This window comes from Peribacillus sp. TH14 (assembly GCF_016651145.1).
Classification (GTDB): Bacteria; Bacillota; Bacilli; order Bacillales; family DSM-1321; genus Peribacillus; species Peribacillus butanolivorans.
The window spans coordinates 5,725,972-5,783,642 of record NZ_JAEKEK010000001.1 but is presented as its reverse complement, the minus strand read 5'-3'; the positions used below and the strand labels follow the sequence as shown (position 1 = coordinate 5,783,642).

Here is a 57,671-nt window from a genome sequence, read left to right as displayed (position 1 = left end):
AGGAATAAGAAATGGCTGTTTTAATCGCAGATGATGAGCCGCAAATGGTTAAGATACTTTCAACCTATTTCAAAAAGGAAGGCTTCAATGTCCTGACGGCTAATGATGGGCAGGAAGCATTGGATATATTTGAATCGACCAAGATCGAGTTAGCTATTTTGGATTGGATGATGCCGAAAATTGATGGTATAGAGGTATGTAAATATATCAAGGATAATAGCCAGACTAAAGTTCTGATATTAACAGCGAAAGGTCAAACGGAAGATGAAATAAAGGCCTTACATAATGGGGCTGATGAATATATTAAGAAGCCATTTGATCCACAAATACTACTATTAAGAGCTAAAAAACTTATGAATAATAGCGAAGAAATTAAAGTAAGAGATATTAGGATAATGGAGCATGAAAAAAAAGCATACAAGCACGAAGAATTATTACAGCTTACCAAGATTGAATATGATTTGTTGCTGTTTTTCAGTAGAAATAAAGGTGTTATTTTATCGAGGGACAGGCTGGTTGATAGCGTTTGGGGCATGGATTATGATGGTGATCTTCGAACAGTCGATACGCATATCCGGAGACTAAGAACTAAAATCGGTACTGATATTATCAAAACTTACCGAGGTGTGGGCTATTGTCTGGAGGTGAAGGAAGATTAAAATCGGGAGCAAGTTTTCAGTTGGTGTGTCATCCATTGTTATTTGCACTTTTATATTTTCGATGGTAGCAAATATTTTCCTGGTAGACAGATATTACATCTATGAGCAAAGGAAGATTTTAGACAAGATAGCGAGCGATATACGTAGTGTATCTGAAAATAATTTTGTGAACGACTTGGAACGCATAGAAGAGGAACACGCCGTAACCATAGTGTATTCAGAAATCGGTGGCAATTTGGATCGACTGAATGACAACATAAAATCAGAATTTGAAAGGAAGAAATTAAAGCTAAACAAATTTTGGATTACGGAAAGTACGTTACATACTTTGCAGAACAACAGTGTGAATAAAATCTATGACCAAGGCGTAAGCAAATATAAAGTTCTAACTAAATTTATCAAGATAGATCATTTTATTATTGCCATAGCATTGCCATTACCACATATGGAAGAAACAATTTTAATCATCAATCGATTGAATATATTTCTAATGACTATTTCAGTACTATTGATTGTTTCTTTAGTAGTCATTCTATCTAAAAAAATTACAAGACCTTTAGAATCCTTGAAAGTTTTGTCTCAGGATATAGCTGATTTGAAATTCAGGAAAGAAGAGATTAACACCAATGATGAGGTAGGCGATCTTGCAAAAAGTATAAATAGTATGAGTGAAAAATTAGAGAAAGCCCATGATGAAATCAATGGTCAAAATAAGCGATTGAAAGAATTAATGTCAGATGTGTCCCATGAGTTAAAAACGCCACTATCCATAGTGAAAGTGTATGAACAAGGTATAGTGGACGGTTTAGATGACGGAACATTTAGAGATATAATTGAAGAACAGATTGAGAAAATGGATGTCTTAATTGAAAAGATGTTGTTTTGGACAGAATTAGAAAGTAGCGCATATACCAAATCTAATTTTGATTTGGGTAAAAGAATGGTAGATATTATGGAGAAATACATGTTGATTCTAAAGGAAAATGATATTGATTGTTCCTTGCATTTTGATGCGAGTGAAGAATATTTTGTTAGTGCAGACAAAGAAGGAATAGATGTTGTTCTCGATAATTTAGTTACGAATGCAATTAAATATTCCAATGATAAGCGAATCGACATTACGTTAACTAGAGAGGCTAATGGCGTGAAGTTGACAATTGCTAACGGGGTTGGCGACATGGAAGAAAGTGATTTGGACAGTATATGGAGACCTTTTTATGTATTAGAAAAATCAAGAAGTAAGGAGCTTTCTGGCACAGGTTTGGGATTACCGATTATCAAGACCATCTTGGATCATCATAATTTCGATTTTGGATTTGAATTAAAAAATAATAGATTAGTGTTTTTTGTAACATTCGTGTAACACACCGGGATTACACTAGTTATGGAGGTGCAATACATGAAAAAAATACTATCAATCATGTTAATCGCTACAATTGCAACGAGTGTCCTTACCGGCTGTGTGAAGGACAAAAATATACCTAGCAAAGAGGTCCATTCACAGATAGATAATTTAGACTTTAACTTTAGTGTGGATCCAGAAACTTTAGCGTTTGAGGTAGAGTCCAATGGAACTATTGAAAGAGCATCGGAACCACTGGAGAAAATGGAGGTTTCAAATTTAGAAGACAGTGGAGATACTATTACCTGGAGCTATTTAGAAAAGGAAATTGATGTTGAAATTGAAAAAAAAGATGAGTATGTAGATGTATCCATAATATCTAACAAAGATGGAGATAACATGTTCGCGTGGCCGAAAGTGAAAGGTGATGGATATATGCTCCCGTTAAATCAAGGGAAGTATATTCCAAGCAATGATTCTATTTGGAAAGAATATTTAAGTGAAGAAAAAATGAAGGTGATTGAGGCTTTCTCTATGCAGTTTTTTGCAGTTGAAAAAAGTGAGTATTCACTAGTCTATATAATTAAAAATCCTTATAATAGTGAAATTAATTTTAAGACAAAAAATGATATTGAGTTTACTTTTAATCATGAATTTCCAGCTATTAACGAACAGAAGGAATATGGTTTTAGAATATATGTAACGAAAAAAGATCCAGTAGATGTTGCAAAGACTTATAAAAATTATTTGGTTGAACAAGGGGACTTCAAAACCTTGGGCGAAAAGACGGGAGAAAATAGTAATATTGAAAAGCTTTATGGTGCCCCACATGCTTATTTTTGGAATAGAACTGTGATTTCAGAGGAAAATATAGAATGGGCTATACTGAGAGACGCTATCCCTGAAAAACTGAAATTATGGATTCAGAGGTTACTAAATACTAAAGTTGAGGATGGTTCAGAACTTTCATCGGCCTTTAATGATTTAAATAACTTAGACTATGTAGACAAATATACTAAAAATAGAATTGTCAAAGGCTTAAGTGCTTTAATTCAGCTAAAAGAATTCTATAATCCAGAAATTTTTACTGAAGCAGATAAAGAAACACAGGAATTATTGAACAAAGGAATAGACAATATAAATGCTGTTGAATTAATTGACCTAAATAAGAGATTATTAAAAAGCGTACTTGGAAATGCAGTTGACCCAATAGAGCAGTGGGCAGATGCAAATACTGTAGAAGTGATAAAGGATATGAAGGATTCAGGGCTAGAAAAAATGTGGATTGGTTTGGATGACTGGCAGGAAGGATTTATTAAACCGGAGCTAGTAACAGAAGCCGAAGATATGGGCTATTTAATTGGTACCTATGATTCGTATCATTCAATCCATGAACCAGGTAAAGAGAAGTGGGAAACTGCTAAGTTTAAAGATACTTCACTTTATGAGAATGCAACTGTAACCAAAAAAGATGGGAATAAGATTGAAGGATTCCAAGGTGAAGGTAGAAAGTTGAATCCGACGCTTGCAATGCCTAGTGTAAAAGAAAGAGTAACTTCAATTTTAAATACTGGTTTAGCATTTAATTCATGGTTTTTAGACACGGACGGCACTGGGGAGATCTATGATGACTATACGCCAGAACATGTGACTACTGAAGAGGAAGATATTCATGCAAGAATTAAGAGAATGGAGTATCTGCAAAAAGAATGGAATATGGTAGTTGGAACTGAGGGCGGCAATGATTTTGCTAACAAAAATGTTGCTTTTGCACATGGAATAGAAACGCCATCATTTTCTTGGATGGATAAGGATATGAGCAAAAACAAAGAAAGTGACTACTATGTAGGGAGATACTATTCGAGTACTGGTGGAGTTCCAGAATTGTTTTCAAAACAAATACCTTTAAAGAATAAGTACAAGAAGTTATTTTTGGATTCAAACTACACAATCCCATTGTATAAGTTGGTTTACAACGATTCAGTGATCACGACTTATTGGTGGGGATGGGGAACCTTAAAAATAGAAGATGAAATATCAAATAGGATGTTGTATGAAGTACTTTATAATGTACCTCCTTTATATCATATAGATAAACATGAGTGGGAAAAACATAAAGAAACAATAGTAAGACATTCTAAGGTATGGTCAAATTTTAGCAAAAAAGCAATAACTGAAGAAATGACGGGTTTTAAAATTATATCAGATGATAGGCTAGTTCAAATGACTGAATTTGGTGAAGCATTAAGTGTAGTAGCCAATTTTTCGGAAGATGAGTTTAATTTTCAGGGTGAGACAATACCAGGAAAATCATTGTTAATTATTGATGGAAATAGTAATACTATCTATACACCGAAAAAGTAAGCGTGAAATCGGCAACATTCTAATTCCTTATTTTTCATGAGACAATCTTCCAAGAGACTGAATCCTTGGTTGGCTGCTTTTACCACAACTTATCGCTAGTTTAAAAAGCATATTACCAGCTTAAATGTAAGAGGCCATTGGAAAAGTCCATGTGAATCAAAAGGCGTTGTTTACTCATTTTTTTGAGCGAACGATGCCTTTTTTAAAAAGTAAATTACTTTCTACACAGTTAAACCCATTTTGATTTATTAGGGGTCCAGTCACATACCCATCAAGCTAACAACGGAAATGACTAGATATAAAATGCCCATTGTCGCAAAACGAGCGAGTGATGGAGAAGTAGGCACGCCAAAGAAGCCTACTAAAATATGATTTTTTTGCTAGGCAGCTTGTCTAGGCTTCATCGTCTTTTCATACACAACCCCTAGATTATCAAAAACGGTCTGCTTCTTATATCGATGACATTTACGACCGTTCTTTTTGAGTAGCTGATAAAGGCGATGCAGAATCGTTACAAGTTCATTTGGGTCATCTTTCATTGCTCGAAACAGTAACGGAAAGTAATCTTTAATCATGTAAATCGCTTTGTATTCACTCAGCTCTTGCTTTTTCTTTTCAAGTAGAAGCTGTCGCATTTGAAACATCGTAGAAGAACAAAGGAGAATACCGATGAGTTGCCCATATAAATGGCATTCTAGGCGTTCTTTTTTGATATTTTTACACTAGTCGATTTCAAAGAACGACTTCCATGTTTTAAATAACATTTCAATCTGCCAACGTAACGAATATAACGGATGTACATATTCTGTTGGCACTTCTTCCGGTGATGTGTTCGTGATGTATACGTTGATTCCCATTAGCCGCTTACTTTTGTCCTTCATGACAATACTGTTCTTTTTCTCACGTACGGCTTGGTTTTTTAGTCGTGTTTCGGTTTGATCATTCGTTAATCGGTGGATGATTACATGTGTCGGTAATTTCTGAATCTGGCCAATGTAAGCTTCCGGGATTTCAATGGTCTCACCTGGTTCCAGTTCCTCCATGATCTGTACCATATCGAGCTGAGTATATTCTGTTTGCTTTTTCAACGTGCCATTTTTGAAATACTCTGGTTCCAGATTTTTCACATAAATACATGTATTTAATTTCAAACGAGATATATAATAGGCTCTCAACTCATGAATCGCTTGTAAATCTCGCAAATCAAAATAACCTAAGTCACGCAGGCATAAATCGCCTGCCTCGACACTTTCAAGGCAATCCGCATCATATGTTTTGTCGTTATTTTTTCCTGGCCCTAGCTGCACATTTAAGAATTGGCCACTAAGCAGATCGTATTCAAGTTGGATTTTCACACCAGCCGTGTTACTACTCCCTCCAGAGCCTTGATAATCAGTGGCGAAGGAATCAGGTAGCTGAAACACCGTCGCATCTAGAATCCGAATACGTTTGAAAACAGAAATGATACGTGAAGTTAGCGATTTTGTAGCACAGAGTTTCTGTGTAAGGAGTAAAGTAAAGACTTCTCGAATAAATGCGACAGCTGTTGGATTAAGCGTTGATTCAGTCCTTCTGGGCTCATGAGTACGCCCTTCGAAGCCTGTAATCGACTACATAGTTGCCGTAAGCGATGTACTAGCGACTTCTTGGCTGAGCCAAACGCAAATGGCGATGAGTTCATCTGCTTGATATTTACTGGATCGCTGCACAAAACCAACTTGTTTGGCGAGATCTTGTAGGACTATTGGAGATAGAAAGCGTTGTAATTCTTCAGAAAGCGAGAGGTCCATGAAAAAACGTCATCCTTTTCGAGTAGTTTACTGAAAGAATAACGCTTTTTTCATTTTGGGGGAAATTCGTTTCATTAGCTTGATGGGCATGTGACTGTACCCCTATATGGTAATTGCATTACAATATTTCCTACTGCACCGTTATCACCTACATAAGAATCTTTAAATTGAAATATATCCTCATTTACATTATTTGAATTACATCCGTTTAAGAAAAGTAATATCAATAGCGAAAAGAAGAAAAATTTTGTTATTTTCTTCATTTCTTATCCCCCTTAAATTCAATATTTAAATTCACCTCCTACAATGCCTTCAAAGTCGTCAATTTCCATCTTTTGAATTCCCTGACCATTGCTGATCCTAAGCCAAACAACTATACCACCTCTAGCAAAATAATTAACATATCATATTCAAGAAAGGTTAGTTAGCTAAAAGCATATGTTTTATTGAAAGGATGTGATCGAATTATGGATCGGAAGAAATGGGGCGTTGGAGGATTAGTATTCGTTGGCTGCATGTTTCTTGGTGGAGGAGTGGGAGATTTGTTAGGAAGTTCCCACAACGGATGGCTGATAGGAATGGGTGTTGGATTTCTTGGGATAGCTTTAACGAGACTGATTGGAAAATGATCTTCTGCAATTTGGCCCTTTTGCTGAATAAGGTTTCTAAGGAACACATGAATGCTCTATACTAGTTAACATAAAGTCAACTATAAGAAGATAGCAAAAACGCCAAACCCATATGGTTCAATAGTTTGGCGTTTGTGTGTTTTTTATCCTTTATTCAGGATTTTATACAACCTTGATGTAGCAAGGGTTTGCTAGATGATCAATAAAAAGCCCTAGATTTACCACTAGAGCTTTTTCTATTTCATCTTTATTTATCTAATTATGAAAGCTGTAGGTTCGTAAAAGTAGACAATTCTGAACGGTGCTATTTCTTTACAAAACAGCCAGCTTTAGTGTTCGTTTTAGTAATAAAACAGTTTGCGAACGTTCGCAAATTAACATTAACTTTTACGAACTATGAATAAATAAAATTAGGTGTTGATTTCCATGAGTTTGCAGGAACATTTTCATCTAAATAAAAGGTACCCAACCTCTTTTGAAATGGGTACCCATTTTATCCGAAGGTACTCAAAAGATTACACCTTTTGGAGACCTCTTTAATTTGAATATTTTATAATTATAACAGGCGATTTTTTTTAAAGTATTTCCACATGCCCCAGGTTAAAATGACTAAGATCCCTAAAATGATAATCGTTGAGAATGGAGAATCTTGATAGGGTAAAGGAACATTCATTCCAAAAAAACCGGTTACGAAAGTTAATGGTAACATTACGGTTGAAATGATGGTCAAAACGTTTAACTTTTCAGAGGATTTTGCGTTAATAATGGAATAATACGTCTCCAAAGCACTGTTTACAAGATCTCTGTACGTTTCAGTAGAGTCCACTATCCTCTCGAGATGGTCAATTAAATCCACATAAAACGGCGCATTTTCTTCCCGTATTTCAAACTTCCACTTTCCGTCCACAGTCATGAAGATCCTACGCTGAGGAAGGATGACGCGTCGAATTAAAATGATTGTTCTTTTTAGTGCAAGGAATTCTTCTGTCACTCCCCTTATTTCTTCATCGTAAATCTCATCTTCTAGTTCATCAATACGGATGTTAATGCGGTCAAGAATCGGAAAGTATTCATCCGTTATGCCGTCTACAAGAGCATACAAAAGAAAATCTGCACTCTTATCCATGTATTTTGTGTTCTTAGAACAAATCACATCCATCTGGCCAAGCCATTTCAATTTTTCTTTATGGATTGTCACTACGTAATTGGGGCCGACAAATACGTTTAACTCTAGGGTCGTAATTTCCTTATCTTCTTCCTCGTTATACCGAAGGGCATGTAAAACGAAGAACTGGTAATCTTCGTAGTTGTCAATCTTAGCCCGAGGACTGTCATGCAGGCAATCCTCAATTGCTAAAGGGTGAAAATCAAAAATCTTTGCCACTTTATATAATTCAGGGGTTTTTACATCGTAAATATCGATCCACAACAAATTATTAGGATGTTTTAAATGCTCTTGCACGTTAGATAGGTTAAACTCAGTGGTCATCTCTTGGTTCTCATGATCGTATAAATACATTTTAATCATATTACATTACACCTCGCGTTATAGATCAAGGCATTAAAGGTTATGAGTCTTCTTAGTTGTTACAAGAGGACATGAACACCTTCGTTGCCTCTTTCTTGTTGTCGACTTGCGTTTTTCCAACGAATTGGGGTCGTCAGTGCCCATGCATTCCTCACCTCCAAAATATAAAGGCTCCTTTCACACAGAAAGGAGCCCATAAAAAACAAAAAAAAATGCTTAAATGTTCTCCCCTTGTTGAGTTTTAGCATTGTATAGCATAGGTTTTACCAGCTACATTAAGAAAAACCATAATCCGATTTTTCCTGTTGACCCATCTGCGCCTTTCGACATTTTTGGGATGCAACGTATCTCTATACAGGAGCCTCACCTAACAGAAGACTATTCAACTAAAGTTAACCCTAAGGTTAGAAAATAACCATTAAAAGATGAGTTCACTCCATTTATAGAGGTAATTGTTTGGGTAAGACAAGATTGCTCAATGGATTTGTTTTTCGATGTTTCGCAGATGATAAGGAGTTTCAAGCGTTATTTAGTGATAAAGAATACTATTAAGATGAGTTCCCCGGTAACATGATGGCTGCTAAAAAGGTTGGTCCTGTGTCTTCAGTAGCTCCAGTCGCTTGAGGGGATAAATGATAATAATACTTTTTTATTTAAATCATGTTTGCGTTAGAAGAGGTTATATCACCAGTTTATGTAAAAGGATGAAAAGAGTTTGGACAAGTACCTAAATAGAAAAATGCATTGGAATCGAGGGTTCCAATGGATTTACTTCTGATAAGGTGGTTTATGTAAACTAGCTTGCTTGTTTGAATGACTTATTAAAAACAGCGAGACTTTGTTAAATAAAAGATTGGAGGAAGATTAGCTATCGCACCTCCAACCTTATTGATAATCACTTTGGAACTAATTGTTTATTAAGATTTAAACAGAGTATTTGCAGATATTTTTTGAAGGACGGGTTATGGTACTAATTCAGTGCCGTTTAAAAAAGAGGTTTATTTTTTTCTTTAAGGGGTAGCGTCAGGAAAATGCGGTTTTACAACGTTAAGGAAATTACAATATTAAAAAGGCTAATTTCTCACATTAAATTGAGAAAATAGCCTTTTTTCATTACTCCATTGAAGCGATCTATTATGAAAGAACAATCCTAGCACACGGGAGTTGCAAATAGAAGAAAGATAACATATTAATTGCTAACTTATTAATTTGGCTCTACATGGACATGAACACGATACACTCCGTAATCTTTAACTATTATTTCCTCCACATGGGGTGAAATATCATGAGCTTCTTTGATATCTAACGTAGAATTAACAAGAATGACAACATCTAGCACTTCATTATTTCCGTAGTTTCGCTCTTTAATTTTTTTATGCAACTAACGGGGCAGGTTAGCTGAAGAAGCCGACCAATAAAGGTCGGCTTTTTTCATACTATTTTGCAGCAGCCTTCGTAACCGCCGCCGTATCCTGAATAATCATAAAGCAGAAATTCAAAGGCTCAATGGTGAATTGGATTATTCGTCTTAACTAAGCGCATTTTACGCAATAGTGCAAATCTAATACTAAACTTCCTGTTGCGTTGGCTTCAGGTGTTGCTCCTGTAAGACTTTCGATAGTAATGGTTTTCAAATCTTCAACGAAGATCGTTTCCGAGCGACCAGGTGTAACAACGATGGTTGATGTCGTGACTCCCGTTGTATAGTCAACATTAAAGACGGAAGAAGTACTGGTATTAACTACGGTAAATGAACCATTTATTACTAACCCCGTTGGATTAGTAAAGTAGGTAAGAGGAGTAACGCTCGGAGTAGGTTGGAAAATGGGATTACATTGTTGAATGTTGACAATTTGCTTGGACACATTATTACAAAAATTAAACACGGCAGAACTTGATGAATTTCCACACATAATATCACCACCTCTTTTCATCGTATGTAAAGCCTGTACATTTTTAACTGGTACAAGGCCTATTTTCCCGAAAAATGGATGTTTGTTGTGGTGCATTCGGCTGAATTCCTCATACAAAGTTATATGGGGGGAGCTGGCTTTATGGGAAAGAAGTGCAAACGAAAAAAAAACAAAGATTGCGAATGTATCTGTCACTCCAAAAAGAAAAAACGGAGTAGAAAATGTCCCCGGAAAAAGCTTATTTGCATACACAGATGTGTTCCCATTAACCAAAAATGTGATGACGTTACGACTCAAACGTATTTTTGTGCCTCGTCGGATTCCAATATAAAAAATCCTTCGGGAACCATCACAATAATAAACACTAGTAATTCATGTGCAATGCAAGTTACCATAACAAAATTGTCCAATGATCATGAGGATATTGATGTTGCTCCGAATTCATCGTTTACTGCAATTGTCGCTAATCTAAAATCCGTAAAAATCTTATGTAAAAGTCAATCCAATAATGATATATATTGTACTGGTTCTATGGAGTTGGATATCCATTACACTTTAATGTTCTAATTTTCTACAGCCGGCTGCAAACTACTGATTGGAAAGAGAATTTTACCAACTTTGACTAAAGTGTTTTTTTAGAAAAATAGTTCAAGAACTCGTTTGTATCTTAAATTTCAAGCTTTAAGTCTTAGTGAAAGACACTAAATATGTTTTCTAGGCATTATTCGTTTCTTCTTCGGTAATGCCGATATACCGCAAGGTAACAGAAGGATGGGAATGATGCAGGATCCATTGCAACATGGCAATATCCTTCGTGGCTCGGCATGGGACTTTGAGGATTTGGTTTCCTCGGCATGCGTATGGGTATTGAGAAAGTCAGTTAACATTAAATCCTAATAATCTACACCTACTTTCCTTGTCCACATTTCAATGTATTCAAGGAAAAGAATGTCGTATAGGTACGCGTAATGGATAAGCTAAATATACTTGTGTTGTTGAACTAACGGGTGCGTTAGCTGAAGATCAGAGCTGTCTTTAAGGCAGCTTTTTCTTTTTGGAACTAAAGGGGTAGTTTAGTTTAAGAAGGATTATCTGAAGATTAAAGTGAATTACTTATTATAAAAATTTTTTATAACTCAATAGGAGAGAGAATAATGGATTTTCCAGAAGAATTAGACCTAATTTCTGTATTTGGAGCTATTCCTAAGAGGAAAGATGAGACAGATGCTTTTTATTACGACACATCAACTTTTGTTTTAGAAAATGAAAAAGAAATATATGAGATTATCCTTTCCCCTTTTTATCACGAATTTACTTTAAGTGTTAAGGAAAAGAAAACAAATAAAGTATGTCATATATTGAATTACTTTCTGTTAATAAAATTGAAATTGTGGAAGAAAAAAGGAGCATTCAAAAATTCGTTTGTTTCACGGTGATTCGGACAGATATGTAAATATTATCGAAATAACTTTAAAGCCTAGATTCAATATGATTTTCAGAGAACAATACTGTTAATTTTTTTCACTAACGGGTTCTTTACTTCAATAAGGGAGGTTGCTGTGGCAGCCTTTTTATAATGGAACTAGAGAGGTAGTTTAGTTGAAAAAGCTTAGTATAAACGCACAGTGAATGACGTTTGCTTTCACAATAGGGCTGTATGGATATGTGTAGTACAGTCTCTCAGTTTATTCGTACTATGCGGTAATGCGATATCATCCTAAAGATGATCCATTAAAAGTCTGTTATCTTTAAAAGATGCTCTTTACAGTTGCATTATTAGGATCAATCATTAATATCTCTTTAGCTATTTCATTAGCTTCCTCTTTACTTAATAACTGTTCTGGCAAGTCATAAAAAAGCAGTAAATATTCCTTAAAACTAATATCGTCAGGAGATAATTCTGCAGCCTTTCTCGCATGAAAACAAGCTGTTTGATATGCCCCCTTTATATTGTTTAGTGCCATACTAAGTAGAAATGATGCCAAATGATGTAATTCTGAGGTCTCCTTATCAAGTAATAAGTAATTCACAAAACTATATGGTGAGATATTTTCATCATCGTAGGCAACAATAAAAAGAATCTCTTTAAGATTTTCCGCGTCTATATTCAAAGCAATGTGTTTTGCTTTAACAAAATCACCATTAACTATTGCTTGCTTAAAGTTATCCATTAAAAGTCTCCTCTATCACAATCTCTTTTTAGTTAATTAAATAACTTCATTTCTTCTTCAACCAACCTTCCCAGGAAGTTTTACCGCACAGTTTGTGTCAACTCTACAATAAGTCATAATGAACTCCCTCAGTTTAACTATCGTGGTGTCTAGGTTTTTCATTTGTTTTAGTTCCTTGATCCAGTTTAGTAATCTAGTAAAACCCTCTTCGTTATTTTCAAAAGACAAAGGTTTCCCGATCACAATGCCCCGATAGTTTACAGCACGGGCCACGTGTACGTGTTGGGCGATATCCACACCAACAACTAGATGTTGATCCGTAATTCTTTCAATTAGTTGATTTTGTTTGTTTTGTATTTTAAAATTCATAGTAGGGCTTCCTCCTTAAGACTTTGAGTTAGATTGGACTCTATACTCGTATCTTACTGAGGGGCTCTATTTTTTTCAAACCTGTATAACTTATAACAGCAACTCAATTTTTATAAAAAAGATTGATTAAAAAATTTATAAACGTTGTTAAATCAACGTTTCACATCAAATATAGCCCATATTTCAATCAATCTTTTTTCAAAACGATACAACTTTATTAGGGGCACGGAAACGATTCGAGGATTAAGGGGCCACATTCCAATTGTTATAAATCGAACCAAGTAATCGAATTAACAAAATTAATGCGGATTCTACCATATTTCAACAGGACTTAAAAATGCTAATTGAACCTTGGCTAACTGTTAAACAATATGATGAAAAAGATATTAAAGAAAAAGTGTGATCAACAATAAGATAAGTCTTTTCAAACAAAGCCCTGAATCTTCTACTTAGCGTAGAAAGTTCAGGGCTTTTTATTCCAAAAATTGTCTTAGCGTATTCGCGTTTTGTCGGCAGGACCCCTATTAATAGTATCCAGTAATACCATAAGCTTCAAAAGGATTCGAGCTTGTTGATCGATATCCTTCTGCTTTCGCATAATTTCCCACTGGATCATCAACCATGGGGGTATAACATGATTTTTGTCCGGAAAGTACTTTTCCATTTCCTCCAGAACTATTACAATCATATGATCGGAGCTTTATTGAATGATCGGAATTAAACTGGTGAATAAAGGCATTCCCTGTATAACCGGATGGCAAGGCAGAATTAAATGTAGTTTTCGCCCAAGCAGACTTACAGGATGGACTATATTTTACCTGAATTGTTCCAACAATGGTTCCATTATCCTTCTTCACACTCGTAGAAACTGCCGTGTAGGCATCATTTTGACAACCAGTAGAAACTGGACTCTTCCCGTTATAACGCCAAAAATGAAAGAAATACGAACAATTTTTGTTTCATTATAATCCTCCCCTTAATATTATTTTTTAAATACTCTGAAAATTTTAACATTATGCGTATTTATAATCTATATAACTAAACTACTATCTTATTTAACAATCTGGCCCTTTAACGGAATAATTTTATTGTCATGAAACATCTAATTCTTTATTGAAGAAAAGGGACTTGGACATTGGACTATTACACAATTACTTAATTATCTTCAGGAAATGAACGCTAACGGTTAATTTACATTCACTTATACATAGTATGAAATAATAAAAAATACGATTCTAAGGTAAGAAGAACCTTCCTTTGTTGAAAGTATTCATAAACCACCTGAATCTTGTAACGAAGTTTAAATATAGATGGAGTTCATCAACAACGAACTCTTCTGGTTCATTGCCTCTAGTCTCTCATCATAACTAGATAACTTAAACTCGTTCGATTTTTTACCCCTAATTTACGATAAATATTTTGAAGGTGACGCTTCACTGTATTTACGCTAATGAAAAGCTCTTTTGATACTTCCTCATTGGTATATCCTTTAGTAATGTATGCTAGAATATCTCGTTCTTTAGTGGTTAGTTTTTCTTCGATTAGATGGTGTACTTCTTTTTCATCACTTAGACTTAAGTAAGCTACGTAATGATCTTTTGAGATGTCAGCCTTCATAATATAAATCGTAACTTCTTGCCGGGTAGGCAATAGAATCTTGCTGATTAAGCCTAGTTTCCAGTTTTCTTTCCATATCACTTCCTGCAAAAATTGCTGAACAGGGTTTCGAATAACTTGGGATGCAAAATGGATAGAGCAGATTTCCTTAGCCGCAGAGTTTGCATGATAGATAGTCATGGCGGAATTAAAAAGAATTTGACCAGTGGATGAGGCGTTGGAAAGCATTTCTAGTGTTTTCTTTTGAGCCCCTATTTCTTCTAGTGAAAGAAAGTTCGCTAAAGAAAATGATATGGACTTAGCCAATATCTCTAATATAAAAGTATCCTTCGCATTAAATGGCTCTTCGTGCTCATATCGAACAAGGCCGATTGCACCTAACAGTTTTGCTTGATGGACTAGATATACGCCTAATTCGTCATAAAATCCGTACTCCTTCATAAAGGACTGATAGTATAAGCTTTTCTCGTATTTAAAAGTGCTCATTACATCATTTATGGTAATAACTTGTTTGCATCTCATTTTTTCTTTAATATTCATTGGATATAAAATATCCATTTGGTAGTACTGACTACAGTAAAGATCTATAATATGGTCGTGAATATTATGGTTTGTTGGGTCAACCAAATGTCCATTAGATTCTGATATCCAGAATATAGATTTGTCATATCCAAACGTAAGGGATAAAGCTTGAAGAACCTGTCTTCGGTACATGTCAGGTGATACCATGGTTTCATGAAGGACACGATGTATATCTTCATAATCTTTACGAGACAACTTTTCCATTTTGATACCCTCCACACAAATCAAAATATTCCAACTCCATTATATTGAATTTTGCAACCGATTTCACCTAAAAGTAGTACATTCTCCTCCTTTTTTGGTCCTTTTAGGTAATTGGCGAGTTCACCTCGCTTAATTATACTGAAAATATATAATATTTTAAAAAAACAGGAGGGATTTTTGATGAAGTTTTCGGAGTATCTTCAGTATGATGGTGTTGGTTTAGCAGAGTTAGTAAAAAGTAAGGAAGTCACCCCTGAGGAGCTGATAAAAACAGCCTTACATGCTATAGAAGAAATAAATCCCAAGCTGAATGCTGTAGTTAGTATTCAAAGGGAAAACGCGAAACGTGACCTGGAAGCTTTACCAAATGGACCGTTCAAAGGGGTTCCCTTTCTCATCAAGGAAATGGCTCTTCATGCCTCTGGCATCCCTTCCCGAATGGGGAGTAAACTAGCTGATGGCTTCGTACTCCCTCATGACACAGAATTAATGGCACGTTTCCGCAAAGCTGGTTTTGTAACCATCGGGACGACAGCCACACCTGAATTTGCATTTAATGCGACTACTGAATCTGTTCTCTATGGCCCTTCACGTAACCCTTGGAATAATGAAAGGAGTTCAGGAGGTTCCAGTGGTGGATCGGGAGCAGCTGTTGCGGCAGGAATTGTACCTCTTGCTCATGCCAACGACGGTGGTGGATCGATTCGAATTCCTGCCTCTTGCAATGGACTCATTGGGTTAAAACCTACACGAGGTCGTATACCAACTGGTCCGGATATGGGAGAGGTGCTTTGTGGACTTGGTATTGAATTTGCGCTCACACGAACCATGAGAGATACGGCAGCACTACTTGATGCTGTATCAGGCCCAGATCTAGGCTGCTATGCTTGGGCTGAACGCCCTACCACTCCTTATCTTAAGGAACTCTCTACACCACCTCAACGTCTTCGAATTGCTTGGACAGACAAACCACTTTCCGGTGTACCTGTTAATCCAGAATGTAATAAAGCTTTATATGAGACTGTGAGACTTTGTGAAGAACTGGGACATGAAGTAGTGGAAACTACTCCATACATTAATAACGAACAGCACATGCTGGCAACAGTTCGACTATGGACAAGTAATCTGGCAAATATGATGGATAACGTGGCCCAGTTTCTGGGGAAAAATCCATCCGAGGAGAATTTAGAAGCTACAAGCTGGGCTTGCTATCAGCATGGAAAATCGATGACAGCTGTCGAATTGTTGCAAGCTTTGGATATTATGAATATGGTGTCAAGAACAATCGGAGATTTTTTTAAAGACTATGATGTTTTACTAACTCCTACCACGGGACAACCACCTCTTCTTTTGGGTCAACTTAATGCCAATGCCCCAGGAGTAAGTGCAGAACAATGGACGGAGCAGATCTTTACTTACGCTCCATTCACAAATGTTTTTAACACCACCGGACAACCAGCTATCTCGCTTCCGCTTGCTTGGAGTCATAATGGTTTACCTATCGGTATGCAGTTTGCTGGTCGATTTGGGGAAGAGGCCACTCTCCTTAAGCTTGCTCGCCAAATCGAAGAGGCTCGACCTTGGAAAGACCACCGTCCGCCTATGGTAAAAGAGTTCGTAGAATCCCAAGGGTAACCTTCACAAATAAAGGTTCACCACTAAAATATAGTCCATCGGACTGTCGAAAATGTCTCGACAGTCTTTTTTGTTGGAAACAAAAAACTGATTCTTCTAGTTCGTTTATTCCCCTATAAATCCCCGTTTGCATTCCGAGAAGGGAACCCACCAACTAAAAGCTCAAAACATACGCAAAGTGTTGTACAGAAAAGGAAAATGAACCATACATTGAAGACCTTTCATATCTTTTGAAATGGGCTTCAAAAACCGTCCTATAATTGATTTAGCCTGTGGAACAGGCAGAGCAACAATTCCTTTAGCAAGTAAAGGATATAAACTAATAAGTTGAGCCCTCAAGTCTTATGTAAAGAAGAATAAATTTCTTTTTTTTGCACCTCAAAACCGAACCCGTTACTGGAATTTGAAGATTTTTTCTTTTTTTGGACGAGAATCAACAAAGAATTTCAGTAAAAGTGCATAGTGTAAGAGAAACCAGCTTCAACTTTCTATATATTAATTAGCAATTCACGAAATGTTGGGGTACCCCTTTAGAGGTAAGGGCCAGGATAACTCTTGCGCAAAGTATCTCGTTTAGTTTTCAAATCGTAGACAAACACTTGACAAAAGAAAAGAAGAGCTTATCACAGAAATTAATTTACCTGTTGTTGGTGTGAAATACGAGTATAAAGGAGGCGAGTTAAGTGCCTAAAGAAATCAAACATCCAAAAATTTCTCAGACTCTAAAGATAGGTTTTCTTAGCTTTAAAGCGCAACCAGAACATGCAGGCATTGATTATTATGGCCATGGAATTTTATTGGGTGATTCAATTGTAATGGATCCATCCACAGGTGAAGTTGTATTGAAAGTAAACCTAGATAGTTACCTTAGTGAAGTTTACGTTTTTTATTTAAAACTGCTGATAAAAAAAGAACTCTTGGATCAAACCCAGAAAGACAATCTATTTGTTTTTGGAAGGCAACATGAGTTATCGAAAAGAAAGGATTTAATTAAATCTATGAAATGAATTATTTAGTACACTAAGACTAGGAGCAATTGGCGCAATCGAAGAAATTGCAAATAAGATTAATAAAAATATTTGAGCTCTCTTTCCTTTGTAGGAGATAGGGCTTGTTCCTTATAGAAAGACAAATCATCCTGAATTTCATGTCAAATATCGATAATAATACACTAATTTCAATTTAATAATTTTCTCTAAGAAATTGTACTTTAATCTTTTGGATACATTCGGATGTGCAATTGTAACTGTCCAGGGAGATATTTACCTAATAAAGTAATATCGAAGAAGGTAATAAGTACATAAATAAGTATAAAAATGTTAAATTCTCTAGCGCAGGTTCTTTACTAATTGTTCCTATCTGCTTCTGTTCAATAGTTGTGTGCTATATTTGAAGTTGAGATGCTGTCACCCTATACTTTGTATGGGAATTAATTCGACAAATCATAGAAAACTTCTATACTATCGGGAATTCACTACTCCTAAGCAAAAGAAAAGTTGAAGTTGTGAAAAAAAGACTTTGGGGAAAATACAAAACAAATGGCTTTTTTATGAAGAAATCTTATTCTGAAAATAGGCAAATATACGATCTAACTAGAAGAACAAAATAAGAATCAGTATAGGTCAATCCAATTATTGTTGGCTTTTTTGTTCGATAATGGGATGATGCCACAAGTTAGTAAGCTGATAATGCAGTGATTTAAGAATAATCTAATTAATAATTTAAAGTAATATATTCTATTAGAGGTGTTGGATTATGAGGTCGTTCAAATATACAGTTTGTTTTATTAAGCAAGGGAGTAAATTGCTCATGCTTAATAGAGAAAAAGCGCCAATTATGGGGGTTTGGAACGGTGTGGGAGGGAAAATTGAAAGAGGAGAATCACCAGAGGAAACTGCTCTGCGTGAATTAGAGGAAGAAACTGGTATACACTTAGAAGATTTTTTCTCACAAGGTACAATAACATGGGAAACTGCAGAGGGTGTAATCGAGGGGCTTCATGTTTTTTTAGGTGAGTTAGATAGCAGTCATGTATATGAGACACCAAAGAAAATGCGAGAAGGTATTTTAGATTGGAAGTCAATTGACTGGATACTCGACCCTCAAAACCTTGGAATTCCAGAGAAAATACCTCACTACCTGCCAGTATTATTGGAAAAAGAAGGGGTTCATATCTTCAGCTATATGGATGGTAATATGATACATGAGGCTAATTAGCTATCATTAAACTAGAGCTTTGATAAGTTTAATATGAAAAATGATAAAGTCAGCATAAATATTGTTGGCTTTCTTATTGTGGGGTTGTATTGATTAATTCTATAACATGTAACAAAAGTAAGATTAAATACACTTATCAAATCGGAAATGAATTTTTTAGAAGCGGCTATAAGTAGCACCGAAATAAAACCTATGCCGACCTTTACCTTTATAGCTGAATAATGTTAAGTGTTGTATTGATTGAGTCGACATTTTATAATGTTGGCTTTTTGTTTTCCCATCCTGATGCCGATAAAAATGTTGTAAACTTTTTTTGAACCAAAAATTGGCCGAAGTGCACCTGCTACAGATTTTAGAGATTTTATTTATGAGAGTACCTCTTGAATGAGATGGACCTATGTTTATTAATAAGATATAGATATACTAGTCATACTTTATCTCTACATTGTTGAAGCATCTCTAGTTTTTTTCACTCATTTTTAGAAAGATTGCAGGTAATAGATTGCTAAAGCACAAATATAGACTTAATAAAGACTTGTAAAATGAGAAAAGGAGGTTTTGGATATTCGGAAAATACAAAAAAAGGTCTAGGAGGAGAAAATAATTGAAAAGAAATTTAATTAAATATATCGTTTTTCTAGTCCTCATTTCAACAATATTAGTTATGGTTAAGCCAAACATTACCTCGGCAGGGAAATTAAAGCCGCCATCTGAAACTTTCACACCAGGGGATTGGTTTCTAGGAGATATCCCACCTAATCTAGATGTAAATAAACCACCAATCGTATTTGTTCAAGGAAAAAATGGGAGTTCAACTAGCTGGTACGGAGAAACGGAATATCATGGTGTAAATGATATGTATACAAAAGCATATGAAGCGGGTTACCAAACTGTTTTTGTTCAGCTCTATGATGCGGCTGGAAATGGTTCAGTAAGCCAATATACTAATGGTAGGCTTTTAGCATCAAAACTTGCTGATATCAGTAACCATTTTGGGGGAAGAAAAGTTAATATTATAGCTCATAGTAAGGGAGGGCCAGACACTCAAGCAGCCCTTGTTCACTATGGAGCACATCTTTATGTTGGAAGGGTTATAACTCTGGCTTCTCCTCATCATGGTTCTAACTTAGCTGATTTAGTTTATAGCTGGTATGCGGGTTGGCTGGGTTCGTTGCTTGGTCAAAAAGATGATGGAACATACTCTTTGCAAGTAGGAAAAATGGCAGAATTTCGTTCAGTCACAGATAACCATGTAAACTCTCGAAAAAATAAGTATTACACCGCTACAGGAATGAATAGAGGTCCAGCTCTTTCCGCTTTATCAATGGGAGGACAATATTTATCTTCTTATGGAGAAAATGATGGTCTAGTAAATGTATGGAGTGCAAAATTACCTTATGCTTTCCATTTGTTTACTGATCCAAACTTAGATCACGACAACATACGCATAGGTTCTGCTGTCTTTTCAAGAATTGAACCATACTTAAGAAGTGATTCAATTGCTGGAGTTCCAAGTTTAAATACTAAGTCAACACAACAAGTTCAAGATGAGATTATTAAAACTGATATTTCTCAAACAGTTCATGGAGGAATGCTGCAACAACATGCCTGGATCGAGCAAACCTTCAATGTTAATGAACCAACCTCTGGTAATGTAACGATATACACAGCCTCAGATGATGTAGAGGTGGAATTAATTTCTCCATCTGATCAAACATATTTACCCTCCTTACAAGTAATCTCTACTGAGAATAAATCATCCTTTTTTTCTGGTGCAACTATCCAAACATTTAAAAGAAATAGCCTTGAAGTTGGAAACTGGAAGGTACGAATGAAGACTAAGTCACCAAAAGATGCATTCCTGTTAACAGCACAATTTAATGAAATGGATCCCATTACATTAAGTATGTCCGGGAAAGTAAAACAAAAGGATGCAAAATTCTTAATAAAGACTCCGATGAAAAATAAATATAAGTCAACTAGCACCACCTTTACTGTTCATCTTATTGATGAAGATGGAAATGAAATTGCTAAAAATAGCTCAATAAAAGAAATTGATACAGAGAATTTTTCGGGTGCCTTTCCAGAAGTGCCTAAATCAGGTGTTTATAATATAACGATTGATGTAAAAGAAAAAAATATAGATGGTACTGAAAGAACTCGTACTTTGATTCGCTCAGTCTATATTGAAAAATAGAATAAAAAAATTAGGAAATAGCCCTCTCTTTATTGAGAGGGCATCTTGTTTAGGGGATACAGGGAGAAGAGCGTTATGCAGAAGCAATAAGGCTCTCTTTATTTTATTTAAAGATTTCTACTTAGGAAAATTTGTTAATAAAACAATTCGATGTGTGTATTTTTAGGAATTAACTATGTAGCTTAAACTTGAATTCAAAAGGAGAATAAGGTTTAAGAATATTTGCATCTGCAGAAAAAGCTGCAAACCGCTGTTTACTTAATCCTTATTTTGATTAGAATCTCTATATGACAAAATGGCAGTTTTGAGCGCAGCATAATTGCCTATGCTTGCGTAACCATAGAACCAGCCCATGAAAATGCCTGCTACAAAGTGATGACGATGGCTAATGAAAATGGAAATGATTAATCCTAGAACTATAGCAATTGTAGGTATGAATTTTGGAGGGATATGAAACATGATCTTCAAAATTTGAGTCAAGATTATGATAGTTGGGATGGCTATTACTGCATCCCAAAAGTTTGTATGGATGGTTGGGAAATCCAAATAATAACACCACTTTCACGAGAAAGTAAAGGAAGGTTTATTTAATTAATTTTTACCATCAATAAAGTATTTATACCTTAAGATTTAGACCGATTAAGAGGAATGTTTAAATGCTCTTGATTTGACTTGGTTTGAGGGTTTTTCATGGTTCAAAATAAAAAACTTTGAATCCATTACATAATGGTGGATTCAAAGTTTTTTTTGATGTAAGTCATCCCAAAGTTCTTCCATTAAACCATCCATTTCTTTTCTTTATTTATATTGTTCTTCCTAGGATACCTCGATAGTAATACCTTCAAAAGTCAATACGTCTCCGACTTGAGTATTTTTCGGAAGTGAGTTTCTGGACAGTCTTTCCTTTCCCCGTTTACTTGAGCTAGTTCACCTACAGAACGTTCAATTATCTCATAAATCATCCTTTTTCACCGTCTTTACTCTTAAAGATTTAAAGATTGCCCGATACACCTTTTGGACAGTTATTAAACGTTTAACTACAGTAGAAGTAGGAGAGCAGTAAAAAAATGAGTAGGGAGCAAGATTTGGTTTTATGAGTAAAAACTTTCCTTAAGCACTTTCATCCGTACTGAAAGATCGAAACGAGGTATTTTGCCTTTTTAATACATAGGTACTGTTAACTGAAATATGAAGTCAAAGATCGCTTGATAGATTAAAGAGAAAAAGTAGATACTCCTATTAAAAACGATTTCTACTAAAAAATAAAAAATTCACAAAAACATAGTCTTCCATATGCATATTGATGGAATATGGGACATAAATTAGACAAACAAAAAAAGCGCAGTTAGCGCTTTTAGTGTATTTGTCTATACAGGCCTATTACTTTTCCAAGTATCGTGACACCTCTTAAAATAATTGGTTCCATATTTGAATTTTCAGGCTGAAGCCGTATGTAATCCGGTTCCTTAAAGAATCGTTTTACCGTGGCTTCATCATCTTCAGTCATGGCTACTACGATATCTCCATTATTGGCATTGCTCTGTTGTTTCACGATGACATAATCCCCATCATGAATTCCTGCTTCAATCATACTTTCTCCCATGATTTCGAGCATGAATACATGATCATCATGAGGAACCATACTTTCGGGAAGTGGGAAGTATTCTTCTATGTTCTCAATGGCGGTTATCGGCATGCCTGCTGTTACTTTCCCAAGCAACGGCACGTTAACGACATTAGTCTTAGGTATAGTGTTGGCTTCCTCTATGTTTAAGATTTCAATGGCCCTCGGCTTAGTAGGATCACGTCTGATTAGTCCTTTACTTTCCAAACGAGATAAATGTCCATGTACCGTTGAACTTGATGCAAGTCCCACTGCTTCGCCAATCTCTCTTACGGAAGGTGGATACCCTTTTTGGCGAACCTCTTCTTTAATGAAATCAAGAATATCTTGCTGCCGTTTTGATAGTTTAGTCATATGTGCACCTCTTCTCCAAAGTTCTTTGCTTTATTATAGCATGGCCCCTATTTCTATACAAACATAAGTTCGAATTTTGTTGTTGACTGAAACAAACGTTCGTACTATAATCTGGGTATAAGATACGAACGAACATTCGCCTTGGAGGGATATTTATGAAAAAGTTGTACAAAAATTATATTTATACGATTCTATTAGCGGGATCAGTATTTATCTTTTCAATTTTATTCTCCTGCACATTAGACAAAAATCAAAAAAATAATTTTCTTTCAATAGAAGTAAATGAAGGTGATACCTTATGGGAGATTGCAGAAAAATATGAAGAAGCTGATTTGACAAAAAAAGAATTCATTGGTTGGATAGAAGAGCACAACGAAGTCAGTGCAGATTCAATTAAACCTGGTCAAGTCATCGTCATTCCGGTTAAAAGTGAAAAGCTTGTTCAGAATTTGGCCAGTCAGCAGTAAGTAGTAAAGGTAGGGTATTATGAAAGCAGTAATTTATTGTAGAGTAAGTACGGAAAAAGAGTCGCAGGAAACATCGTTAGCTAGGCAGGAAGATGAATTAGTCAAATTGGCTGAGAAAATGGATATGGATGTAGTATCTATTATAAAAGAGCAAGCAAGCGGTTACGAATTAAACCGTGATGGTATTTTTGACATGCTGGATCTATTTAAAACTAAAGAGGCTGAAGTTCTATTAATTCAAGACGAAACGAGACTAGGCAGAGGAAATGCAAAAATTGCTCTGTTTCATGTTGTTCTTAAAGAAGGCGTTAAAATCTATACACTTTCCCATGATGGGGAACTTGAGCTATCGGATTCAGATGCTATGGTTATCCAAATAGTCGGCATTGTAGAAGAATATCAAAGGAAACTACATAATTTAAAAATTAAACGCGGGATGTTACGAGCAGTGGAAAAGGGATATCGCCCTCAAAAAAACCTTCAAAACCAGAGTAATTCTACTGGAAGAGACCGTAAGGAGATACCTATTGAAGAAATTGTTAAACTTCGGGTAAATGGATTGACGTTTGCAGAAATCGCAGCCACGTTAAGGGGCTTTGGCTATAATGTATCCAAAGCTACAGTTCACAGGCGCTTTCTTGAATATCAACAGAATACACCTGAAAGTCAATCATAGAACTTGTAATTTCGCTTTTTTTTTAATACGATGTCAATATCCGTACATTAGAAGGAGCGAAATTATGCTATCAAAAGAAAAACTAGCCCGTATTAATGAACTTTCTAAAAAGGCTAAGGCAGAAGGCTTAACAGAAGTTGAGTCTAAAGAGCAAACCCAATTGAGAAGTGAGTACTTGGAAACATTCAGACGTTCTATGTCCGATACGCTGGAAAATGTGAAAGTTGTTGATCCGGAAGGAAATGATGTCACACCTCAAAAAATTAAAAATATAAAGGAAAAAAGAAACTTACATTAATGAATGGGGCTATCTGATGGAACTTTTCATTGGCGGGCCTTCTTATGGTCTTTAGAATTAAAAGGAGAATGCATTCATGTATGTATTCTCCTTTTTAGCTTAACCTAAATAGTGGACTTCTCTAGTTACTAGAAAATTGAAATATTGGGGAAGGATTTAGTGATTTTAGTTGTGATATTAAGCAGGTCACTATAATATAAAGAGGTACATTACAGGAAGGGATGTTTTACAATATGTTAGATAAATTAGATGCACTTTCTATCAATACAATTCGTACATTATCGATTGATGCAATTGAAAAGGCTAATTCTGGTCATCCGGGAATGCCAATGGGTGCAGCCCCGATGGCGTATAAACTTTGGACTGAATATATGAATCATAACCCTAAAAACCCTGATTGGTTTAATAGAGACCGTTTTGTTCTTTCTGCTGGTCATGGATCTATGCTGTTATACAGCCTTCTTCATTTGTCAGGGTATGGCTTATCCATCGATGATTTGAAGAATTTCCGCCAATGGGGTAGCAAAACTCCTGGACATCCGGAGTTCGGTCATACAGCTGGAGTTGATGCGACCACAGGACCACTAGGACAAGGGATTGCAATGGCAGTAGGGATGGCGATGGCAGAACGTCACTTGGCTGAAAGTTACAACCGTGATTCTTATAATGTGGTTGATCATTATACATATAGCATTTGTGGAGATGGAGATTTAATGGAAGGCGTATCTGCAGAAGCCGCTTCATTAGCTGGACATCTTCAGCTTGGAAGACTTGTTGTTTTATATGATTCAAACGATATTTCACTTGACGGCGATTTAAGCCAATCATTTAGTGAAAGTGTAGCTAACCGTTTCAAATCGTATGGCTGGCAATATCTGCGCGTAGAAGATGGAAACGATCTTCAGGAAATTGCGAAGGCAATTGAAGAAGCAAAGACTGACGATGCACGTCCAACATTAATAGAAGTGAAAACCGTAATCGGTTATGGTTCACCAAACCGTTCTGGTAAGTCTGCTGTTCATGGTGCGCCGCTTGGTGCAGATGAGTTGAAACTGACTAAGGAAGCATACAAATGGACATTTGAAGAGGATTTCTATGTTCCTGAAGAAGTGTACTCCCACTTTAATGAAGCTTGCGTCGAAGCAGGCAGTAAAAAAGAAGAAGCTTGGAACGAACTGTTTAAAAATTACAAAGAAGCACATCCTGAGTTAGCTGAACAATTAGTGCTGGCTATAAAAGGTGAATTACCTCTGGAGTGGGACCAGGAAATTCCGGTCTACGAAGAAGGAAAAACATTAGCTTCCCGAGCTTCAAGTGGAGAAGTCCTAAATGCGATTGCCAAAAAGGTTCCTAGCTTTATTGGTGGTTCAGCAGATTTAGCCGGATCTAATAATACAGCCATTAAAGGTGAGACAGATCTATTACCGGGTAATTATAGTGGACGTAACATTTGGTTCGGTGTTCGTGAATTCGCTATGGGAGCAGCTTTGAATGGGATGACCCTTCATGGTGGTTTAAAAGTGTATGGCGGAACTTTCTTCGTATTCTCTGATTATTTACGCCCAGCTATACGTATGGCAGCATTGATGGGTCTTCCTGTTACGTATGTATTTACTCATGACAGTATTGCTGTAGGGGAAGACGGACCGACACATGAGCCTATTGAACAATTAGCTTCATTGCGGGCAATGCCGAACCTTGGGGTAATCCGTCCGGCTGATGGTAATGAAACAGCAGCAGCTTGGAAAGTGGCGATGGAGTCAACTAACAAACCGACTGCCCTTGTTCTAACACGTCAAGGATTGCCAACGATAAAAAACACTTCTGAAACTGCTTATGAAGGTGTTTCAAAAGGGGCTTACATTATATCTGCTTCTAATAAAGATGAAGCGGATGCATTACTTCTTGCGACTGGCTCTGAAGTAAACCTGGCTGTTGAAGCACAGAAAGCATTAGCATCAGAAGGAATTGAAGTTTCTGTTATCAGCATGCCATCATGGGATCGTTTCGAAACTCAATCTAAAGAATATAAACAAAGTGTAATCAACCCGGCTGTTAAGAAACGTCTAGCAATCGAAGTGGCTTCACCGTTTGGTTGGGATCGTTATACTGGCGATGAAGGCGAAATCTTGGCAATTAATCATTTCGGTGCCTCTGCACCAGGTGGTAAGATCATGCAAGAGTTCGGATTCACTGTAGAAAATGTAGTTGCTCGTGTGAAAGAAATGCTTAAATAAAATTCGGAACTGACACCAAACTAGTTTGGTGTCAGTTTTTTTATCGAATCTTCTTAAAGCATGTTGAAAGTGCCCATTATTTACGGTAAATCTTCTATTCGACAAAAAAAGAAAAATATTTCTCCAGCAAACAACATATCTTGTTGGTTTGTCAATATATAATAAGAATAAATAATTTTCGTTTAAATATGTCAATTAAAGGGGAGTAGCCATTATAATATAGAAAATAATGGCGGGTTATCGAAAAATAAAAATGTTCTGGTTTCCAAAATAGGAATGCTAGGAGGCATTGGCTAATGAGAACCTATCAAATTTTTTAATCGAAGATGAATTTGCCCATCATTATTATGGAAGAGAAAAGCTATTTTTCAATTTGTTTTTGGAGTATATTCAAGCAAGGGGCAGACTGAAGAGTATTTTGCAAAAACAAATCGAATTTGTCACCAAGACAGTCCCTATTATCCAATTGCAGGTAGCCATTGAACAGCGTTTGCAAAAAAAGATGAATTTTTGGTCTCAGAATGGAAAATACTATCTAGAAAAAACGAGTGGATCAAGCAAAGCAGTATTAACCATCCATGATGATTCTATTACCCTTAAAGCTGATGGAGACTATGAAGCGGAGACAGCATTCTTTGAATGTATTCGCAAATACGAAGCGAGTTTTCTGGCCATTGATTTTGAACACGAAAAATATGGTTGGTTAAAACCGATAAAAGAAAGAAAATTTGTCTAAATGGGGGACTTTTCAGTAGCGGGTATTGTATAATAACCTTTGGTCTAGTACACTGATGTTAGACAACATGAAGGAGGAAATAGTATGTGGGTTTACATTCTAGTTGGCGTACTGGCATTGATTGCTGGAGTAGTGCTGGGATTTTTCATCGCTCGTAAATACATGATGGATTACTTAAAGAAAAATCCGCCAATTAACGAACAAATGTTGAAAATGATGATGATGCAAATGGGTATGAAACCATCCCAAAAGAAAATTAATCAAATGATGAGCGCCATGAATAAACAACAAACAAAGTAAACCTTTAACTTTAGGGTTTATCAATTGATTGATAGCAATTATAAGATAAGCAAATCATAAACTACCTTATAGAGTGAAACTTTCATCATAAATGGCTATTGTTTTTGCTTTATCTTTTATCAGACTAATTCGAAACCTCTTTCTCTGACTGAAACTAAATCAGAGAGAGGGGTTTTTTTGTGTTGTTCGTGGATTATGCCAAGAAAGGGTTTACCGAGAAAATCTTGAAGAACAAAAAGCAAGAAATTAAACAGTTGAAGAATTTCCTGTAAAAGAGCTATTACTGAATTAGAAAGTATAACTACTCATGACTTAAAGGCATATATAAGGGTGAAACAAAAAGCAGGTTACAACCTCAAAGTATCGTTTCTATGTTTAAGATGATTAAGGCATTTTTGAGTTGGTGTGAGCGAGAGGAATATATAAAGGTAAACGTTGCGACAAAGGTTGAAGCTCCAAAAGTACCACGGAAATTGTTGAAGGGTTTCACTGCTAAAGAAATGGAGGCGACGATGGAGGCCTCTTTCTATAAAAAAACTATCTGGAAACTAGAAACAAAGCCATACTAGTAGGCTGTGGACTGAGGTCAATGGAGATTAAAGGTTTGCGGTCAGAGAATGTACGAGAAACATTTATCTTAGTTAATGGTAAAGGGCAAGGAAAGAATGGTTTTGATCAGTCCTAATCTTAATTAAATACGAAAGGATCAAGAAGGAATAATTCGATGATAGTGATACCACTAATATTTATTTTTTATCCTACACAGGGGTGTCTCATGTGGCTTTAGACAATGTAAATGGAGATAGTGATACAACTTTTAAGAAACTGAAAATTATTATTAATGAAGGAGCAACCATTGTTAAGCCAACCTCATGCAAGGGATGTCTACTAACTGATGAAAGTAAACCTATAAGTGTAACCATTTCACTTTAGGGGGAGTTACAGGTTGCATTTCATGCTTTCAGTCTCAATTTAAAATTAGTTAATCCTAAAATAATCCAAATTTCATCAACTGTATTTACACTCAAGTTGCCTAGCAAAACAACATACGGTTGTCAGTCTATCAAAATTCTTAAAAAATGAGATGCCCAAAGAAACTTATTTAAGTCTGTGGAGAAAAAGCTAAATGAGAGCATGATTCAGCGGGAAGGGAGTATTCGCAAGGCTGCAAGGTATTGGGCGTTACTATAAGACATTAATCCGCAAAATGAAAAAACACGGTCTTAAACCTCTAGTCAGGGGGGAAGTCTCGCCTGCAACCCTGCCATTCACACTGAAGAAAGCTAGTTCCTTATTTGGACTATAGCTAATATCGATTTCATCTTTGCAACTCAAAAATATTATCCAGGCAATAGCTTCAACACAAGATGATGGTAAGGCTAAGAAAGCAAGAATGTATGCGGGTTTCCTTGTAATTACCCATTGGTATCATTGCAGCCTTGATTGGGATGAATGCCTCAATCGTTTTTCAAAACATCTCGCTAACAGAAGAAACGCTGCTGTCTTTGGGACAGTTGCAGTTTCAACAATTTGGTCGGCAATCCCATTTTTAATAAAGATAATAATGACAAGGAATCTCTGAATTTTCACGATTTGCTACAATTTTTATGGGACTGATTCCAATCCCATTATCGATCTTTGCACGAGAAATATTAAGTACGGTCTTCATTGCTAGACTCTGATTCCAACAATTCGGTAAACAATCACAATGACATATACATCAAGGGGATTTGAAACGGTTTTGCCATTCATTAGTACAGCCAATTTCATATAAAAATCAGTCACTCATTTAGATATACATCTTTTAAATGACCGGAACGTACGACTTTAGTTTCTAAATACTTTTCATTATACTCGGAGATATCTCCCCATAACGGAACTCTCCCTGCAACATTGGCACCTGACTTTTGAAGGGCTGCTAATTTTCTCGGATTGTTGGTGATAAGAGTCACTGAATTGGACCGCAGTTTTTTTAACACTCGAATGGCGTCATCATAGTTACGAGCATCATCAACAAACCCAAGCTCCAAGTTCGCTTCCACCGTATCCAATCCATTTTCTTGCAGAACATAAGCCATGGCTTTACTAAATAAGCCGATGCCTCTTCCTTCGTGATTCGCTAAATAAAATAAAGCACCGGTTCCTTGAGCCGCAATCATTTTCATAGCCTGCTTTAATTGAAATCCACAATCACACCGTTTGCTGCCAAAAATATCGCCAGTATGGCAAATACTATGCATACGGATAAGGGCATCGGCAGAATGCTGAAAATCTCCATACAGTAACACACTGGATTGCTGCATTTCCGCTAAATTGGAAGAGGCCAAAGTTTCAATGATCTTTTCCGTATTATAAGAGCCGTCATCACAAAAATGACCTGCCATATTCTCACAACGTAACCAGCAATACCATTGGAATATGGTTGTTTCGCCTTCTAAGTTAACGGGTAATTTGATAGGGCCTACTAAATAAATGGATTTTTCACCACTTTTAATAACGTTAATTTTATCTTCTAATATCAAAGCCACTTTTTCATTAATCATATAAACTTCCTCCTGATGCTTCAAAATATTATTTTGGGCAATTTATACTACGCTTAACAGTTCTGTTCATATTGTACCCAATCCATTCTTTTGTGAATCTTTTGTTTTAATAAGAGGCAGGAAAGAATAATCTAACCGTTTAAAAGGTTTTTGGATGCTTTCTTTCCGAATTGTTTGAGCATATAGGCATCATCTACAAGTTGAAATAAACCCACGGGGCTGAGAAATAGAAAGAACACCTATGCTACGTGTTCAGACATGTAGTTTAATTTTGCAAAGAATGCTTATTTCGGAATAATAATACATCCATGGATTTACTATGGCCACTCTTTTACAATTAGAGAGAGATGATCTTCTTTGAGCTTTGAATCCTTCCGACTTTTGCGCGGAGTGAAGGATCCTATTTCAGACATTTCCATGACAGTTTCCCTTACGGTATATGCTCTAATCATGCCTTTTTCTTATCCAGGCTATGCCCTACCGGTAGTAGAGAAAGTATCTAGAGGTGAAATGGATTGTGATTTTAGTTAGTTTATAAACAATTATCACTTAAAGTAAAAATGGGCGATCAATTCCCCATTGATATAAAATCTTTTCTGGGAATATAATCCTAAAAATAAGAATAAAGATTGACAATCATCCATCATCATAATACGATATTTTACAGAATAAAAAGAATTATTCGTTTATTTTTTGTCGCAATTCCAAAACCGGGTTTTATATTATAAAACAAAAACCTCCTTGTATATACATATTATCCAAGCGTTAGCTCTGGCTTTTTCTTATTTTGGAAGCGCTGCCAATTATGGCGTTTTAAATATCAAGGAGGGATAAGGTATGGAAGCAAGAATAGAAACAAAGCAAGAAAAGCCATTAAATATTGGCCGGAAATTTCGCTGGACCGTCGTCATCTGGTTATTGATCGGAGGAATAATAAACTATCTAGATCGGGCTAACCTCTCCATTGCAGCTCCTGAAATGATGAAAGAACTCGGACTAAGCGTAACCGAAATCGGGTTATTGGGAACCTTTTTTTCTTGGAGTTATGCATTAATGCAGCTTCCTTCCGGCTGGCTGATCGATCGGTTCGGTACCAAAAAGGTGTATACAATCGCGCTTATTTGGTGGAGTGGTGCGACCATTTTAACGGGAGCTGTTCATAAAATGAGTTCATTTATTGCTGTACGGATTTTACTTGGAGTAGGTGAAGCACCTTGTTTTCCGACGATGGCTAAGATCACATCGTATTGGTTCCCTAAAAAGGAACGAGGCTTGGCGACTGGAATTTGGGATTCTTCGTCCAAATGGGGCCCAGCCATTGCACCGCCACTGCTCGTTTTCATTATGGTGACTTTTGGGTGGAGAGCACTGTTTTATATAACTGGTGTGATCGGCATTATATTCGCGATCGGTTTTGTGATTTTTTATAAAAATCCTGAAAAAAGTCAAAGACTATCCAAGGAGGAATTTGAATACATTAAGTCGGAAGGAGGTGGAGTGGAGCAAGGCATTCAATCATCAAAAATCAAATGGGGTTCGTTATTTAAATATCGAAGCGTATGGGGAATGATTCTGGGCTTCTTCTGTACCATCTGGATCTGGAATATTTTCCTTGTCTTCTTGCCCCTTTATTTGTTCGATGTCCATCATGTCTCACTAAAAGAAATGGGTATATATGCTGGTATCCCCTGGCTTGGCGGAATCTTTGGTAATATTTTCGGAGGATATCTTACTAAAAAATGGGTGGACAAGGGAATTACTACACCTATTAAAGCAAAGCGTGCCTTAATTAGTATATGTGCCATCTCGGCCGCCATTGTTGTATGTGCAGTTCCGCTTGTCAAAGGACTCGCTATTACCTTAACATTACTGACCCTTGCTCTTTGTTTTATTTCTGCCATTACAGGTAGTGCGTGGGCACTTGCTGGTGACATTGCCCCTCCTTCTATGGTTGCTTCCGTAGGTGCCATTCAGAATTTTGGCGGTTATTTTGGTGGAGCCTTTTCCCCCGTTGTGGCAGGCATGATTGTGGATGCAACTGGATCTTACTCCCTTGCCTTTATATCTGGCGGTTTAATCGCCGGATGCGCCGCAATCTGTTATTGGTTTATTGTAAAACATCCTATTCAAGAATAGTGTAACGAAGGAGGACATAAATTGATTCCAAAAGTGTATATAGCAAGACAAGTACCGGCTGAGGTGGAAGCATATATTTCGCAGTATTGCCAGTGTGAAAAATGGAATGGCCCTGAACCGATTACCCGAAGCCAGCTGTTAAAGCAAATTTCCGATGCTGACGGACTGCTCATCACCGGGGAAAAAATTGATGATGAATTTCTGGACCATGCACCAAACCTAAAGGCTGTCAGCAATATCTCAGTAGGCTATAACAACTATGATCTAGAGGCAATGAAAAAGAGAAACGTAATCGGTACGAATACACCGGATGTGCTCGATGAAACCGTGGCCGATTTAGCTTTAGCCTTAATGCTCTCAGCAGCCCGCCGCCTTCCGGAACTGGACAAGCTTGTAAAGGACGGCAAGTGGGGAAGTAAAGGCGATGAACCCCTCTTTGGCGTTGATGTTCATGGAAAAACATTGGGCATCATAGGTATGGGTAGGATTGGAGAATCTATTGCAAGACGAGGGAAATTCGGTTTTAACATGGAGATTTTGTATCATAACCGGCGAAGAAAACCAGAAGTAGAGGAAACGGTATGTGCAACCTATGCCTCTCTAGAGCACCTTTTGCGGGAATCAGATTTCGTTCTTTTAATGGTTCCTTATACCCCTGAGACGAAGAAGCTAATAGGACGGGAGCAATTCGCACTGATGAAAAAATCTGCAATCTTTATTAATACATCACGCGGCCAGACGGTGGACGAAAAGGCCCTAATCGAAGCACTGCAAAATAAGGAAATCCTTGCAGCTGGTTTGGATGTATTTGATCAGGAACCCGTAGCGCCTGACAATCCGCTCTTAACCATGCCAAACGTGGTAACACTGCCGCATATAGGTTCAGCTACTCATCAAACACGATATGATATGGCTATGCTAGCGGCGAAGAACCTTGTAGCAGCGGTTACAGGAAGGGAGATAGTGAATGTCGTTCCTGAATTGAAAGGACTTCAGTCACTTAAATAGTAAAATTGGTGCAAGGCACCAAAATGGAAATAGGAGATGTCCTCACAGGTATCTCTCATACCATTTATTATCCAATCTATTAGGCCACTTGGGATTTTTGAAATATATCCAATTTATTACGCATCGTTTTAAACGATCTTCCCGGCTCTTTATTACATGTAAGGATCGCGGTAATGATTAATGAGAAATACTGTTTTTCTAAGTTTCTCGAATGTTGGAACAAATTGGTCCACCTTGAAAAAATCGATAAATCAGCAAATAATGAGAAGACTTTAGATGGTGTTATAAAATGATTTTTTCTGATTGGACAGAGGAACCTTCCAGCTACTAATCTATTCTAGTAGGTAAATAATTGTAGTAAAGCATTAAAAGAAGATATTTGCTTATACACCATGATTTATTAATGGTGTATTTTTTTTGCATGAGGGCAATATTAATCATTGATTAAACGAAATTAATAAGAGTAGGTTTGTCTGTTGCATCAAGCATTATTCTCAAAAATAACATAGAAGATTTCGAAGGAGATGATCAATGAAAAGAATGAAATACGTAGTAGACAAATTCTCTAATTCCATCATTAGTTATTCGTAATAGTTGCGGATATTGAGAAAAAAGCTTATATCTCTAGATCAGGGAGTGTTCCTTCAGGGGAAAAATGGCTTGCAAACGCAAAAGTCAATCCAAGCATCCTAGCTAGTTGCGAACTGAAGCCGCTAGAGCCAAATAACCAAATCGGAATGTTTAAGCCATTTCCCGGTATAGCTTTTACATACATTTTTTCAGAAGCTAAAGCTGGATTACGCTGCCAGTTGTTCTGAAAACTCTTGACCATTAATTTGACGGACACGTCTTAGAGCATATGCAGTACGTTGATCAGTACCAGGAGCTCGCCCAAGTCCCAAATCAATTCGACCAGGAAACAAGGATTCGAGCGTTCCAAATTGTTCTGCAATAACTAATGGAGCATAATTCCTCCTGAACCTACACGAATCTTTGAAGTACCTGCTGCTACATGTCCAATCACTACCGATGTAGCGGAACAAGCGATAAAGGGCATATTATGATGTTCAGCCAGCCAGAAACGATTATACCCTAAGTTCTCACATGTCTTGCAAGATTAAGTGTATTTCTTTAAGATTGAGCAGGATTTCCTCCAAGTACAATGGGAGAAAGATCGCATGGAAAAGGGAATATCTTTTATTCGTTTCGAACGAATATTATTAGAGTCACTCAATAAATTCAACTTCTTTCTATAAAAAAACTTGATGTTACGGAGGATGGAAGGGTGTTACTCATTTAGCCCCCGAAACAAAAAAACATTCTAACAGTTGTTCTTATTGTTTCAAAAAAAACGATTTGATTAAATAAAAACCTGATAAAATAAAGTTAGGCATAAAATAGAGATAATCATTAGTGAGTTTTTTAGTTGACATAGTTAACTGTAAATATTAAAATTACAGTAATCTTCTTGAGGAGGATGCGAAAAAAGTGAATAGTGATTTTACAATAGCTGTGCATAGTTTAGTCTATTTAGCATATTTACCAGATCATATGGCAAGCAGTGAGTCTATCGCAGAAAACGTTTGTACAAACTCAGCTAGAATACGTAAAATGATGAGTTGCTTACGAAATAATGGATTTGTTAAGACAAAAGAAGGTGTGGGCGGCGGCTATATTCTTGACTGTAACCCTCAAGAGATAAGTTTGGCTGATATTTATATTGCAGTCTCACATGGAACCCTGAAACCAAATTGGTGTACAGGTGATCCGAAAAAAAAATGTGTTATATCGTCTAATACCCAGATGGTTATGGATCAAATATTCGATGAAGCTGAATTATATTTTGAAAAATATTTAGAGAATATTACCCTTAGCACTTTTTTGGAAAAAATTAAACAATGTCCTTGATATTGATTTAGTTTTTTCTTTTATGCTTACTGTATATTTTATTTTTACAGTTAAAAGCTTTTAAATTGAACTGTGACTAAACATTTAAGGGGTGTATTTATAGAGATGGCCGATAAAATTCGATTTGAAAATGGGGATTGGGTACAGGGAAGGTCCAGAGAAGGAGAACTTATCCACGGCTTTGTTGAAATAGTTAACTCTAATCGAGAAATTGTAAAAGTGAATGTGGTGGAAAGTGACAATGAAAAAGCGGTTGGAAAATCGATTTGGATTCCAAGTAAATGGACTGAAAAGCTTCCCGATTTATCAATTAGTAACGAAGCTCATCTTTTAACATTAATTGATTTGGCCTTACTTTCAAAAGATGAGGCGTGGTTTATGGAATTGTCCGAAAAATTAGCATCTATTAAAAAACATCCAAAAATGATTACTAGAAAATCTGAGGTTCTTATCCCAGAAAATAGGATTGGAAATCTGGATGTAAATAGATAAAGTAATTAAAAATATAGATTGATATTTTAATGGATAATATTAGAGGGGGAAATGATTATGTCAATAATGCATGTAACAGATCAAACTTTTGCTAGTGAAATTAAAGAAGGTTTAGTGTTAGTTGATTTTTGGGCTCCTTGGTGCGGACCTTGTAAAATGATTGCGCCAGTGCTTAATGATATCGATGTTGAAATGGGTGATCAAGTTAAGATTGTTAAGCTTAATGTAGATGAAAATGGAGATACTACAAGAAAGTATGGAGTCATGGGTATTCCAGCACTTATTCTTTTCAAAGATGGAGAAATAGTGGATCAGGTAGTAGGCTATCAGCCTAAAGAAGCTTTAACAGAATTAATTGCAAAGCATGCATAATTTGATTCTGATATACAAGTTATTACCTGGATCTGTTCATTCCACTGCACAAGAAAAAAATATAGCCAATCTTAACCAATACCTGTCACATGGTGAGATAACATAATTAAAATGGAGGAATACAACTAATGAATTCTAAATTTACACCATTATTTGAATCGTTTAATTTAGGAAAAGAGGTACATTTAAAGAATCGATTGGTTATGGCACCAATGACAAACTTCTCTTCGAATCCTGACGGTACAGTTACCGATGCTGAAATTAACTATTATGAACGCAGGTCAAGCGGCGTGGGTATGGTTATTACAGCATGTACCTATGTCACGGCAAATGGTAAAGGATTTCATGGTGAATTTGGCGGTGATCGGGATGATTTGCTTCCGAGCTTACGACGCTTAGCGTTAGCGATTAAAGCGAAAGGGGCAAAAGCAATTTTACAAATTTTCCATGGCGGCCGCGAGGTTCCACCTGAATTAGTACCAAATGGCGATGTTGTAAGTGCCAGTAATATTCCTTCACAAGGCGATGGTAAACCTGTTCCACGTCCACTTTCTGAAACAGAAATTAAATCGATTATTACTGATTTTGGAGAAACCACTCGACGTGCTATTGAAGCAGGATTTGATGGTGTCGAAATTCATGGTGCCAATGGATACTTACTTCAGCAATTCTTTTCACCGCATTCTAACCGTCGAGAAGACATGTGGGGTGGAAGTCTAGAAAAACGTCTAACTTTTCCAATAGCAGTTGTAGATGAAGTGAAAAAGGCAGTTGCTAAACATGCCAAAGAGCCGTTCATTGTAGGATATCGCTTTTCACCAGAGGAGCCAGAAACACCTGGAATCACTATGGATGATACACTGGTATTAATAGATGCCCTGGCAAAAAAAGATCTTGATTATCTTCATGTTTCATTAATGGATTTCTGGTCAACAGCTAGACGAGGAGCCGAGGCTAACCGTCCTCGAATAGAAATCATAAAAGATCGTGTAGGGGATCGAGTTCCTGTCATAGGTGTCGGTTCCATCTATACAGCAGATGATGCGATCAAAGCTCTTGAAACAGGGGTTCCTTTAATCGCATTAGCCCGTGAACTCATTATTGATCCTGACTGGGTTCAAAAAGTGGAGCAAGGCAGAGAAACAGAAATTGTTACTAAAATAAACAAGAATAATCAGCAGCAACTGGATATTCCAGATCCATTATGGCAAGTGATTATCAATTCTCCAGGATGGTTTCCAGGTGTTGAATAAAGCATAGTGGTATACCGAGTTACCAATTCATATAGCTAAACAAAAGGGCTGTCGTAAATACTCGACAGCCTTTTTGTTTAGCGGAAACCCAGATGAGAGTAGGGATTTTTTATACAGAAATTATCCCCAATACATTATTGAAATTGTGCCAAAAAGTATAGTGTGGACAAAAAATTAGAATTAATATAAAAATAAGGATAACTCAAAACAAACAATCTCCTCAGGCTGTTATAGCGGCAGGAAATAAATATAGGCTATATGATTACTTAGGGAAGTTAGTTCTTATGAGTTATCCTCATATTTGATTAATTGAAATTAAATCTCTCTTTAAAATGGAAATCTAATTCAAATAGATTGTTTTCATCTGTTAAATATTTATAATCGATATAGGTTTTTTCTTTCTTTGGCATTTCATCTACAAAAGGCGAGTAAGTACGGAAAAACATTTTGTTTTTCTTTTCATCGAATTCTACAAGTCTCAGCCAGCCATTTCCTCCTCGGTAATTTGCTTGATAATTGACTAGCATTTGAATGACATCGTTCCCCGCTGCGTTTTGTTTGACTTGGTGTGCTATCCCAAAATAATGTCCATTAACCGTCATAAACACTTGGTTGTAATCCTTTATAAGTTCATCCCAGATCAGTCGGCCGTTAGTCGACTCAACGGCAACAGTTTTATTATTTTCAACCTCAGGATAAATAACATCATGAGAAACGATAATAGTCGGTTTATCTTTATGTTGATTTAAAACATCTTTTGACCATTGCAAGTCTTTTTGAAGATTTTTCATATCAACTATTAAGACTAAGTATTCATAGCTTCCTGCTTTAACAATTGCATAAGAGCCATATCCCGAATCAGAAGAGCCCTTATAGTATTTTTTATTCGCAAAACGTTGCGGTCCATAATATGTTAAGAATGGATCTCCGTCAGCATAGTCATGATTCCCTGCCGCCATCATATAAGGAATTTCTTTTTTATCTATATAGGAAATGGCTCTGAGGGAATTCTGCCATTGCACTTTTGAATTACTATCGACAATGTCTCCAACAAATGTGTTCATTACAATATTGTTCTTCTTAGTGTTTTTTGCAATCCAATTCATTTGGCTATTAAATATCTCTGGATTCTGGCTAGAATATTTTTGCGTATCTGGGACAAAAAGAAAATTATAATTATTTTTGTTTGTTAGAAATGGAATTCTATCATTTGTTCCTTTGAATGGTTCATCGTCTCGAGCACCTTGAACAAGCCATTCTTTTTCAGTCAAAGCCTCATTAGCAATTCGTATTTCTTGGATGTTACCTGCAAATAGTGCATCTAATTCATTTCCCCACTCAGATGCCCCGATATTCCAGCCTTTACCTTCTACAGCTGCAATCCCTACTACCTTTTCTGACTTTCCATAATCACTAATGCCATTTACAGTTAAAGTGGTCGTTTTACCGTCATTAACAACCGCCAAATGATACCATTCATCAGCATTTAAAGAACGAGACCAGTTTCCCACGTTATAGTTTAGATTAGAGGGATGACTTGTCCATTGAATTTCTTTATCACTAGATATAGATAATGTAGTAAGGATTTCTTTCTCGCCTTCCACTTTATTAAGATCAGCAGCCTGCCCTTGTCTTGTTAAAATTCCCATCCAGCTATGTAAACGGTCTTCAAAATTATATGGTAATTTAATTACAGCCTCGATTGTAAATCCTTTATCAAATTGCTCCTTATTAATAGGTGCTTCCTTTATTGTTTTGAAATATCTTCCTGAAGGGGCATTTTTGTAATTAGCGAATTGCAAGCTATCAACTTTTTCTTGATTATGATAATCTTCTTCAGACCATTTAATCATATTGTTTAATTCTGGCGTGGCTTGATCTCCAATCGTTACTAACTCTAAATCATTTCCTTGTTTACTTGCATCTTCAATAATTAAATTGCCTTTATCGATTGAACCGCTTTTCACATGTTGTTTCGAAAATTTCCAATCTGCCACGATATTACTTCGATCTTTTTCAGCAACAGAATTTGAGGCAGCTGCCGAATTAGCAAAACCAGGAGCAATCATACATAAGAGCGATAAACCAATAAATGCTTTTTTCATTCTCATAAAACATTCACCTCATTAAATTTTTATAACATAATAAAGGATATCAATTATAAATTTATTCTTTTATGAAAATAAGTAAACGTTTTGTAAAAAAAAAGCTGGTTCAGAAGGTTCTGCTTTTTACTGCCATCTGTGATAGTCCACTTAGTTCTTTATAACTTATTAGATGGAATGAATAAAATAATGAAAACTATAGGATTAAAAAAGACAGGTGATGAGAAGAAAGTCAAAGGAGACAAGGAATTATAAAGAAATATAGAGAAATTTAATATCAAATTTAGTTGCAGACTTTGGAAGAAAAATATAAGAAGTCAAATTAGCATTTGATTTGATTTTTTATTACAAAATAAGTAAGTTTAATGGCTAAGATGCACCAAACTGCCATCTATCATTCAGGGATATAAATAATATAAATAAAAATAATTAGAAGCAAAAACAGGGAGCGGGTTATTCCCCCACTCCGTTTTCTTATTGTAAAGAATGAATAGTGCATAGCCTAGAAGTTCAATGCATTATGGATTCTCTGCTTAATTCCTATATCCTTACAATTTCTATACTCTTAATCGTTCAACTTCTTTAATGGAAAAAGGTATTCATTGTTATATATATCTTTGCAAACCCTCTTAATCATAATTGTTAATATAATGTACAAAAAAAGCAAAATAACAATTGGTTATTTTTTCTGCTTCAGGTAACAAGCGTAATGTCGTATCTAAACGAATTGGTTTGCAACATTATTGATCCATTAAGAGAGGAAGTCGAGGGTAGTCCAATAGTACAGTTAGCGAATGACACTTTTCTAGAATTTATTGAAAAGATTGTGATACATAGTACACGTTCGAGAAAAAGAATAATGGTTAAATACAAAAAGGCCATAGAGTGTATTACATAATCAATGAATGATCTGTTTGTAATCACTAAACAAAATAAATGAAGAGGAGGAGATGACGGGATGCGACCATTCAAACCAGGAACGAAAGTTGAAACAAATGAAGCTTATTACAATCATTTAAAAGAAAGGCTTTGTTAAGTAGTATTGTTTTTCAGGTATAAAATATGGGAACGTCCGATTTGGACGTTCCCGTTCTTATTCCATTAAAGCCCCCTATAATGGAATAACTGTAAAGCTAATGAAGCTTTTTTAAAAACTGCGTTTCCCTGCCCAAGCTCCTTGCATTTTACTTAGGAATACAATTTGCCCAATATGATATGCGTCGTGCAATGCTAAACTCTTCAGTTCAAGCACTAATGATCTTTCTCCAGGGATCTGTCTATACATATCTTCATGTTCTGATTTTGCTAGTATTTTTTCAAGTTCACGATGAACATAAAAGTATTCTTGTTTTGTTTCCTTCCAATTTTGAAACGTCTCAGTTGGTAATCTAAATGTAGATTCATTATCTTCTGCCTGGGGTTCATTCACTGTTTCACCAAGAAATCGCATCAGAAGTCTCTTTTTATAGAAAAGTAAATGACAAACTAATTCCCAAATGGAATTCATTGCCCCCTCAACTGGTTTCCAAATTGCCTGTTCAAAAGTAATATCCTCTAGCACTTTTTCAAGTGGTGGAAACCAGTCTTCTTCATCTAAGCAGCTTGCCCATTGTTGTAACAAAAGTGTCTTTACATCCATTTTCTATTCCCTCCACTTTAATCCCTTTAATAGATAATCCCTTTGGTCAAAATTCATTTGCGGCGTGTTGTAGATAGCTCACTAATTAAGGTGTCATGCCAATTCCTTGTTCAATTAAACTGGCCCTTTAACGGAACAATGAACGTTCTGTTATTTGGAAAATTCTGATAATCTTAGTTTATCATAAGTTGTGTTAACTGAGAAAGAACAACTGTCTAAAACCATTTTGGTTATCGTAAAGTTATCTTTTATATGTTTGATGGTGTCTAAGAATTGGAACCAGCTCAAATAATGGTCTAGATATTTAGTCGCTACACCATTAAAACGCTCCATCCAGCTCTTTAAACGGCTGTGATAACTATTTATTACATTCTGGATGTGATAAATCCCTTTAACTCGCTCCCTACCATTTGCTTTAAAGCGATGATGCTCAATTCCTTTTTCTTTGGCATAAGTCATAACGCCCACCAAACATCCGTGCATAGAACATTTTGTATTGATAGCTTGGAACCTAACGCTTCGTCCAAACTCTTTTTTATAATACGCCCTTTTCCTATTGTTTTGGAAAACGTTCTCTTTTGGCGGTCTCTGGCTACAAGAACGCATACTTGGTCCTTACTTATTCCTCTAAGCTCCGAACTACCACCGCGTAACCTTGGTTTTCGACCTTGGATATTCCGTTTTCCTTTCTCTGAATAGAGGAAATAGGTTTCATCCATTTCTACTATGCCTTCGAAAAGTTCAAAATCCATCTGTTTCAATGCAGTTAGAATTTTATGCCTCCAATAAAAAAGCGTCACATAATGAGCACCAATGAGTTTAGCTGATTTCCGAAGGGAATACCCTTCAATCATACATTCGATGAACTGAAGCCATTTACTAGGAATATGAGTTCTGTGAAGAGGAGTGTTCGTCATATCTGTGAATGTTTTACCGCACTCTTTGCAGCGGTATCTTTGACGTTCAATGGTATTGATTGTAGTTTATACCTGATATTTACCGAAGCGAATGACATTAGTGGATTGACAATGGGTGCAGGTGTAGCCGTCTTTGTGTTTCTGTTCTAATACATCAGTGAATACAGACTATGTTTCTCCCGCACTCCCTAATGAGTTTGTCAAGAACTTCAATTTAAAGGGTGCTTTATTGGAATATATTGACTTGATTTTAATGTGAATGTTATAGTAATATGGTAAAATATTCATATAGAAAAGAGGAACAATATGATACACGAAATAGTATGGGGCAGTCCAGGAAGCCTATTATGTTTAGGCTTTTTCTTTGCGGGTCTTGGTGTTTTTATTAGATTATCGAATATTAAAGGGAAGAAGTGAAAGCTACTACTTCAAAAGATCATTAGTGTTTCGGTCTCTTTTAATCTCGCTTATACTTTGTGACCATTTACGGTAACAAAATGACTCTTAAACTATATACAATTTAACTAGTTAAAAAGAGCATCGAATATACGATGCTCTTTTATTTTTCCATCTAATACCTGTACTTATTAGGAAACACTTTATCGGTAAGGCTTTTCTGTTGACAGTATCTTGTTGATAATTACTTTTCTCGTTATCTTACCTTTACATTTACTTAAAACTTTAACAGAAGCTAAAATAATAGGGCATCAAGTGAGTATTGGCCAGCTCCTGTAATCGCTACACCAATCGCAACGGCAAGGATGGCAAGATTATATTCATAGCCATTTTGAGTTGACCAGTAGCCATTTGCTCCGTGAACTTTAACGATAGCAACCAGCATTGTAAGGGCAATTAAAATACCTGCGAGCGGTGTAAAAAGACCTAAAGCAAATAAAGCACCGCCAATAAGCTCTGATAGACCAGCAAATAGAGCCATTGTAACTCCCGGCTTCATACCAATTGAATCAAACCAGCCGCCGGTGCCCTTTAAACCATAACCTCCAAACCAGCCAAATAGTTTTTGTGCACCGTGTCCTACAAACGATAAACCAATTATTACCCGTATAACTAATAAACCTATTCCAATCATATTTAATTCCTCCTGGAAATATTTTTAGATATCTTTGATTCGAGATATATATGAAAAAAATATTTACATTAATAAATAACGAATCTTTGGACATTATCTCGAATTAAATTATCTTTAATTAAAGATAATAGTTTATTATCTTTTTGTCAAACATAATTTTAGCGCGATAATATTATTTACTAAACTCAAGGGGGCTATTTAGAAAAATCTTTTATCACACTTTTTTTGCTGTATTCGTTAACTAGTCATTATTAAATAAAACCATAAACTAGTTGTTCCAAAGCCTCGAAACAGCTTGTAGGAAAAATTGTTCAGGAACGATGAAAAAGAATAAAGGATAGTAGATAGTAGATAGAGGGGAGACTTTGTCAATCATTTTCAGTTCTAGTGAAAAATTGATGGAAATATTGAATGCTCCCAATAATATAATGTATTCTAGATCTTTCTTTAGCAGGGGTACTATAACAACATCATGAAAAGGAAGATATAGTCTAAATTAAGAATTAGATGAGAATTGTGAGGAACTGCTGAATCATTAGTTCTTAAAAGCGATACCATCTTCACCAGGGGAACAGGGGTGCATCATCATAGGCATACATCGTTAGAGAATCCTAGCGTATTTTATGGAATGTGAAAAGAATGAAAAGCACTAGAGAAACAAAAAGCGTTATCAACAGTATCGAAGTAATTCAGACGGTTAATTAGCACAAGCCAAGGTGTTTGATTAGAACTTCTTATAAGAATAAAAGAAAATTTAGATCACCAACTTGTAAGCCCTTTTCTGGTACTCGTTTACCTTGTTTTACGAGTGTGTCTGTAATTTCTATCGCCCACATGATACCATTCGGTCTGAGCATGGCATATATGAATCCACTGCAATCAAAATGACCTTTTTCAATATCTTCTGGTAATCGACCTGCTCCACATATTCGGAAGGATCTTATTCAATAGGAAAAGTCCTAAATAAACCGGGTGAGCTATTATTTGAGCGAAATAGCAAGTCAGATACCGTTACACATTCATAGCCATTTTTATATAAATAATCCAAAGTTGTTTCTAGTGCTTTTACAGTTTGGGGACGATCGGTCCAATCATGCAAGAGGATGATGTCACCTGCTCGTAAGGATTTAATAATATGATTCGAAATTTTATTAGCTGCAGGTCTTTTCCAGTCTTGTGGGTCTTGACTCCAGGACCAAAGAACAACTTTAAACCCTTTGTTAACAGCTGTATTAATGATTAAATCGTTATGATAGCCTCCTACAGGACGATATAGAGAAGGTTTATATTTGGCAATTTCCCAAATCACTTTATCTGTTTGATCTAATTCAGAGGATAATAAAACAGCACTCATATTTTTGTCATAAATATGATTATAAGTGTGATTAGCAATTTCATGACCTTCTTTTACTTCTCTCTCTAAAATATCGGGATAACTTTTCACTTTATTACCAGAAACAAAAAACGTTGCTCTAGCATTATATTTGGCCAGTATATCAAGGATTTGAGGGGTGTATGAAGGATGAGGGCCATCATCAAAGGTTATTGCAACGATTTTCTCCTGGGTATTCCCTTCCCAAATAACATTTCCTGTTTTTTCGTAAACTTCCCGACTAGCGGTTGTAGCTTGAATGTAATTACAGTCGTAAAAGTAAAAAAGCATGAAAACTGAAAAAGCCAAAAATAAAGTTCTCAAAATAATGCCCTCCTGTACATGTATTTACGACATAGTATATGGAGTTCAATTTTTTTTATTAAAATGAGCAAATTACTTCTTGGAAAGAGAAATTAGGGGAAAACAACAATTGTTTCATGATTCCTGTACCCGAAGATTCATCTATCTTAGCTGGATCCTCAGTTATTCTTGTTGTGGCAATCCTCGAATTGACTTCCATTTCGATATAGAAACATGAAAGTATGTAATATCTTATAATGAAACAAAAAATAGGCCTTAGCTTACAAAGACGGTTGCCTATTTTTTTATGATAATGGTTATAGAAAATGTTACTTAAGTGATTATTTACTAAGTGGAAATTGGAAGGGGAACACATAAAAGAGGGGGAGAATGACTGCTAGCAAAAAGCATATAATGAAAGAAGTATTATTAATAGGAGATAAACTGGTAAGAAATTAATGGGATAATTAAAAGTCTATACCAGTTTTATAAAAGAGCTCATTATACTTATTTAATAATTGATCAAGTCTGCTGGCTATATTCTATCGCAACCTTAGAGTTTAAGCCGTCTTTAGCGACAATATTGATAAGCTCATTTCTCTTTAATTCAATCTGTTCGAGAAACTCATTTTTTTCGCCATTTATATATCCTTCCTGTACCCAACTATTCTTAAGGTATCCTTTTATGAGCTAGTTGTAAATTTTGTATGAATATAACAATTATATAGGGTTGGTCTAATGAATTCAAATAAGTTACCTTAATGGTAATAAACAACAGTTTAACCTAATTTTTGTAATTTGGTTTTGAGTTTGTCATGAAATATTCACAGTTCCAAAAATGTATTTTTTTATCTTATTTGTTACAATGTTTATAGGTACTTACATAGGAGTGAGGGTTATTGAATGATATTAATATTTTCTTAGCTTTTGGAGCCGGTTTTTTGAGTTTTATATCTCCGTGCTGTTTACCGCTATACCCAGCTTTTTTATCTTATATCACTGGTATGAGTGTTGGTGAGATTAAATCAGAGAACGCCATGCTCCAAAGAAGGAGCATGTTGCATACTTTGTTCTTTCTACTAGGTTTTTCTTTGGTTTTTATTGCAATAGGGTTTAGCACTACATATCTAGGTTCTTTCTTCTCAAATTACAAGGAATTAATTCGTCAAATTGGTGCCATTTTAATTATCATTTTTGGGTTATTTATTGTGGGGGTCTTTCAACCAAAGTCCTTAATGAAAGATAGCCGTTTCGAGTTTAAAAACCGTCCTAGCGGATATATTGGTTCGATTTTGATTGGTCTTGCTTTTGCTGCTGGATGGACGCCGTGTGCAGGTCCTCTTTTGGGTGCTGTCATCACTTTAGGTGCAACCAACCCAGGCGCGGCCATGAGCTATATGACTGCTTATATATTAGGATTTGCCATACCATTTTTCATTTTATCCTTCTTTGTCGGAAAATTGAAATGGATTAAAACATACAGCCAATATATTATGAAAATTGGCGGATATTTAATGATTCTAATGGGCGTGATTTTATTTTTTAATTGGATGACCAAAATTATTGCAGTCCTATCTAGACTATTCGGGGGATTTACTGGGTTTTAGTCCATGGATAAGTTAATTTTTAAAAATATTTTAATAGGATATTCTGTCTGTGGTTCTTTATACCTATTCGTGTGTAAAATTACTTAAATTATCACATTAAATCATTTGATTTTAGGTCTTAAGTCAGATATCATATACTTATTATTGAAAATTATCATTACATTTCAATACGATTAGATTTCGCTTTCTGTTGTTTGAAATGAGGAGGAACGGCTATGGCCCGAATATTAGTAGTTGATGATGCTAAGTTTATGAGAATGACACTTTCGAATATATTATCAAAAGCAGAACATGAAGTAATTGGTGAAGGTGAGAACGGGAAAGAGGCAATAGAATTATTTCGTAAACTAAATCCCGATCTTGTTACAATGGATATAACAATGCCAATCATGAGCGGGCTAGATGCGGTTAAAGAAATTAAGAAAGATTTTCCTTACGCAAAGGTTATAATGTGCTCAGCGATGGGACAACAAAAAATGGTTTTCGAAGCTATTGAGGCAGGGGCAAAGGACTTTATTGTAAAGCCGTTTGACGAATGCCGAGTAGTAGATGCTATCAATAGGGTGCTTGATTAAAACACTCTCCTTGTTTATCTGATTTAGGTAATATATACTTTGTTTAATAATTGAAGTGATATAATTTTTCATGGTACTTACCTATTTTAGCTAAAAGGATGATAAAAATGATGATATATATATCAACAGGTATAGCGATTGTGATGGCTATGGGTGTTTTCATGTTTCGAATGAAGGAAACAAAAAAACCAGTGAATGAAAAAAAAATCATATTACCCCCACTCTTTATGAGTACGGGTGCTTTGATGTTTCTTTTCCCAATGTTTAGGGTCACTAGATACGAATTTCTAGAAGCTCTTGTAGCAGGGATGGTATTTTCTATCCTCTTAATTAAAACATCCAAATTCGAAGTTCGAAATGAACAAATTTATATTCTGAGGTCTAAAGCATTTATATTCATTTTAGTTGGACTAATGGTGATACGACTTGTTGCAAAGCTTATTCTGGGAAGTACAATTGAAGTTGGCGTGCTTAGTGGAATGTTTTTCCTTCTTGCTTTTGCGATGATTGTTCCATGGCGAATAGCGATGCTATACCAATACAAAAAAGTCAAAGCGGCTTACTTAAGCGAAAGTAATATGGTGTAAGTTTTAATTAAACTAAATATAACAAAAAACAACACCTGCCATTATGTCGGGTGTTGTTTTTGTACAATGGATTAGAAAAAGGAAATTAATTCAAAGAAACATGTCAGGTTTTCCTGTGCACGTTTTTTTTGATATTTTCAAGGCTGAATCGTTGGCGTGGGACGCCTGAGGTGATAACATAACTTTAATCACAAATAAAGGAGATGTTTAGTAAGATGGTAGATGAAGTCATTTTGGACGATGTATCACTGCATGTTACTGATTTTCATGCAGAAGTTATAAAAGATTCTGAAGGTAGAGAATTCAGAAAAGTCAGTTTTAATTTCGAGGTAACTAATAGTGAATATCATGATATAACAACACTTCTATATCAAATGGTATTTGATATAAAGATCCCTCAGTCAAACGAGGAATTTCGCGGAGAGATTTTTAACTATGCTACTTCGGTTACGAATCTTTATGAAGAAAATGCTGTGGGAGATTTTTCACTGGTCTTATTGGAAGTAAACGAACAAGAATGATTCTATTGCCAGCCTTGTAAAGAAATGGGTTACTGTCTATAATACATAGTAACAATTATTCTATACATATGAGGTGGTTCTTTGCTTGGAGGCTGGTTTTTATGGTTTATTCTATTTTGGGTAGCCCTATTAATAATTTTGATGAGCATCGGTGGCTTTTTCATGTTTCGGAAATTCTTAAAAAGGTTTCCTAAAGAGGATGGAAAATCCGATATGGATTGGGAAGAATATTATTTGGACCAAACAAAGCACTTATGGTCAAAGCAGCAAAAGGATTTACTTGAAGATTTAGTGAGCCCTGTACCAGAACTTTTTCGTGATGTTGCACGACATAAAATTGCTGGTAAAATCGGTGAATTGGCGTTAAAGGAAAAAGCGGGAGATATTACAGAAGATTTAGTAATTCGTGGCTATATCATTGCCACGCCCAAACGTGATCATAAATTTTTACAAAAAAAATTAGCTGAACGAAAAGTAAATATGAGTCCATATGAACATTTATTTAGCTGATATTAGGAGAAGGTAGACTCTTTAGAGTGTGCCTTTTTTTTGTTTGAAAAAAGATGTGCTTCAAATCATGGTAAAAATTAGAACGTTTGTACCCAATCCATGCTATCCTTTCAATTTTTGATATAATAATAGTAAGTAAAAATGAGGACGGAGTGAAACTATGAAATTTATCCATACGGCTGATTGGCATTTAGGGAAAATTGTTCACGGGGTACATATGACAGAAGATCAAAGACATGCACTCCTGCAATTTATTGAAATAGTAGAAGAAGAGAAACCGGATGCAGTTGTGATTGCCGGTGATTTATATGATCGTTCTGTTCCACCGACGGAAGCGGTAGAGCTTCTTGATGAAATTCTTTATACCATTAATGTGAAAATGAATACACCGATCGTTGCGATATCGGGAAATCATGATTCGGCGGAGAGGCTGTCATTCGGTTCATCATGGTATCGTCATAGCCAGCTATACATTCATGGGAAATTGACAAAAACATGTGAACCGGTCCGTATTAAGGGCGTGAATTTTTATTGTGTCCCATATGCAGAACCTGGTACCGTTCGCCATCTTTTTGAAGATGAAAGTATTCATTCTCATCAAGAAGCAATGAAACGAATAACTGGAACTATTGCGGAAACATTCAATCCGAATGAACCAAATGTTTTCGTTGGACATGCCTTTGTATTAGGTGGTAAAACGAGCGATTCAGAACGTGTTTTGTCAGTAGGCGGTTCTGGGTGTGTTTCATCTGATTTATTTGATGCGTTCAATTATACGGCACTTGGACATTTACATAGCCCAGATGCGATACGCCATCCAAAGGTATATTACTCCGGCTCACTATTGAAGTACTCTTTTTCTGAGGCAAAGCAAAATAAGTCGTTATCCATTGTCGAGATGAAAGAAGATGGCAGTTTCGATATGCGATATCGATCTTTGATGCCTAAGCTTGATATGAGGGAACTGGCAGGCACAATGGAAGAGTTACTTGACCCTGCTTTTTATCAATCACAAAAAATAGATGACTATTTAAAAATAACACTAAATGATGAGGGATCACTCATCGATCCGATTAATCGCTTACGTCAGGTCTACCCGAACGTACTTCACCTAGAGCGGAAATGGGATTTGGCTGACCTGAGAAGAAAAAAATCCTTTTCTTCTGTAAAGGATGAACGAAAGTCCGAATTGGATTTGTTTGAAACGTTTTACCAAGAGATGACAGATCGAGACTTTGATTCTCAAAAGCAAGATTTGATGGTTTCGGTAATTGAAGCTGTGAAGAAAGAGGAGGCTTTAAAATGAGACCTCATATTTTAACGATGCAGGCATTCGGCCCATATGCCGGAAGAGAAACTATTGATTTTAATACCCTTGGAGAAAGAACTATGTTTGTCATTTCTGGAAAGACGGGTGCAGGGAAAACAACGATTTTTGACGGGATTAGCTTTGCGATATATGGAAAAGCAAGTGGTGAAGATCGAAGTGGGCAAGATTTACGAAGTCAATTTGCCGAAGATGATATGTTGACGGAAGTCTCGCTACAATTTACACTGCGTGGAAAAACTTATTTGGTAACTCGTTCACCACAACAGGAACGAAAGAAGAAATCGGGCGATGGCACGACGACAGTTGGTGCGAAAGCTGAATTATATGAGCTGTTGCCAGAAGGAAAAAAACTGCTAGGTGCCAATGTACGCGAGGTTGAAGAGAAAATCAAATTACTTATTGGACTTGATGCCAATCAGTTTCGGCAAATTCTGATGATTCCTCAGAATGAATTCAGAAAACTGTTAACATCCGACAGTAAGGATAAAGAACAGATACTTCAGAAATTATTTCATACCGAACTTTATAAACGAATAGAAGAAAAATTAAAAGAAGAAGCTTCAATTCTTAAAAAGAAAAGTGAAAGAAGTGCACAGCGGCGAATTGAATTAATGAAAGGAATCAAGCCGGGTAATCATGAAGGACTGCAGGAACATTTGGAGGCAGAAGAGCCAAATGAACAACAGATTTTGCCGCTCTTACATTCTGTTATTTCGGCAGCAACAGAAAGAAGTCAGTATGTTAGCAAGCAAATACAGGAAAAGCAAGAAGCTCGAGATCAAGTTAACCAAGAGCTTTCAAAAGCGGTGGATTTGTTAAATAGGTTTACTGAAAAAGAAAGACTGAGAAAGGAAAAAGAGATCCTTGAAGCGAAAAAACCTGAAATAGATGAAGTAAAAGAACAAATTAAAATGGCGCACAAAGCGGCTTCTCTAGAAAAGCAAGAGCAATATTATTTGCGGATTGGTAAACAAGTACAAGATGTAACTACAGAACTCCAAAAATTAAGTGAGCAGGAAGAGAAGTTAATGGCTGAGCGGATTAAGAAACAAGATTCCTATGAACAGGAATTATTGAAGGAAGACGAAAGGGAACGGGCGGTTCGAAATGTGCATCAACTTGAGCAGGTAAAAGATGCTGTGATGACATACGCGAGTTTAAAAGCGCAAGTTCTTTTAGATGAAAAAGAGTGGCAGACTAGTAAGCAGCTTCGTGAAAAAAATGTATCAGAGCATAGTTCAATTGAAGCGGAAGCAGAAAAAGTTGGTCTTGAAAAATCAGAAGCGGAAAATGCAGCTTTTCTTTATAGTGATATGGAAAGAGAAGTCGAAAAAAATCAGCATTTGTTATCAGAAATGAAAAAGCTTCAAGATGTTCTTTCAGAATCACAGGGCACAAAGCGGGTGTTAGATGAAAAGAATAACCGGTTCCAAGAGCTTCTTAAAATTCAGCTTCAGGAAAAGGAAAAACTAGAGGCTCTTAATGAAAAGTGGCGCGCTGGTCAGGCAGGGATGCTAGCGTCCATGTTGCACACTGGTGAAAATTGTCCTGTGTGCGGATCGGTGAGTCATCCTAAACCCGCCAAAATGCATGATGAGATGCCATCGGATATGGAATTGAAACAGCAGGAAAACTATCTGAAGTCTGCAGATCAACAAAAAAGTCTAGCTGAAAGTGAATATTATCAAGCAGAATCTAAGTTCAATGCACTAATAGAGTCCTCTCAAGAAAAATTGGCTGACTTACAACAGGGTTTGCCACAGCTTTCTTTCGATCAAATTGATGCTTACTTGAATCAGTTCGAGCAAAAAGGAAAAGAGCTGCAAGAAAAGTTACGGACATTGAGGCTTAAGAAGGCCGCGTTTAGTGAATTGGAAAGAAGGTTGCTTGAATTAAAAGAGAAAGCAGTCCACCTAAAAGCGAATAGAATATCTTTAGAAGAAGTAGAAGATCAAGTCAAAACCAGGTATATTGAAAATTCTACAAAGCTTAAAGGATTAACTGATTCTATGCCAGAAGGAATCAGGACTGAGGAAGAATATACTGCAGCATATCAAGCGGCCGTCAAAACGCAGAAACGTTTACAAATTGCATTAGAGGAAGCACAAAAGAATCTTCAAATGGTTAAAGAAAAAGAGTCGGGCATCAATGCGAAAAAAGAATCACTAACTGGAAATATAAAAGCCTTAAATCGTGAATTAACAGAGGAACGGGAAAAGTTGATTACGGATATGACCAAACAAGGATTTGCCAATTATAAAGAATATACAACAGCCAAAAAGTCAGAATCGGCTCTCGAATATATAGAGAGTCAAGTTCTGCAATACAATCAAAGTTGGCAAAGCGTTCTAAGTCTATTTCATGATTTGGAAATGAAATTAAAAGATGTGGTCAAACCGGACCTTGAAGGGTTGAAAAAGACTTTTGAATTCATAGATCGTGAATTGGAATTGTTGCGCAGAAATCAGAATGAATTACTGGCTGACAAGCAAATAAACGAAGAAATTGAACGAAAACTGGAGCTAATAAGGGAAGAGCAGAAAAGTCTAGATGAAAGATACAGTATCGTTGGTCATCTGTCCGAGATTTCTAAAGGTCAAAACTCCTTCCGTATTACTTTTGAACGGTATGTATTGGCGGCCTTTTTAGATGATATCCTAAAAGAAGCCAATCTAAGATTGTTGAAGATGACTAGCGGTCGTTATCAGCTTTTACGAAAACTGGACCCAACGCGAAGGAATATTCAAAGCGGTCTTGAGTTATCTGTATATGATCAATATACAGGCCAGGAACGGCATGTCAAAACGCTTTCAGGAGGCGAAAGCTTTAAGGCGTCGCTTGCACTTGCTCTAGGGCTTGCTGATGTTGTCCAGCAGAATGCAGGTGGCATATCACTTGAGACCATGTTCATTGATGAAGGTTTCGGTACGCTTGACCCTGAATCACTCGACCATGCAATTGAAGCATTAATGGATATACAGAGCACCGGAAGATTGGTTGGCATAATTTCTCACGTTCCAGAATTAAAGGAACGAATCGATGCCCAGCTTCAAGTCATTTCTACACAAAAAGGAAGTCGAACTTCATTTTACTTTGCGGGCTAATCAAGATAAAAAAAGAATGGCTAAGGAAGCAGGCAGCTTCCTTAGCCATTCTTTTTATTATGAAGAAAGAAAACTACTCAATATTAATATCGTCAGCTGTTTTTCCGGGGGAAAACTTATGGATGCGAATCACCAATAACGGATTTGAAAATTCCGCGGTAATCCTACGTGAGCAAATTGAAAAGGGGAAGGGGATTTTCCTCTGTGTGGGTAATGTATCCGCTTTATTTTCAAGAAAGGGTTTATGAGTATCGTCAACGATGATCGATAGCTCATTATCACTTAGGCATACTTTAATATCTTTAACATCATGATTTTCTAAAACCGCTTCCACCATATACTCATCTTCACTTTCGTATATATCAATTGAAAATAGTTGATGATCCAACGCACTTGTTTCCGGGTCCAGAAAAAACTTTTTCACCCATTCATCAAACTTTTCAACCTCATTCATTTGCGATCCATGTAAATTGTCTTGCATGTTGATACCCCCGGTTTTTCCTTTGTATGTATTATATGTTTGAAGTATGAAGAATGGTGATTGAAAAAAATAAAAAGTGATGACATAAAGTTCACAATCTGAAAACGTTTTAAACTATAAATATATCCTGTTGGTCTGTTGTTAGAGGACAACTTAGTGTGAGTATAAAAGGGGTAACTTTAGAGAGATGCGAAGTAATAATCAGGTAAAATGAAATAAAAAGCATACCAACGAAATTAGACTACTTCAGTCTCAAGAAAACAGAGATAAAGTAGCCTGAAATAATTTTTTTGTATTTTTTCTTTATCCCCCTCGATCACTTACTTTTTTAAATAAAATACCATGATTTAGAAAGAACGATTCATTGCCTTCGTATGTTCAGACCCGTTATATCCTAATTTTGCAGTCATGCTTTGACTCGTTTCCATCACATTTTTAACGAGGATATTGAGTCTTTCAGGTGTCAATTTAAACTTACAAAACCAATACTTATGGCACCAGACACTTCTCCAAAAAAATTCAAAATTGGGGCAGCGACGGAAGATGTCCCTTCAGTTCTTTCACTGTGACTAATCCCATACCCTTTGGAATTCATATCCTTTAAAACTTCTAAAACCCTATTTTTTCCTTTTCAGGTACAAGGGTATCTATAACTTTTTTTGCCTGTTTTTCTGGCATGTAGGCAAGCATCACCTTATTGGCAGCACAACCATGAAAGGGTATCCGAGAACCAAGTTGATCATAGACTCGAATAGGATTTCTTTCACTATCAATCCGTTCAATAATAAGGGATTCCAATCCCATTGGACGGTAAAGAAATACGCTTTCCTCTACTTTATGCATAAGCCTTTCTAATTCTGGCCTTATTATACTAATATAATCCAATGTGTCATACATTTTCAGACCATATTCCATCCAAATATCTCCTAATCCGTATCGTTTAGATTGCTCATCCTGCTTAATTAAATCGTGCTTACTCATCGCTTTTAATACACGATTAATGGAACCAATCGGAAGATCACATTCTTGAGAGAGTTCTGTAATAGATAAACCGTTTTCTGATGATTTAGATACCAGCATTTTAACTACATTCATAGCCCTATCAATTGTTTGCATGTATATACCACCATTCTTCAAGGGGTTGATTTCAGATAATTCTTAATATATTGACATTATAGCATTTTAAAATTTATAATTTAATAAAATTTCCATTTTAAGAAATATAATTCCATTATGCGGAAAAGGAGCAGATTATAATTTATTATTCATCTATGAATAAGTCCATAAAACGAGTAATTATTAAACATCAAAAGAAGCATCTATCAATCAAGAACATTTAAGGAAAGAGTGAGGGGGAATTATCAATGTACAAAATGTAATTGTAAAATTACCAAGCCAAAGTTATGTAAATGGACTAACAACATCCAATTTAGGAACTCCGGATTATGAGTTATTACTAAAACAGCATGAAAGTTATGTAGAGGATTTGAAAAGCTGTGGTGCCTCCGTTAAATATTTGCAGAAAAGTGAATAATTTCATGATTCAACACTTGTTGAAGATGCAGCGGTCTAACTACAGAATTCGATGATATTCTTCAAATTGAAAATCATTTCTATATTGGCATTTCTGAACGTACAAATGAGGAAGGAGCACGCCAACTAAAAGAAATAGTAGAATCAGAAGATTATCAAGCAACGATTGTTCCACTGCAGAAGTTTTTCCATTTAAAAACAGGCATTGCTTACCTTGGTAACGACGCTATTATTGTTGCAGGCGAATTTATTAATCATCCTGAATTTGATCAATATAAAAAAATTATCGTTCCAGAAGAATACATCGCTAACTGCATTTTAGTAAATGGTTCCCTTATCATACCGAAAGGATATGAGAAGACAAAGCGACAAATTGAACAGGCAGGCTATAAAACAATTGAATTAGAGATGACAGAGTTTCAAAAACAAGATGGAGGCCTTAGTCGCTTGTCCCTGCGTTTTTAATCCAAATTAAAGGGATGAGTTTTCAAACCTTGAAAAAAATAAATTCCAGATTTTATTTAAATTGAAAGAGGTGATATTTAATGAGCCATTTATTATGGGGATCAAAAGAAACACTTCGAAATCTATTATGTGAACTTGTTAGTTGGGACAGTCGGACACTCACAGATGGAGAACGGAATTTTGCGTATAGATTGAGAGATAAATTATACGAAATTGAATACTTCCAAAAAAATCCTAATTACGTATCCCTTCATGAAGTGGACCTGGGGAGAAACTATGTCACAGCCTTTTACAGAAATCCAAAGGTAAAAGATACCGTTGTATTGATAAGCCATTTTGATACGGTCCAAACTGAAGAATATGGTGATTTAGAACCTCTTGCATTTTACCCGGAAGAACTCACGAAGGCACTTCGTACGCGAAAAGCAGAGTTGCCAAATGAAGCATGTGATGATCTTGAATCAGGAGAATATTTGTTTGGCAGAGGAACAATGGATATGAAAATGGGGCTTGCCCTTCATATGTCAATAATAGAAAAAGCTATTTTCGAACAATGGCCTATTAATCTTATCCTCCTTACCGTTCCTGACGAAGAAGTAAATTCTTCAGGAATGAGAGCGGCAGTTTCGGGACCTGTCCAAATGCGGGATGAATATGACCTTTTTTATAAACTGTTTTTAAATGGCGAACCTTCCTTTTCACAGAAGCCTGGCGATTCTAAATCGTATATTTATTCTGGAACAATGGGTAAAATCATGCCGGCCGCTCTTTTTTATGGAAAAGAAACACATGTTGGTGAACCTTTTAAAGGAATAACAGCTCCCTATATTTCAAGTTTCCTTACTCAGCTCATGGAGTGGAATACCCTTTTTAGAGAAAAGGATCTAGGTGAAACTACCCCGTTACCAGTAGCATTACAACAAAAAGATTTAAAATCACAATACTCTACACAAACGCCTTATAGGTCCGTTGCGCTTTATAATGTCTTTGTCATGAAGCGAAGTGCCTCTGACATAATGAATCTGTTTGAGAAAGTTGCACAAGAAGCAGCCGCAGCATGCAATGCATCCTATAAAGCATTGTGCCAACGTGAACAATTGAATGGAGTAGGCGAGATCCAAGTATTACGCTACGAAAAATTAGTCGTATATGCAGAGCAGAAGTTAGGAAAGAGACTTGTAGAAGAAATAAAGAATGAGGTGAAGGAGAACTTTCATTGGGATGAGCGGGAAAAGTCTTTACGAATTGCCGATAAATTGTTGATTCAATGCCAGGAACTTGCACCAGCGATTGTCATATTGTTTGCGCCACCTTATTATCCTCCAGTCAATACATCACATGATCCGCTTATCATCGATTCTATTAAAAAAATAAAAAAAATGGCAAACAAAATTTCTATGGACATCAATCATATTCACTATTTTAATGGTGTTTGTGATTTGAGTTATGTCCATTATAACAATCATGATGATGGTTGGTCTGCTTTTGAACGAAATACGCCCGTTTGGGGAGAAACCTATAATATTCCCTTTAAAGACATGATGAAACTTCAAGCACCCGTTTTTAATGTAGGGCCTTTTGGAAAAGATGCACATCAACGTACGGAGCGACTTCATATTGAAAGTGCCTTCGTTCAGACCCCGATGATGATTGAGTGTTTACTGAAAAATATGTTTACAGATGCTAATACCATTTAATGAATCTTGCAATCTGATTGCACAAGTCTATAGTGCATTTCCATTAGATAGACGGAAAAAGAAAGTAGTAGATTTATTTTAAACTTTAACTGGGGGTCAAATATGAGTAATTCAACTATTCAGCAAATCACATCCAATTCTCTTGAGCATCAACCTATACCAGACAAACAACCAAAAAAAGCGAAAGTAAAAGAAATCAATCCTTTTGTCTTAA

At 36.1% G+C, this 57,671-nt stretch carries 52 protein-coding genes, 6 pseudogenes and 1 riboswitch (1 of these 59 running past the window's edge); of the genes and pseudogenes, 34 read left to right on the top strand and 24 right to left on the bottom strand.

Annotated elements, in window-relative coordinates; translation table 11 throughout:
• Positions 1-11: 11 nt before the first annotated feature.
• From JFU50_RS27730 to JFU50_RS27720, 3 genes are all read left to right on the top strand, one after another.
• Complete coding sequence (locus tag JFU50_RS27730) at positions 12-659, top strand: response regulator transcription factor (RefSeq protein ID WP_201181228.1); 648 nt, start codon at positions 12-14, stop codon at positions 657-659.
• 61 nt (positions 660-720) lie between these two features.
• A complete protein-coding gene (locus JFU50_RS27725; protein ID WP_201181226.1) occupies positions 721-2,022 on the top strand; it encodes a sensor histidine kinase in 1,302 nt (433 codons plus the stop codon).
• A gap of 36 nt (positions 2,023-2,058) precedes the next feature.
• Complete coding sequence (locus JFU50_RS27720) at positions 2,059-4,365, top strand: glycoside hydrolase (protein WP_201181225.1); 2,307 nt, start codon at positions 2,059-2,061, stop codon at positions 4,363-4,365.
• 380 nt (positions 4,366-4,745) lie between these two features.
• Here JFU50_RS27720 and JFU50_RS27715 read toward each other — a convergent pair.
• Together JFU50_RS27715 and JFU50_RS27710 are read right to left on the bottom strand one after the other, a co-directional pair.
• Positions 4,746-6,155: pseudogene (locus tag JFU50_RS27715) on the bottom strand (IS4 family transposase).
• Between the two features lie 74 nt (positions 6,156-6,229).
• Positions 6,230-6,418, bottom strand: a complete 189-nt coding sequence (locus JFU50_RS27710) for a hypothetical protein (RefSeq protein WP_201224957.1) — start codon at positions 6,416-6,418, stop codon at positions 6,230-6,232.
• A 204-nt stretch (positions 6,419-6,622) separates the two neighbouring features.
• On the opposite strand from JFU50_RS27710, the gene JFU50_RS27705 reads away from it, so the two are divergent.
• A complete protein-coding gene (locus JFU50_RS27705; RefSeq protein WP_200949483.1) occupies positions 6,623-6,784 on the top strand; it encodes a hypothetical protein in 162 nt (53 codons plus the stop codon).
• Between the two features lie 556 nt (positions 6,785-7,340).
• Here JFU50_RS27705 and corA read toward each other — a convergent pair.
• The 3 genes and pseudogenes from corA to JFU50_RS27690 form a co-directional block, all read right to left on the bottom strand.
• Entirely contained in the window at positions 7,341-8,312 is a 972-nt protein-coding gene (gene corA, locus JFU50_RS27700; protein ID WP_201181223.1) for a magnesium/cobalt transporter CorA, read from the bottom strand.
• 220 nt (positions 8,313-8,532) lie between these two features.
• Positions 8,533-8,694: riboswitch (M-box (ykoK) riboswitch) on the bottom strand.
• Between the two features lie 822 nt (positions 8,695-9,516).
• Positions 9,517-9,687 (bottom strand): annotated as a pseudogene (locus JFU50_RS27695) (cation transporter dimerization domain-containing protein); the annotation flags it as partial.
• 157 nt (positions 9,688-9,844) lie between these two features.
• The gene (locus tag JFU50_RS27690; protein ID WP_201224955.1) at positions 9,845-10,321 is read right to left on the bottom strand and encodes an S-Ena type endospore appendage; all 477 of its coding nucleotides are present in this window, start codon (positions 10,319-10,321) and stop codon (positions 9,845-9,847) included.
• Here JFU50_RS27690 and JFU50_RS32085 point away from each other — a divergent pair.
• Positions 10,304-10,792, top strand: a complete 489-nt coding sequence (locus JFU50_RS32085; protein ID WP_446728154.1) for an S-Ena type endospore appendage — start codon at positions 10,304-10,306, stop codon at positions 10,790-10,792. The two genes, JFU50_RS27690 and JFU50_RS32085, sit on opposite strands and share 18 nt — an antisense overlap.
• A gap of 587 nt (positions 10,793-11,379) precedes the next feature.
• Positions 11,380-11,661, top strand: a complete 282-nt coding sequence (locus tag JFU50_RS27685) for a hypothetical protein (RefSeq protein WP_201181221.1) — start codon at positions 11,380-11,382, stop codon at positions 11,659-11,661.
• Positions 11,662-11,973: 312 nt separating this feature from the next.
• Here the strand turns inward: JFU50_RS27685 and JFU50_RS27680 are convergent, their stop codons facing one another.
• From JFU50_RS27680 to JFU50_RS27665, 4 genes and pseudogenes are all read right to left on the bottom strand, one after another.
• Positions 11,974-12,396, bottom strand: a complete 423-nt coding sequence (locus tag JFU50_RS27680) for a hypothetical protein (RefSeq protein ID WP_201224954.1) — start codon at positions 12,394-12,396, stop codon at positions 11,974-11,976.
• Positions 12,397-12,531: 135 nt separating this feature from the next.
• A pseudogene (locus JFU50_RS27675) lies at positions 12,532-12,765 on the bottom strand (IS110 family transposase); the annotation flags it as partial.
• 524 nt (positions 12,766-13,289) lie between these two features.
• A pseudogene (locus JFU50_RS27670) lies at positions 13,290-13,676 on the bottom strand (DUF2690 domain-containing protein); the annotation flags it as partial.
• Positions 13,677-14,115: 439 nt separating this feature from the next.
• On the bottom strand, positions 14,116-15,168 hold the full coding sequence (locus tag JFU50_RS27665) for a LuxR C-terminal-related transcriptional regulator (RefSeq protein ID WP_201224953.1): 1,053 nt from the start codon (positions 15,166-15,168) through the stop codon (positions 14,116-14,118).
• A gap of 180 nt (positions 15,169-15,348) precedes the next feature.
• Between JFU50_RS27665 and JFU50_RS27660 the strand changes: the two genes are divergently transcribed.
• The 4 genes from JFU50_RS27660 to JFU50_RS27645 all read left to right on the top strand — a co-directional run bounded on the left by JFU50_RS27660 (position 15,349) and on the right by JFU50_RS27645 (position 21,217).
• Entirely contained in the window at positions 15,349-16,803 is a 1,455-nt protein-coding gene (locus tag JFU50_RS27660; RefSeq protein ID WP_201224952.1) for an amidase, read from the top strand.
• Positions 16,804-17,486: 683 nt separating this feature from the next.
• Positions 17,487-17,810 carry a hypothetical protein gene (locus JFU50_RS27655; protein WP_201224951.1) on the top strand — a complete coding sequence of 108 codons (324 nt, stop codon included), beginning with the start codon at positions 17,487-17,489 and terminating at the stop codon, positions 17,808-17,810.
• 748 nt (positions 17,811-18,558) lie between these two features.
• Positions 18,559-19,020 (top strand): NUDIX hydrolase, encoded by a 462-nt coding sequence (locus tag JFU50_RS27650; RefSeq protein WP_201224950.1) that lies wholly within the window; start codon positions 18,559-18,561, stop codon positions 19,018-19,020.
• A gap of 664 nt (positions 19,021-19,684) precedes the next feature.
• Positions 19,685-21,217: an esterase/lipase family protein gene (locus tag JFU50_RS27645; RefSeq protein ID WP_446728196.1), complete on the top strand. Its 1,533-nt coding sequence runs from the start codon at positions 19,685-19,687 to the stop codon at positions 21,215-21,217.
• Between the two features lie 258 nt (positions 21,218-21,475).
• Here the strand turns inward: JFU50_RS27645 and JFU50_RS27640 are convergent, their stop codons facing one another.
• The gene (locus JFU50_RS27640) at positions 21,476-21,763 is read right to left on the bottom strand and encodes a hypothetical protein (RefSeq protein WP_098174826.1); all 288 of its coding nucleotides are present in this window, start codon (positions 21,761-21,763) and stop codon (positions 21,476-21,478) included.
• 808 nt (positions 21,764-22,571) lie between these two features.
• Positions 22,572-23,195: a transcriptional repressor LexA gene (lexA, locus tag JFU50_RS27635; RefSeq protein WP_053345509.1), complete on the bottom strand. Its 624-nt coding sequence runs from the start codon at positions 23,193-23,195 to the stop codon at positions 22,572-22,574.
• Positions 23,196-23,350: 155 nt separating this feature from the next.
• On the opposite strand from lexA, the gene yneA reads away from it, so the two are divergent.
• The 8 genes from yneA (at position 23,351) to JFU50_RS27595 (ending at position 28,842) form a co-directional block, all read left to right on the top strand.
• A complete protein-coding gene (yneA, locus tag JFU50_RS27630; RefSeq protein ID WP_201181210.1) occupies positions 23,351-23,662 on the top strand; it encodes a cell division suppressor protein YneA in 312 nt (103 codons plus the stop codon).
• Between the two features lie 19 nt (positions 23,663-23,681).
• Positions 23,682-24,338, top strand: a complete 657-nt coding sequence (locus JFU50_RS27625; protein WP_201181209.1) for a YneB family resolvase-like protein — start codon at positions 23,682-23,684, stop codon at positions 24,336-24,338.
• 64 nt (positions 24,339-24,402) lie between these two features.
• The gene (locus JFU50_RS27620) at positions 24,403-24,636 is read left to right on the top strand and encodes a DUF896 domain-containing protein (protein ID WP_201224948.1); all 234 of its coding nucleotides are present in this window, start codon (positions 24,403-24,405) and stop codon (positions 24,634-24,636) included.
• A 233-nt stretch (positions 24,637-24,869) separates the two neighbouring features.
• On the top strand, positions 24,870-26,873 hold the full coding sequence (gene tkt / locus JFU50_RS27615) for a transketolase (RefSeq protein ID WP_201224947.1): 2,004 nt from the start codon (positions 24,870-24,872) through the stop codon (positions 26,871-26,873).
• Positions 26,874-27,162: 289 nt separating this feature from the next.
• A complete protein-coding gene (gene sirA / locus JFU50_RS27610) occupies positions 27,163-27,609 on the top strand; it encodes a sporulation inhibitor of replication protein SirA (RefSeq protein ID WP_201224946.1) in 447 nt (148 codons plus the stop codon).
• An 84-nt stretch (positions 27,610-27,693) separates the two neighbouring features.
• Complete coding sequence (locus JFU50_RS27605; RefSeq protein WP_034312934.1) at positions 27,694-27,909, top strand: YneF family protein; 216 nt, start codon at positions 27,694-27,696, stop codon at positions 27,907-27,909.
• 371 nt (positions 27,910-28,280) lie between these two features.
• Positions 28,281-28,478 carry a hypothetical protein gene (locus JFU50_RS27600; protein WP_201254514.1) on the top strand — a complete coding sequence of 66 codons (198 nt, stop codon included), beginning with the start codon at positions 28,281-28,283 and terminating at the stop codon, positions 28,476-28,478.
• Positions 28,479-28,686: 208 nt separating this feature from the next.
• Positions 28,687-28,842, top strand: a complete 156-nt coding sequence (locus JFU50_RS27595; protein WP_201181202.1) for a hypothetical protein — start codon at positions 28,687-28,689, stop codon at positions 28,840-28,842.
• Positions 28,843-29,337: 495 nt separating this feature from the next.
• Here JFU50_RS27595 and JFU50_RS27590 read toward each other — a convergent pair whose 3' ends face one another.
• Together JFU50_RS27590 and JFU50_RS27585 are read right to left on the bottom strand one after the other, a co-directional pair.
• The gene (locus tag JFU50_RS27590; protein WP_201224944.1) at positions 29,338-29,499 is read right to left on the bottom strand and encodes a hypothetical protein; all 162 of its coding nucleotides are present in this window, start codon (positions 29,497-29,499) and stop codon (positions 29,338-29,340) included.
• 191 nt (positions 29,500-29,690) lie between these two features.
• On the bottom strand, positions 29,691-30,452 hold the full coding sequence (locus JFU50_RS27585; RefSeq protein WP_201224943.1) for a GTP cyclohydrolase II: 762 nt from the start codon (positions 30,450-30,452) through the stop codon (positions 29,691-29,693).
• A 381-nt stretch (positions 30,453-30,833) separates the two neighbouring features.
• Between JFU50_RS27585 and JFU50_RS30495 the strand changes: the two genes are divergently transcribed.
• The 3 genes from JFU50_RS30495 to JFU50_RS27575 all read left to right on the top strand — a co-directional run bounded on the left by JFU50_RS30495 (position 30,834) and on the right by JFU50_RS27575 (position 33,596).
• Complete coding sequence (locus tag JFU50_RS30495; protein ID WP_207198842.1) at positions 30,834-30,983, top strand: hypothetical protein; 150 nt, start codon at positions 30,834-30,836, stop codon at positions 30,981-30,983.
• Between the two features lie 306 nt (positions 30,984-31,289).
• Positions 31,290-32,588, top strand: coding sequence for an MFS transporter (locus tag JFU50_RS27580; RefSeq protein ID WP_201181198.1), 1,299 nt, complete (start codon positions 31,290-31,292; stop codon positions 32,586-32,588).
• Between the two features lie 21 nt (positions 32,589-32,609).
• Complete coding sequence (locus JFU50_RS27575) at positions 32,610-33,596, top strand: 2-hydroxyacid dehydrogenase (protein ID WP_201224942.1); 987 nt, start codon at positions 32,610-32,612, stop codon at positions 33,594-33,596.
• Between the two features lie 619 nt (positions 33,597-34,215).
• Here the strand turns inward: JFU50_RS27575 and JFU50_RS27570 are convergent.
• Positions 34,216-34,776 (bottom strand): annotated as a pseudogene (locus JFU50_RS27570) (MsnO8 family LLM class oxidoreductase); the annotation flags it as partial.
• A 308-nt stretch (positions 34,777-35,084) separates the two neighbouring features.
• Between JFU50_RS27570 and JFU50_RS27565 the strand changes: the two are divergent.
• From JFU50_RS27565 to JFU50_RS27550, 4 genes are all read left to right on the top strand, one after another.
• Positions 35,085-35,504 (top strand): RrF2 family transcriptional regulator, encoded by a 420-nt coding sequence (locus tag JFU50_RS27565; protein ID WP_056523814.1) that lies wholly within the window; start codon positions 35,085-35,087, stop codon positions 35,502-35,504.
• A 105-nt stretch (positions 35,505-35,609) separates the two neighbouring features.
• Positions 35,610-35,996 (top strand): IDEAL domain-containing protein, encoded by a 387-nt coding sequence (locus JFU50_RS27560; protein ID WP_201224941.1) that lies wholly within the window; start codon positions 35,610-35,612, stop codon positions 35,994-35,996.
• Positions 35,997-36,053: 57 nt separating this feature from the next.
• The gene (gene trxA / locus JFU50_RS27555) at positions 36,054-36,368 is read left to right on the top strand and encodes a thioredoxin (RefSeq protein ID WP_098174818.1); all 315 of its coding nucleotides are present in this window, start codon (positions 36,054-36,056) and stop codon (positions 36,366-36,368) included.
• 128 nt (positions 36,369-36,496) lie between these two features.
• Positions 36,497-37,621, top strand: coding sequence for an NADH-dependent flavin oxidoreductase (locus tag JFU50_RS27550; RefSeq protein WP_201224940.1), 1,125 nt, complete (start codon positions 36,497-36,499; stop codon positions 37,619-37,621).
• Positions 37,622-37,926: 305 nt separating this feature from the next.
• Here the strand turns inward: JFU50_RS27550 and JFU50_RS27545 are convergent, their stop codons facing one another.
• From JFU50_RS27545 to JFU50_RS32075, 7 genes and pseudogenes are all read right to left on the bottom strand, one after another.
• On the bottom strand, positions 37,927-39,732 hold the full coding sequence (locus JFU50_RS27545) for a LamG-like jellyroll fold domain-containing protein (protein ID WP_242489113.1): 1,806 nt from the start codon (positions 39,730-39,732) through the stop codon (positions 37,927-37,929).
• A 1,141-nt stretch (positions 39,733-40,873) separates the two neighbouring features.
• On the bottom strand, positions 40,874-41,365 hold the full coding sequence (locus JFU50_RS27540; RefSeq protein WP_201224939.1) for a DinB family protein: 492 nt from the start codon (positions 41,363-41,365) through the stop codon (positions 40,874-40,876).
• 150 nt (positions 41,366-41,515) lie between these two features.
• A pseudogene (locus tag JFU50_RS27535) lies at positions 41,516-42,447 on the bottom strand (IS1595 family transposase); the annotation flags it as partial.
• A gap of 526 nt (positions 42,448-42,973) precedes the next feature.
• Positions 42,974-43,372, bottom strand: a complete 399-nt coding sequence (locus JFU50_RS27530) for a DoxX family protein (RefSeq protein WP_201181186.1) — start codon at positions 43,370-43,372, stop codon at positions 42,974-42,976.
• Between the two features lie 734 nt (positions 43,373-44,106).
• Positions 44,107-44,271 carry an NlpC/P60 family protein gene (locus JFU50_RS32080; protein ID WP_446728195.1) on the bottom strand — a complete coding sequence of 55 codons (165 nt, stop codon included), beginning with the start codon at positions 44,269-44,271 and terminating at the stop codon, positions 44,107-44,109.
• A 41-nt stretch (positions 44,272-44,312) separates the two neighbouring features.
• Complete coding sequence (locus JFU50_RS27520; protein WP_201225209.1) at positions 44,313-45,035, bottom strand: polysaccharide deacetylase family protein; 723 nt, start codon at positions 45,033-45,035, stop codon at positions 44,313-44,315.
• A 534-nt stretch (positions 45,036-45,569) separates the two neighbouring features.
• Positions 45,570-45,659 carry a Spo0E family sporulation regulatory protein-aspartic acid phosphatase gene (locus tag JFU50_RS32075; protein ID WP_446728194.1) on the bottom strand — a complete coding sequence of 30 codons (90 nt, stop codon included), beginning with the start codon at positions 45,657-45,659 and terminating at the stop codon, positions 45,570-45,572.
• Between the two features lie 287 nt (positions 45,660-45,946).
• Here JFU50_RS32075 and JFU50_RS27510 point away from each other — a divergent pair, with 287 nt between their 5' ends.
• From JFU50_RS27510 to JFU50_RS27480, 7 genes are all read left to right on the top strand, one after another.
• On the top strand, positions 45,947-46,654 hold the full coding sequence (locus JFU50_RS27510; protein ID WP_053345525.1) for a cytochrome c biogenesis protein CcdA: 708 nt from the start codon (positions 45,947-45,949) through the stop codon (positions 46,652-46,654).
• A 215-nt stretch (positions 46,655-46,869) separates the two neighbouring features.
• Positions 46,870-47,229, top strand: coding sequence for a response regulator (locus tag JFU50_RS27505; RefSeq protein WP_201181183.1), 360 nt, complete (start codon positions 46,870-46,872; stop codon positions 47,227-47,229).
• Between the two features lie 107 nt (positions 47,230-47,336).
• Entirely contained in the window at positions 47,337-47,816 is a 480-nt protein-coding gene (locus JFU50_RS27500) for a CcdC family protein (RefSeq protein WP_223305315.1), read from the top strand.
• 215 nt (positions 47,817-48,031) lie between these two features.
• Complete coding sequence (locus tag JFU50_RS27495; protein ID WP_053345529.1) at positions 48,032-48,337, top strand: DUF3219 family protein; 306 nt, start codon at positions 48,032-48,034, stop codon at positions 48,335-48,337.
• A gap of 81 nt (positions 48,338-48,418) precedes the next feature.
• A complete protein-coding gene (locus JFU50_RS27490) occupies positions 48,419-48,847 on the top strand; it encodes a DUF2621 domain-containing protein (protein ID WP_053345530.1) in 429 nt (142 codons plus the stop codon).
• A 160-nt stretch (positions 48,848-49,007) separates the two neighbouring features.
• Positions 49,008-50,153 (top strand): exonuclease SbcCD subunit D, encoded by a 1,146-nt coding sequence (locus JFU50_RS27485; RefSeq protein ID WP_201181181.1) that lies wholly within the window; start codon positions 49,008-49,010, stop codon positions 50,151-50,153.
• Positions 50,150-53,281, top strand: a complete 3,132-nt coding sequence (locus JFU50_RS27480; protein ID WP_201224937.1) for an AAA family ATPase — start codon at positions 50,150-50,152, stop codon at positions 53,279-53,281. Before JFU50_RS27485 ends, JFU50_RS27480 begins: the two co-directional genes overlap by 4 nt.
• 73 nt (positions 53,282-53,354) lie before the next feature.
• Here the strand turns inward: JFU50_RS27480 and JFU50_RS27475 are convergent, their stop codons facing one another.
• From JFU50_RS27475 to JFU50_RS27470, 3 genes are all read right to left on the bottom strand, one after another.
• The gene (locus JFU50_RS27475) at positions 53,355-53,762 is read right to left on the bottom strand and encodes an Hsp20/alpha crystallin family protein (protein WP_201181177.1); all 408 of its coding nucleotides are present in this window, start codon (positions 53,760-53,762) and stop codon (positions 53,355-53,357) included.
• 463 nt (positions 53,763-54,225) lie between these two features.
• Complete coding sequence (locus JFU50_RS31640) at positions 54,226-54,357, bottom strand: IclR family transcriptional regulator domain-containing protein (RefSeq protein WP_274608372.1); 132 nt, start codon at positions 54,355-54,357, stop codon at positions 54,226-54,228.
• A 14-nt stretch (positions 54,358-54,371) separates the two neighbouring features.
• Positions 54,372-54,878, bottom strand: a complete 507-nt coding sequence (locus JFU50_RS27470) for an IclR family transcriptional regulator (RefSeq protein ID WP_274608371.1) — start codon at positions 54,876-54,878, stop codon at positions 54,372-54,374.
• Between the two features lie 962 nt (positions 54,879-55,840).
• Here JFU50_RS27470 and JFU50_RS27465 point away from each other — a divergent pair.
• A complete protein-coding gene (locus JFU50_RS27465; protein ID WP_201224936.1) occupies positions 55,841-57,457 on the top strand; it encodes a M20/M25/M40 family metallo-hydrolase in 1,617 nt (538 codons plus the stop codon).
• A 213-nt stretch (positions 57,458-57,670) separates the two neighbouring features.
• Position 57,671: a 1-nt sliver of a YfcC family protein gene (locus JFU50_RS27460; RefSeq protein ID WP_446728193.1), read on the top strand. It continues 1,343 nt past the right edge of the window; only 1 of the gene's 1,344 nt is visible here; its start codon straddles the right edge of the window (only 1 of its three bases is visible, at position 57,671); its stop codon lies off the right edge, out of view.

What these genes read in the sequence shown, in the direction of transcription:
- JFU50_RS27730 (WP_201181228.1), top strand. Translation starts at nt 12, where the DNA reads ATGGCTGTTTTAATCGCAGATGATGAGCCGCAAATGGTTAAGATACTT.
- JFU50_RS27725 (WP_201181226.1), top strand. Translation starts at nt 721, where the DNA reads ATGGTAGCAAATATTTTCCTGGTAGACAGATATTACATCTATGAGCAA.
- JFU50_RS27720 (WP_201181225.1), top strand. Translation starts at nt 2,059, where the DNA reads ATGAAAAAAATACTATCAATCATGTTAATCGCTACAATTGCAACGAGT.
- JFU50_RS27710 (WP_201224957.1), bottom strand. Translation starts at nt 6,418, where the DNA reads ATGAAGAAAATAACAAAATTTTTCTTCTTTTCGCTATTGATATTACTT.
- JFU50_RS27705 (WP_200949483.1), top strand. Translation starts at nt 6,623, where the DNA reads ATGGATCGGAAGAAATGGGGCGTTGGAGGATTAGTATTCGTTGGCTGC.
- corA (WP_201181223.1), bottom strand. Translation starts at nt 8,312, where the DNA reads ATGATTAAAATGTATTTATACGATCATGAGAACCAAGAGATGACCACT.
- JFU50_RS32085 (WP_446728154.1), top strand. Translation starts at nt 10,304, where the DNA reads ATGTTTGTTGTGGTGCATTCGGCTGAATTCCTCATACAAAGTTATATG.
- JFU50_RS27690 (WP_201224955.1), bottom strand. Translation starts at nt 10,321, where the DNA reads ATGCACCACAACAAACATCCATTTTTCGGGAAAATAGGCCTTGTACCA.
- JFU50_RS27685 (WP_201181221.1), top strand. Translation starts at nt 11,380, where the DNA reads ATGGATTTTCCAGAAGAATTAGACCTAATTTCTGTATTTGGAGCTATT.
- JFU50_RS27680 (WP_201224954.1), bottom strand. Translation starts at nt 12,396, where the DNA reads ATGGATAACTTTAAGCAAGCAATAGTTAATGGTGATTTTGTTAAAGCA.
- JFU50_RS27665 (WP_201224953.1), bottom strand. Translation starts at nt 15,168, where the DNA reads ATGGAAAAGTTGTCTCGTAAAGATTATGAAGATATACATCGTGTCCTT.
- JFU50_RS27660 (WP_201224952.1), top strand. Translation starts at nt 15,349, where the DNA reads ATGAAGTTTTCGGAGTATCTTCAGTATGATGGTGTTGGTTTAGCAGAG.
- JFU50_RS27650 (WP_201224950.1), top strand. Translation starts at nt 18,559, where the DNA reads ATGAGGTCGTTCAAATATACAGTTTGTTTTATTAAGCAAGGGAGTAAA.
- JFU50_RS27645 (WP_446728196.1), top strand. Translation starts at nt 19,685, where the DNA reads ATGGTTAAGCCAAACATTACCTCGGCAGGGAAATTAAAGCCGCCATCT.
- lexA (WP_053345509.1), bottom strand. Translation starts at nt 23,195, where the DNA reads ATGACTAAACTATCAAAACGGCAGCAAGATATTCTTGATTTCATTAAA.
- yneA (WP_201181210.1), top strand. Translation starts at nt 23,351, where the DNA reads ATGAAAAAGTTGTACAAAAATTATATTTATACGATTCTATTAGCGGGA.
- JFU50_RS27625 (WP_201181209.1), top strand. Translation starts at nt 23,682, where the DNA reads ATGAAAGCAGTAATTTATTGTAGAGTAAGTACGGAAAAAGAGTCGCAG.
- JFU50_RS27620 (WP_201224948.1), top strand. Translation starts at nt 24,403, where the DNA reads ATGCTATCAAAAGAAAAACTAGCCCGTATTAATGAACTTTCTAAAAAG.
- tkt (WP_201224947.1), top strand. Translation starts at nt 24,870, where the DNA reads ATGTTAGATAAATTAGATGCACTTTCTATCAATACAATTCGTACATTA.
- JFU50_RS27605 (WP_034312934.1), top strand. Translation starts at nt 27,694, where the DNA reads ATGTGGGTTTACATTCTAGTTGGCGTACTGGCATTGATTGCTGGAGTA.
- JFU50_RS27600 (WP_201254514.1), top strand. Translation starts at nt 28,281, where the DNA reads ATGTTTAAGATGATTAAGGCATTTTTGAGTTGGTGTGAGCGAGAGGAA.
- JFU50_RS27585 (WP_201224943.1), bottom strand. Translation starts at nt 30,452, where the DNA reads ATGATTAATGAAAAAGTGGCTTTGATATTAGAAGATAAAATTAACGTT.
- JFU50_RS27580 (WP_201181198.1), top strand. Translation starts at nt 31,290, where the DNA reads ATGGAAGCAAGAATAGAAACAAAGCAAGAAAAGCCATTAAATATTGGC.
- JFU50_RS27560 (WP_201224941.1), top strand. Translation starts at nt 35,610, where the DNA reads ATGGCCGATAAAATTCGATTTGAAAATGGGGATTGGGTACAGGGAAGG.
- trxA (WP_098174818.1), top strand. Translation starts at nt 36,054, where the DNA reads ATGTCAATAATGCATGTAACAGATCAAACTTTTGCTAGTGAAATTAAA.
- JFU50_RS27550 (WP_201224940.1), top strand. Translation starts at nt 36,497, where the DNA reads ATGAATTCTAAATTTACACCATTATTTGAATCGTTTAATTTAGGAAAA.
- JFU50_RS27545 (WP_242489113.1), bottom strand. Translation starts at nt 39,732, where the DNA reads ATGAGAATGAAAAAAGCATTTATTGGTTTATCGCTCTTATGTATGATT.
- JFU50_RS27540 (WP_201224939.1), bottom strand. Translation starts at nt 41,365, where the DNA reads ATGGATGTAAAGACACTTTTGTTACAACAATGGGCAAGCTGCTTAGAT.
- JFU50_RS27530 (WP_201181186.1), bottom strand. Translation starts at nt 43,372, where the DNA reads ATGATTGGAATAGGTTTATTAGTTATACGGGTAATAATTGGTTTATCG.
- JFU50_RS27520 (WP_201225209.1), bottom strand. Translation starts at nt 45,035, where the DNA reads ATGCTTTTTTACTTTTACGACTGTAATTACATTCAAGCTACAACCGCT.
- JFU50_RS27505 (WP_201181183.1), top strand. Translation starts at nt 46,870, where the DNA reads ATGGCCCGAATATTAGTAGTTGATGATGCTAAGTTTATGAGAATGACA.
- JFU50_RS27500 (WP_223305315.1), top strand. Translation starts at nt 47,337, where the DNA reads ATGATGATATATATATCAACAGGTATAGCGATTGTGATGGCTATGGGT.
- JFU50_RS27495 (WP_053345529.1), top strand. Translation starts at nt 48,032, where the DNA reads ATGGTAGATGAAGTCATTTTGGACGATGTATCACTGCATGTTACTGAT.
- JFU50_RS27485 (WP_201181181.1), top strand. Translation starts at nt 49,008, where the DNA reads ATGAAATTTATCCATACGGCTGATTGGCATTTAGGGAAAATTGTTCAC.
- JFU50_RS27480 (WP_201224937.1), top strand. Translation starts at nt 50,150, where the DNA reads ATGAGACCTCATATTTTAACGATGCAGGCATTCGGCCCATATGCCGGA.
- JFU50_RS27475 (WP_201181177.1), bottom strand. Translation starts at nt 53,762, where the DNA reads ATGCAAGACAATTTACATGGATCGCAAATGAATGAGGTTGAAAAGTTT.
- JFU50_RS31640 (WP_274608372.1), bottom strand. Translation starts at nt 54,357, where the DNA reads ATGAATTCCAAAGGGTATGGGATTAGTCACAGTGAAAGAACTGAAGGG.
- JFU50_RS27470 (WP_274608371.1), bottom strand. Translation starts at nt 54,878, where the DNA reads ATGCAAACAATTGATAGGGCTATGAATGTAGTTAAAATGCTGGTATCT.
- JFU50_RS27465 (WP_201224936.1), top strand. Translation starts at nt 55,841, where the DNA reads ATGAGCCATTTATTATGGGGATCAAAAGAAACACTTCGAAATCTATTA.